General features: G+C 55.3%; 40 protein-coding genes and 1 tRNA gene (1 of these 41 running past the window's edge). 28 read left to right on the top strand and 13 right to left on the bottom strand.

What is annotated here, in order from left to right:
* On the bottom strand, positions 1-1260 hold the 5' portion of the coding sequence (locus tag ABD971_RS25265; protein ID WP_345326666.1) for a C45 family autoproteolytic acyltransferase/hydrolase. Its footprint begins 555 nt before the window's first position; 1260 of the gene's 1815 nt are visible here — the first part of the coding sequence; the start codon lies at positions 1258-1260; its stop codon lies off the left edge, out of view.
* 415 nt (positions 1261-1675) lie between these two features.
* Between ABD971_RS25265 and ABD971_RS25260 the strand changes: the two genes are divergently transcribed.
* The 9 genes from ABD971_RS25260 (at position 1676) to ABD971_RS25220 (ending at position 17412) form a co-directional block, all read left to right on the top strand.
* Positions 1676-3253, top strand: coding sequence for a DUF1549 domain-containing protein (locus tag ABD971_RS25260; RefSeq protein ID WP_345326665.1), 1578 nt, complete (start codon positions 1676-1678; stop codon positions 3251-3253).
* A 169-nt stretch (positions 3254-3422) separates the two neighbouring features.
* Positions 3423-4754: a DUF1501 domain-containing protein gene (locus tag ABD971_RS25255; RefSeq protein WP_345326664.1), complete on the top strand. Its 1332-nt coding sequence runs from the start codon at positions 3423-3425 to the stop codon at positions 4752-4754.
* A gap of 7 nt (positions 4755-4761) precedes the next feature.
* Complete coding sequence (locus ABD971_RS25250) at positions 4762-6513, top strand: EF-hand domain-containing protein (protein WP_345326663.1); 1752 nt, start codon at positions 4762-4764, stop codon at positions 6511-6513.
* The gene (locus ABD971_RS25245) at positions 6513-7580 is read left to right on the top strand and encodes an AAA family ATPase (protein ID WP_345326662.1); all 1068 of its coding nucleotides are present in this window, start codon (positions 6513-6515) and stop codon (positions 7578-7580) included. The genes ABD971_RS25250 and ABD971_RS25245 overlap by 1 nt, the downstream gene beginning before the upstream one ends.
* Before the next feature lie 5 nt (positions 7581-7585).
* Positions 7586-8488 (top strand): DUF58 domain-containing protein, encoded by a 903-nt coding sequence (locus ABD971_RS25240; RefSeq protein WP_345326661.1) that lies wholly within the window; start codon positions 7586-7588, stop codon positions 8486-8488.
* Between the two features lie 5 nt (positions 8489-8493).
* Positions 8494-10500, top strand: coding sequence for a BatA domain-containing protein (locus tag ABD971_RS25235; protein ID WP_345326660.1), 2007 nt, complete (start codon positions 8494-8496; stop codon positions 10498-10500).
* Between the two features lie 53 nt (positions 10501-10553).
* Positions 10554-13997 (top strand): DUF4175 family protein, encoded by a 3444-nt coding sequence (locus ABD971_RS25230; protein WP_345326659.1) that lies wholly within the window; start codon positions 10554-10556, stop codon positions 13995-13997.
* A gap of 69 nt (positions 13998-14066) precedes the next feature.
* Positions 14067-16505, top strand: coding sequence for a glutamine amidotransferase (locus ABD971_RS25225; protein WP_345326658.1), 2439 nt, complete (start codon positions 14067-14069; stop codon positions 16503-16505).
* Between the two features lie 67 nt (positions 16506-16572).
* The gene (locus tag ABD971_RS25220; protein WP_345326657.1) at positions 16573-17412 is read left to right on the top strand and encodes a hypothetical protein; all 840 of its coding nucleotides are present in this window, start codon (positions 16573-16575) and stop codon (positions 17410-17412) included.
* A gap of 127 nt (positions 17413-17539) precedes the next feature.
* Here the strand turns inward: ABD971_RS25220 and ABD971_RS25215 are convergent, their stop codons facing one another.
* From ABD971_RS25215 to ABD971_RS25205, 3 genes are read right to left on the bottom strand one after another with little or no spacing between them, the layout of a single operon-like run.
* A complete protein-coding gene (locus tag ABD971_RS25215; RefSeq protein WP_345326656.1) occupies positions 17540-18592 on the bottom strand; it encodes a hypothetical protein in 1053 nt (350 codons plus the stop codon).
* Positions 18593-18598: 6 nt separating this feature from the next.
* Positions 18599-20806 carry a M56 family metallopeptidase gene (locus ABD971_RS25210; protein ID WP_345326655.1) on the bottom strand — a complete coding sequence of 736 codons (2208 nt, stop codon included), beginning with the start codon at positions 20804-20806 and terminating at the stop codon, positions 18599-18601.
* A 14-nt stretch (positions 20807-20820) separates the two neighbouring features.
* Positions 20821-21222 carry a BlaI/MecI/CopY family transcriptional regulator gene (locus ABD971_RS25205; protein WP_339946528.1) on the bottom strand — a complete coding sequence of 134 codons (402 nt, stop codon included), beginning with the start codon at positions 21220-21222 and terminating at the stop codon, positions 20821-20823.
* A 393-nt stretch (positions 21223-21615) separates the two neighbouring features.
* On the opposite strand from ABD971_RS25205, the gene ABD971_RS25200 reads away from it, so the two are divergent.
* Positions 21616-22551 (top strand): ThuA domain-containing protein, encoded by a 936-nt coding sequence (locus tag ABD971_RS25200; protein WP_345326654.1) that lies wholly within the window; start codon positions 21616-21618, stop codon positions 22549-22551.
* Positions 22552-23015: 464 nt separating this feature from the next.
* Complete coding sequence (locus ABD971_RS25195; RefSeq protein WP_345326653.1) at positions 23016-24284, top strand: glucuronyl esterase domain-containing protein; 1269 nt, start codon at positions 23016-23018, stop codon at positions 24282-24284.
* Positions 24285-24848: 564 nt separating this feature from the next.
* Here ABD971_RS25195 and ABD971_RS25190 read toward each other — a convergent pair.
* The gene (locus ABD971_RS25190) at positions 24849-27941 is read right to left on the bottom strand and encodes a vitamin B12-dependent ribonucleotide reductase (protein ID WP_345326652.1); all 3093 of its coding nucleotides are present in this window, start codon (positions 27939-27941) and stop codon (positions 24849-24851) included.
* Positions 27942-28370: 429 nt separating this feature from the next.
* Between ABD971_RS25190 and ABD971_RS25185 the strand changes: the two genes are divergently transcribed.
* From ABD971_RS25185 to ABD971_RS25160, 6 genes are all read left to right on the top strand, one after another.
* Positions 28371-28697: a hypothetical protein gene (locus ABD971_RS25185; RefSeq protein ID WP_345326651.1), complete on the top strand. Its 327-nt coding sequence runs from the start codon at positions 28371-28373 to the stop codon at positions 28695-28697.
* Between the two features lie 20 nt (positions 28698-28717).
* Positions 28718-29536, top strand: a complete 819-nt coding sequence (locus ABD971_RS25180; protein WP_345326650.1) for a sugar phosphate isomerase/epimerase family protein — start codon at positions 28718-28720, stop codon at positions 29534-29536.
* A gap of 231 nt (positions 29537-29767) precedes the next feature.
* Positions 29768-30712, top strand: a complete 945-nt coding sequence (locus tag ABD971_RS25175; protein ID WP_339946912.1) for a tetratricopeptide repeat protein — start codon at positions 29768-29770, stop codon at positions 30710-30712.
* Between the two features lie 31 nt (positions 30713-30743).
* Positions 30744-31013: a WXG100 family type VII secretion target gene (locus ABD971_RS25170; RefSeq protein WP_008692616.1), complete on the top strand. Its 270-nt coding sequence runs from the start codon at positions 30744-30746 to the stop codon at positions 31011-31013.
* Between the two features lie 47 nt (positions 31014-31060).
* Entirely contained in the window at positions 31061-31555 is a 495-nt protein-coding gene (locus ABD971_RS25165; RefSeq protein WP_345326649.1) for a hypothetical protein, read from the top strand.
* 137 nt (positions 31556-31692) lie between these two features.
* A complete protein-coding gene (locus ABD971_RS25160; RefSeq protein WP_345326648.1) occupies positions 31693-32358 on the top strand; it encodes an Hpt domain-containing protein in 666 nt (221 codons plus the stop codon).
* A 57-nt stretch (positions 32359-32415) separates the two neighbouring features.
* Here ABD971_RS25160 and ABD971_RS25155 read toward each other — a convergent pair whose 3' ends face one another.
* Positions 32416-32565, bottom strand: coding sequence for a hypothetical protein (locus ABD971_RS25155; protein WP_339946909.1), 150 nt, complete (start codon positions 32563-32565; stop codon positions 32416-32418).
* Between ABD971_RS25155 and ABD971_RS25150 the strand changes: the two genes are divergently transcribed.
* The 3 genes from ABD971_RS25150 (at position 32564) to ABD971_RS25140 (ending at position 41394) form a co-directional block, all read left to right on the top strand.
* On the top strand, positions 32564-33820 hold the full coding sequence (locus ABD971_RS25150) for a protein kinase domain-containing protein (RefSeq protein ID WP_339946908.1): 1257 nt from the start codon (positions 32564-32566) through the stop codon (positions 33818-33820). The genes ABD971_RS25155 and ABD971_RS25150 overlap by 2 nt on opposite strands.
* A 1013-nt stretch (positions 33821-34833) precedes the next feature.
* Positions 34834-36513, top strand: coding sequence for a BBP7 family outer membrane beta-barrel protein (locus ABD971_RS25145; protein ID WP_345326647.1), 1680 nt, complete (start codon positions 34834-34836; stop codon positions 36511-36513).
* 231 nt (positions 36514-36744) lie between these two features.
* Positions 36745-41394, top strand: a complete 4650-nt coding sequence (locus ABD971_RS25140) for a beta strand repeat-containing protein (RefSeq protein WP_345326646.1) — start codon at positions 36745-36747, stop codon at positions 41392-41394.
* A gap of 339 nt (positions 41395-41733) precedes the next feature.
* Here ABD971_RS25140 and ABD971_RS25135 read toward each other — a convergent pair whose 3' ends face one another.
* Positions 41734-42468 (bottom strand): RsmD family RNA methyltransferase, encoded by a 735-nt coding sequence (locus tag ABD971_RS25135; protein ID WP_345326645.1) that lies wholly within the window; start codon positions 42466-42468, stop codon positions 41734-41736.
* Between the two features lie 142 nt (positions 42469-42610).
* Between ABD971_RS25135 and ABD971_RS25130 the strand changes: the two genes are divergently transcribed.
* Complete coding sequence (locus ABD971_RS25130) at positions 42611-44245, top strand: ABC transporter permease (protein WP_345326644.1); 1635 nt, start codon at positions 42611-42613, stop codon at positions 44243-44245.
* A 55-nt stretch (positions 44246-44300) separates the two neighbouring features.
* The gene (locus ABD971_RS25125) at positions 44301-45023 is read left to right on the top strand and encodes an ABC transporter ATP-binding protein (RefSeq protein ID WP_345326643.1); all 723 of its coding nucleotides are present in this window, start codon (positions 44301-44303) and stop codon (positions 45021-45023) included.
* A 47-nt stretch (positions 45024-45070) separates the two neighbouring features.
* On the opposite strand, the gene ABD971_RS25120 is transcribed toward ABD971_RS25125, so the two are convergent.
* Positions 45071-46729: a hypothetical protein gene (locus ABD971_RS25120; protein ID WP_345326642.1), complete on the bottom strand. Its 1659-nt coding sequence runs from the start codon at positions 46727-46729 to the stop codon at positions 45071-45073.
* A 544-nt stretch (positions 46730-47273) separates the two neighbouring features.
* On the opposite strand from ABD971_RS25120, the gene ABD971_RS25115 reads away from it, so the two are divergent.
* On the top strand, positions 47274-48782 hold the full coding sequence (locus ABD971_RS25115) for a sulfatase (RefSeq protein WP_345326641.1): 1509 nt from the start codon (positions 47274-47276) through the stop codon (positions 48780-48782).
* 169 nt (positions 48783-48951) lie between these two features.
* Positions 48952-50220 (top strand): glycoside hydrolase family protein, encoded by a 1269-nt coding sequence (locus ABD971_RS25110; protein ID WP_345326640.1) that lies wholly within the window; start codon positions 48952-48954, stop codon positions 50218-50220.
* A gap of 539 nt (positions 50221-50759) precedes the next feature.
* Here ABD971_RS25110 and ABD971_RS25105 read toward each other — a convergent pair.
* The 4 genes from ABD971_RS25105 to ABD971_RS25090 all read right to left on the bottom strand — a co-directional run bounded on the left by ABD971_RS25105 (position 50760) and on the right by ABD971_RS25090 (position 52272).
* A tRNA-Ser gene (locus ABD971_RS25105) sits at positions 50760-50841 on the bottom strand.
* A gap of 107 nt (positions 50842-50948) precedes the next feature.
* Positions 50949-51368: a hypothetical protein gene (locus tag ABD971_RS25100; protein WP_339943236.1), complete on the bottom strand. Its 420-nt coding sequence runs from the start codon at positions 51366-51368 to the stop codon at positions 50949-50951.
* 9 nt (positions 51369-51377) lie between these two features.
* Positions 51378-51728: a hypothetical protein gene (locus tag ABD971_RS25095; protein WP_339943238.1), complete on the bottom strand. Its 351-nt coding sequence runs from the start codon at positions 51726-51728 to the stop codon at positions 51378-51380.
* A gap of 241 nt (positions 51729-51969) precedes the next feature.
* A complete protein-coding gene (locus ABD971_RS25090) occupies positions 51970-52272 on the bottom strand; it encodes a P-II family nitrogen regulator (RefSeq protein WP_008707122.1) in 303 nt (100 codons plus the stop codon).
* A 389-nt stretch (positions 52273-52661) separates the two neighbouring features.
* On the opposite strand from ABD971_RS25090, the gene ABD971_RS25085 reads away from it, so the two are divergent.
* Both ABD971_RS25085 and ABD971_RS25080 read left to right on the top strand, forming a co-directional pair.
* Positions 52662-54896 (top strand): NfeD family protein, encoded by a 2235-nt coding sequence (locus tag ABD971_RS25085; RefSeq protein ID WP_339943243.1) that lies wholly within the window; start codon positions 52662-52664, stop codon positions 54894-54896.
* Positions 54896-55528, top strand: coding sequence for an NfeD family protein (locus tag ABD971_RS25080; RefSeq protein WP_345326639.1), 633 nt, complete (start codon positions 54896-54898; stop codon positions 55526-55528). Before ABD971_RS25085 ends, ABD971_RS25080 begins: the two co-directional genes overlap by 1 nt.
* On the opposite strand, the gene ABD971_RS25075 is transcribed toward ABD971_RS25080, so the two are convergent.
* The gene (locus ABD971_RS25075) at positions 55525-55647 is read right to left on the bottom strand and encodes a hypothetical protein (RefSeq protein ID WP_345326638.1); all 123 of its coding nucleotides are present in this window, start codon (positions 55645-55647) and stop codon (positions 55525-55527) included. The two genes, ABD971_RS25080 and ABD971_RS25075, sit on opposite strands and share 4 nt — an antisense overlap.
* Positions 55648-55788: 141 nt before the next feature.
* Between ABD971_RS25075 and floA the strand changes: the two genes are divergently transcribed.
* Complete coding sequence (gene floA / locus ABD971_RS25070; RefSeq protein ID WP_339943246.1) at positions 55789-56856, top strand: flotillin-like protein FloA; 1068 nt, start codon at positions 55789-55791, stop codon at positions 56854-56856.
* 233 nt (positions 56857-57089) lie between these two features.
* On the top strand, positions 57090-57560 hold the full coding sequence (locus ABD971_RS25065; RefSeq protein ID WP_339943247.1) for a hypothetical protein: 471 nt from the start codon (positions 57090-57092) through the stop codon (positions 57558-57560).
* Positions 57561-57671: the final 111 nt, after the last annotated feature.

Here is a 57671-nt window from a genome sequence, read left to right as displayed (position 1 = left end):
GATGAATCCGGCATAGCCAATGTTCGCAAACGCATGCTTGCCGTCGACCGCCACAATAAAAGTGGTCGCGGCGTCCTGCAGCCCAATCGTGGTCATGTAATCCAAGACGCGGCCGTGATAAAGTTTGCCACCCTTGGTCGCGCCGCCCGAGACGGCAAAACCGGAACAGTGAAACAGTTCGGGAAAGACATTGATCGCGTGTGCCGTGGATGGATCGATGTTAATTGCCTTGGCAAACGCCAGTGTTTCACGCTTGTGGTCCTCAGGAATGTGCGGCGAAAGTCGAGCATAGGCCGCGTCCAGGTCGTGACGGAACCATCGCCCGGTGCGAATGGTGTTCACAGTTCCAAAGGTGTACAGCACCGAATCAATACACCGCTGCGACTCTGTGGCCAGCAAGCGGCCATGGGCGTCGCCGATTTGCTCGGGGGTTCCATTGAGCAAAACAACACGCTGGCCATCGATCCAGCGAAGCTCTCCGGCGGGAACTTGGCGGGCTTTTTGCTGTGGCGACGTCAGCAACCGCGACGGCGACAGGATCTCCAGTGCCCGCCGAGTCCCGCGAGCGATGCTGCGTTCGAGTTCCTGACGTTTGAGCTCCACTTGTTTGAAATCCGCCCAATCGTCCACTTCTGCCATCTCAGGCAAGCTGTCTTGGATCGTCAACGCCGCACGATGCTGATCGCCGACATTGATCTCAATTTGCTTGCCATCGTTGTGGAATTGCAAAGACGTGTCGTCGCGGAGTGTCCAGTGCTGCCGATCCGCGTTGAAATCCATCTTCAATAGTCCCGTCAACATGTGGCCGACCGCCGCGGAGTCGGTTTGCTGAAGCATCGGCATGACCATCGTCAGCATCGAGCCGCTTCCGACCATGCGGTCCGTGATCCCCAACGGTGACAGTTGGTCCGACGCATCCACATCGCCCGATCCGAGGAAGACGGTTTTATGGTGAGGCAGCGCAAACGCGGTCGCACCAGGCCGCCGGCGAATCCGCACGCTGTAGTCGCTATGGATCAGGTCCAAGTCAAACGACTGGTCATCGAAACGAACCACTCGCCCGTCAATATGTTGGACTTTGTCGTCAACGAGCACATCAATGTCCACCGCAACCGAAAAGGATTCGGCACGCCCTGATAGGCAAGAAAGCAGCGGCTGCAGATTGTCGCCCAGCTGGTTTGCATTCGATTCAGCATGGATGGGGGTTACCGTCACGCATAGAAACGCGAAGACGAACACACGCGAAAACAGGGCAATCATATTGAGTCGGCGAATTGAAGGAGGGAGCGACAGAAGGCAAATGCCAGCGTATTGGTTGCAGCAATGCCAAGCACAGCGAGCAACGCGAGGCATTGGATTGTAATAGATCCGCCGCAGCACGAGTGAAGCGTCAAAAAAATAACTGGGCGTAGTGGAAATTTTGCGTGATTGAAATCGCCGAACCGCAATCACGGCTGCTCCTGAATGCCTTGGAGCACATCAGGATTCTGCACTGGTGTCGCTGGAAAACCGTCGTCTGCCTCGAATATTGTCGATTTGTTACCGCTCGAAGGCCGCCGGTTGTGTCGACACTCTATCGACTTTGTAAAATGCACAGGATCTAATTGACATTTAAGACGCTATGTCTTACCCTGGGGTTCGTGGCTGATTCGATCCGTTTCCGAGGGGATGCTCCGTGGCAATTCGAGAATCACTGGTGACGCTGCTAGCCTGCTTCGTGTTAGGGGCATCCGTGGCGTCAAGCCAAGAGGTTTTGCAAGGCGAGAGCACTGCGGGCGTTGCGGTGATGTCATCCTTGGAATTAGCGGATTGGATTGACGATCAGATTGCTACGCAGCAGAAGGCAGCGGGGCAAGAGTCGCCGCCGATCGTGGACGATGCGACCTTTATGCGGCGAGTCTACTTGGATTTAGTCGGTTCGATCCCAAGCGTACCAATGGTGCGGGACTTTCTGTACAGTACCGCGACGCTCAAGCGTGAAGATTTGATCGCTCAGTTGATGCGTGACGATGTGCGGCCGGAGAACTATGCAACGCGTCATGCCGAGCATCTGGCCCGAATTTGGCGGAGGGCGATGATTCCACCGAACAGCCCGAATCCTCAGATGGCCGCTGCGTTTGAGCCTTGGCTGCGAGAACAGTTTATTGCAAAGGTTGGTTACGACGAAATCGCTCGCTCGTTGGTGTCGCCCACTGTGGATACACCACCAATGCAGGACGCGACGATGCGGCAAGCCATCAGCCCGCTGCAGGTTTATTACCAAGCCAATGGAGGCACCTCGGTTAGTTCCGCGACGGCGGTGACTCGCTATTTCTTGGGCGTTCGCATCGGTTGTGCCCAGTGCCATGATCATCCGTTTAGTTCATGGAAAGAGTCGGACTTTTGGGGCATGGCGGCCTTTTTTGAAAATTCCAGCCGGGCCGGTGAATTGCCAAGTATCCGCGACGAAGGGGGCGTGTCGCATCAAGCCAAGGTGTTGTGGGGAGAGGTGAATCTGGATCGCGATCAATCGGCGCGTGATGCGCTTGCGGATTGGATGGTGTCGCCCAACAATCCCAATTTCGCATCGACCGCCGTCAATCGTATCTGGCAATACTTGTGCGGCCGCGGGATCGTCGATGCGGTCGACGATTTGGACCAAGTCAGCGACGAAGAGCGGCAGGTGCTTGATGAGCTCGGCGGCATGTTTGCCCAGTCGGGTTTCGACATCCGGTGGTTGATCGAAGGTATCTGCAACAGCAAATTTTATCAACGCGTTAGTCTTTCCAAGGAACTCGTTCACAGCGACACGGTGACGCTGCGTCCGCTGAAGACGTTGACACCCGAGCAAGTTTTTGACTCACTCGAGCAGGCACTCGCGTTGCCGGTCGGTCGCATCGACAATCCGCCCCGCTATAACGGAATGCGAGACGCGTTTGTCAGTCGGATGGACGAGGCAGCAGGGGAATCACCCGAGGATTATCGGGCCGGCGTTCTGCAGGCCTTGATTGTGATGAACGGAAAGTTGACGGCGGACGCCGCCAGTTTAGAGAAAAGTCGAACGTTGAGGGCGACCGTGGAGGCTCCCTTTATGAGCACCGCCGAAAAGATCGAAACCTTGTTCTTGGCGGCGTTCACACGATTGCCTCGTCAGGACGAACTCGATTTTTTGGTCGGGCACATCCATTCGCAACCAGCAGAACATCGCAATCAAGCGTATGAGGAAGTTTTTTGGGGAATGTTAAACAGTCCCGAATTTGTTTTGAGTCGTTAATGCTCCGTTTGGGCTGAAAGCTAAAGTGGGTCGTAGCGAAAGTCGTCAAGACTTTCGTTGTATTCGACGCACGATCCGAAACTCTTGGCGAGTTTCGCTACCTTGAAATTTACGTTTGACAGAGTACTAGGCAATTGGTTGCACGTCATTCCTGCACGAAAGTCATCTAATGAATTCATTTTTCAACCGCGATTACTCGCGTCGCGACTTTGCGAGGATCAGCGCGTCGAGCGCTCTTGGCGTCTCCTTTTCCGGTTGGCTGCCGACGTTGGCGCATGCCGCGAAACAGCAAGGCAAGCCTCGCGCGTGCATCGTGCTGTGGATGACCGGTGGTCCCGCGCAAACGGACACGTTTGACCTGAAACCGAATCACCAAAACGGCGGCCCCTTCAAAGAGATTTCGACCTCGGTGCCCGGAATCAAAATTAGCGAGCATCTTCCCAAACTCGCGAAACAGATGAACGACATGGCGATCATCCGCAGCATGAACACGACCGAAGGGGACCATGGCCGTGGCACGGAATTAATGTTGACTGGCTATCGCCCAGGCAACGCGGCGATTCAATACCCGTCGCTTGGTTCGTTGGTTTCGAAGGAGATTGGTCAATCCGACAACGAATTGCCCAATTACGTCAGTCTGTCGACGTTCCAATTTGCCCCCAACGTGAACGGGGCTGGGTTCTTGGGGCCTCGTTATGCACCGCTTGTCGTCTCGGGTGACAGTAATGATCCGCAATCCCGCGCGAACTTGTCGATCGACAATTTGCGGCCTGCAAACGGGGTGGATCCCGAGTCGATGAACAAGCGGATCGAGGTGCTCAAGTATTTGCAGAGCGGATTCGCGGCTCAAACGACAAGCGAGTCGGCGCAATCGCACTCGGCAAACTATGATCGTGCGATCAAGATGGTCCAGTCGCAAGCGAAACATGCTTTCAAGTTAGAGCAAGAACCGGCGGAGTTACGTGATCGATATGGCCGCAACCGGTTTGGGCAAGGTTGTTTGCTGGCACGTCGTTTAGTGGAGCGTGGCGTTGCGTTTGTCGAGGTAGCGTTGTCACAGGTCAACAACAATCCCGTCGCTTGGGATACGCACGGCGACAACTTTACGCGTGTCCGCGAGTTGTCCGAAGTGCTCGACCCGGCCTGGTCGACGTTGATGGACGATCTACGCGAACGTGGTCTACTCGATTCGACGCTGATCGTTTGGATGGGAGAGTTCGGACGTACCCCGATTATTAATTCGAACGGTGGACGTGATCACTTTCCCGGCGGTTGGTCGACGGTTTTGGCTGGCGGTCCAATCAAGGGCGGGCAAGTCATTGGCGCCACAAGTGAAGACGGAATGGAGATTGTTGATCGCCCCGTAACCACCAAAGACTTATTTGCGACTGTTTGCACCGCACTGGATATCGATCCCGAGAGCGAAAATTACTCTCGCGAAGGACGGCCGATTCGAATGATCGACGAGGGGGGCGAGGCGATCGAAGAATTGGTAGGGTGAACGGCGTTTGAAAGTCGAAGCAATAGTAATTCGTCGTGATGCGGTGATCGAATTCCGCCTGAGCGACCGTGAGAGCAATCCGAATCAACAACATGAGAAAATATCGTTAACTATGGGCGGCAAGCGTCTTTTTTTGATCTTCGCCTTGGCGTGCAGCTTGCTGCGGGTTCCGCTGGCCGACTGCGCCGAGCACGCCCCGATTCAGACGAAGGGCGAAGTGCGTGATGTCATTCTGATGCTTGAACCGGGGCCGCTGCATCTGCGTTTGCACATCGCTTTGGGCGGCCAGTCGCTACCCGCGATTCGCGAAGCGTATGTTGATCGCTTGATGCAAACGCTCGACCAAGACGAAGACGGCAAGTTATCGCAAGAGGAAATGACGCGTTCACCGCTGTTGCGAACGCCGCAGCGTCCCCTCGCTGCCAGTTTTCTAAAATCATTGGGCACCGCCCAAACGTTCACACGCAGTGACATTATGCGAACGGTCGAGCGAGTCGGAGGCGAAACGATTGCGTATCGCGAGGACACGACGTCGGTGAACAATGATCAAGAACTCTTCAATTTCCTCGACCAAGATTCATCGGGACAGCTGGACCGAATGGAATTGGTTGCAGCGGCGCGTCGCGTTCTGGAAAAGGATTTGGATCGAGACGAAGTGGTCAGTTTCGAAGAACTGCTTCCCGAACCGGTGGTCGAACCCAGCGATCCGATTGCTGGATTGACGGTGGTAACGCCACGACGTCCCTCGGCCGGCATTTCGACGATGATACGAGACACGCGTGAGACACGATTGTCACTACGGCTGCTCCGACAATACGACGCGAATCGTGACCGCAAACTTTCCCAAACCGAATTGGCATGGGACGATGCATCGTTTCGTTTTATGGACACCAGCGGCGATGGATTGCTTGATGAGGTCGAGCTCGGCTTCATCCATCAATCGCCTGTGGACTTAGAGTTGGCGATCGATTTGGAACCTGTCGACGACACAATTCCCGCGGTGCAAGTGATCCACGCCAATGGAAAGCGAATCGAAAGGACCATGCGGCCTGATTTTGCCAAGATTCAGTTCGAAGGGGCGATTGTCAGCTTCACACGCCGAAAAATTGATCCGATCGCGACGGCGGTCGATAACGCAATGATCGAGTTCAACAACATGGATATCGATGTCAATGGATATCTCGAAAAGGAAGAAACCGAGCAGCGAATTCGATTTGCTCGCGGGTTGTTTCAAACCATCGATTTTGATGGGGATGGCCGAATCTCGGGTGAAGAGATGGAAGAGTACGTTCGAGTACGAAGCGAACCGCTTGCAACGAGTTGCCGCGTCAATATCTTTGACACCGGACACGGGTTCTTTATGGCGTTAGACTCAAGCGGCGATGGGCGGATCGGTTTCCGTGAGCGACGCGATTCTGCAAAGACGCTTGCGATGCTCGATCGCGACGGCCAATCCGGGGTGTCGATGGAAGAACCGGTGCGACATTTCCATGTTGAATTTGTCCGCGGTGCTTACCGATTGTTTGGAACCAATGACGAATCCGCTGACGAAACACCTGCCTTTCAACAGCGAAGTGAATCAGGCCCGACATGGTTTCGCCGCATGGACCGCAACGGAGACGGAGACTTGGTGTGGGGTGAATTCCTTGGACCTCGCGATGTCTTTCATCAATTGGATGCCGACCATGATGGTTTGATCGATCCGGTGGAAGCGACCGCAGCAGAAAATAGCCAGAATAACGAAACGAGTGGACCGTAATGAAAAAAATGAATATGGAATCGAATTCGCCCTCCGCAACTGCGACCGCCGCCGCCGGCACATCGGCGACTCTCTCTGCGGATGATGCGACCATCGTCCAGCGACTGCGTGAAGCACGCCAACGGGTCAAGGACGAAATGGCCAAAGTGGTCGTGGGACAAGACGAAATTGTCGACCATCTGCTGATTGGATTGCTGTGTCAGGGACACGTCTTGTTGCATGGCGTTCCGGGACTCGGCAAGACGTTGATGGGACGGACGTTAGCCAAAACGTTGGACATGGATTTTAAGCGAATTCAGTTCACGCCCGATCTGATGCCATCGGATATCACCGGTACCGATGTGATGGAAGAGGATCATACGACAGGAAAACATACGTTGCAGTTTCTCCGCGGTCCGGTGTTCACCAATTTCCTGTTGGCGGATGAAATCAATCGAACGCCGCCGAAGACTCAAGCTTCGTTGTTGCAGGCGATGCAAGAGCGAGAGGTTTCGGTGGGCACACAAACATTCAAATTGTCGCCGCCGTTTTTTGTGGTCGCGACTCAGAACCCAATCGAAATGGAGGGAACCTATCCGCTGCCCGAAGCTCAGGTGGACCGTTTCATGTTCAACCTGCGAGTGAAATACCCGACGGTTCAAGAGGAGGTGCAGATAATCAAGGGCACCACCAGCACGTTGACCGCCGAAGCAAGTGAGGTGATGGCCGCGGACGAAGTGGTGCGGCTGCAACAACTCGTGCGGGGTGTTCCCGTCGCCGACTCGGTCATTCACTACGTCGCCCGGTTGGTGGCCCAGACGCGGCCAGGCCAAGTGCCCAACGACGATTCGATCCACAAATACATCTCCTACGGCGCCAGTCCGCGGGCGTCCCAGTATTTGGTGCTCGGTGCTAAGGCTCGGGCGATTTTATCAGGTAAATACCATGTCGATTTTGCGGATATTCAAGCGATTGCTCATCCCGTATTACGGCATCGATTGGTTTTGAATTTCCATGCACGTGCCGACAAAGTCGATTCCGACATGTTGATCGATCGCATCCTGAAAGTGGTTCCCCAAGAAGGTTAATCGACGTGGCCGGAACTCTTCATCCCAACGATCTTGTCGACCCCGCGTTTTTTTCGCGGCTGGACGATATTGAACTTCGCGCCCAAGCGGTGGTCGAAGGCTTTCTGCACGGATTGCATCGCAGCCCGTTTGTTGGCTTTAGTGTCGAGTTTAATTCGCACCGCGAATATGTCCCCGGAGACGACCTGCGGCATGTGAATTGGAAACTCTACGCTCGCCAGCAACGTTTGTATGTGAAGGAGTATGATGCTGAAACGAACATGAATGTCTATATCATGCTCGACATCAGCCAATCGATGGAATGTGCGAACACCGGTCAAAGTAAATTCCAGTACGGTGCTGCGCTGGCTGCCGCGATTGCCCATTTAGCACTAAAGCAACACGACGCCGTCGGTATCACGTTGTTCTCGGATCGCGTCGTTTCGCATCTGCGGCCAAGTGCGAAGCCTCATCAACTGCAAGAAATCCTGCATGTGATCACGTCGACACCCGAGCGAAGTCAATCGGATGTGGGGCGAGCGTTTCATCAAGCCGCTGAACTGGCACCCCATCGCGGCATGATTGTCTTGATCAGCGACCTGTTTGACGATGTTTCGACGATTATGGAAGGCATCGAGCATCTGCAATTCAAAAACCACGAGGTGGTGCTGTTTCATGTGCTCGACCGTTGGGAACGTGACTTGCCGTTGGATGGCAATGTACGGTTTACGGACATGGAAACGGGCGAAGAGATTACGGCACAGGCGGACGGGATCCGCGAACAGTATTTGCAACACGTCAATGATTGGTTGAGTGAACTCGCGCAAGGCTGTTTGAATCGAGGTGTCCAGCGGGTTGAGTTAACGACTGACGAGCCACTGGATAAGGCATTGTTGGATTACTTTGTGAAGCGTGCGAAGGCGCAATAGCTGAAATGGGATTTGTTCAGACGGCATTTATCGGAGCACTTGCGGCCGTGGCGATCCCCGTGATCGTTCACTTGATGTTCCGCATGCGCACGCGACGAGTCGATTTAGGCACCGTGCGTTTTCTGCGTGAAGTGTTGAAGAAAAATGCGGCTCGGAAAAAGGTCAAACGTTTCCTTCTACTCAGCTTGCGAATCGCGTGTATCACGCTGTTGGCCGCGTTGTTTGCCCGGCCGTATTTTGTTGAGCAACAGCGTGGTAGTGCCGACCGTACTTTGGTGTTGTTGATCGACCGCTCGGCCAGCATGGAACTTCGCAGTGAAGGCGAACGGCTGATCGATCAAGCGGTTCAGCAAGCAAAACAAATCGTCGCGAAACAGGGCGAACAGGCACGGATCGAATGGGCCTTTTTTGATCAGGAGATCTATCCGCTGAGTGACTCCACGGCGGATGATCTTTCACGCGACGGCATCGCGGCGATTCGTGCTCCTGAAATCTCATTCGGTGGCACCGATTTTGGCGTCGCACTCCGCTGGGCACGTGACATTTGCATCAAAGCCGCCGGCGGAGAGAAACAGTTGCATGTGTTCACCGATTTTCAGCGATCGGGTCTCGATTGGAGCGACATGGATGTGATGCCCAGCGACGTCCAAGTCCAGCTGCACGACCTTGGCCGCGATGCCGTGAACAACGTTGCGGTCACGACAGCATTCGCCACTCGCACGATGATTCGCCCTGGGGACGCCACCGTGATTACCGCCACGGTCTCGAACGAAAGCCCCTTTCCGCTGAACGAGGTATCACTGCGGCTGTTTTTGCGAAGTGATCGAACCACGTTCGAGAAAGAACGCAAAATCAGTGTCGCCGTGGGCGCACTGGAAGAATTCGATTTCGAAATCGACGGATTGCAACCGGGGCTTTGGCAGGGACAAGTCGAAGTCGAGGTGGAGGACGAATTGCGTTTCGATAACCGCAAATTTGTCGCACTGATGTCGGCGCCCGCATGGCGTGTCCTGGTCGTGAATGGTCAACCCAACGCATCGGCAATGCTTTCCGAGACGTTTTTCCTCGAGTCCGCGCTGCGGTTGGCACCTCCGGGGGAAACCTACGCTGGATCGCCCTATTCGCCCGACGTCGTCACGGCCGAAGGATTAGAACAAGCCGATTTCAACGAATACAAAGCGGTTGTGTTGGCTAACGTTCCCGATGTCTCGGACACTGCATCAAAACGGCTTGAAACGTTCGTCGAATCCGGAGGCGGTTTGATCGTTTTCAGTGGGGATCAAGTGACACCGCAGAGCTATCACGCACTGGATGCCGTCGGGTTATCGCCGGGCCAGTTTGACGCAATTCAAGAAACACATGATTTGCCATGGCGTGTGCAAGAATGGGACAGCAAAAGCTCGATTTTTGAGCCGTTCAACGATCCTCAATACGGCGATTTGCATCGCATTGCTTTTCATGCCTATACACGCGTCGTGCCTTCAGAGGATGCGAAAGTGCTCGCCTCGTTTCGCCGAGGTGATCCATTGTTACTGGAGGTTGCTAAAGGAGACGGCCGCACGTTATGGCTGACCTCGTCGTGTGATCGTTCATGGAGCGATTGGCCTCGCGGACGACTGTACCTACCGATGGTGCATCAGATGCTCGGTCATTTGACGGGACTCAATGAAGGCGGGCCCGTGCGAAGCGTGACAATGGATGCGACAAACGCGGTAGCGTCGGAAACCAAGCCGGGCGTTTATGACCGCGGTCACCATTGGGATGTGATCAATCCAAGTGCTCGAGAATCGGAGATGGATCGCTGCAGTCTAGCGGAGTTCTCGGAGCAGTTCGCGCTGAACGTCAGCGACGGGAATGACAGCGAGGCAGACGACGGTGACGACGCGCAAGTCGCCTCGCTTGCTCCGTCGACAATCCAGTTGCGTGACAATGAGTTTTGGCACTGGATTGCCCTAGCGCTCATTGGATTTTTATGTGTCGAGTGCTTTTTGAGCAATCGAACTACGGCTTAAGTATCGCGTTTGTTGAACGTTGGCACCGCCACGACTTTTCGGGAACTATGGCAATGAGCACCGTCAAATCAAAACCTCTGTTTGTTGAGCGATTCGAAGCCGCTTGGCAGCACACACGACGAACGCAGGTTGCCGGAACCATCACCTGGGGACTGGTGCTTGCGTTTTTCGGATTGATTGTCCTCACGACGACCGATTATCTATTCGAAGTCTCGTGGGGCGACCGCGCGTTCTGGCTGGGTTTGATTTCGATCGCTTCACTGACACTCGCGGTCACCTGGATGGTGATTGTGGTAAATCGGTGGAGCAAATTGCGAGCAGCCAAGGAAATTGAAACTCGCTACCCGGAATTGGGCCAAGCCGTGCGAACGTCACTTGAATTTGGCCGCCAATCCGCCGAATCGCTTGCCGCCGCAGGAATCCAACCGTCACTCGTGCAAGCGCTAGCAGAGGAAACGGACCGCAAGGCCGAATCGCTTGATTTGTCATCCGGAGCACCTTCGAACCGCGTGTGGATGGCTGTGGCAATCACGAGTACGCTTGCCATCGTGATCGTCGTCGCCACCCTGTTTAGCTGGGAATGGCGAGTCGCCACGTTACGTGCGCTGTTAAGCGATCAACCCTACACGGAACTATCGATAGCGCCCGGGGACCAAACCGTCACCGAGGGCGAATCAATTAACGTGGCCATCGACGTGGCTGGACGAACCAACCGCAATGTGATTATCGCGTCACGGATCGCCGGATCCAATGATGGATGGAACGAACGGGAATTAACCGACGAGGATGTGGCGGCATCGCAAACACGATTGGTGAAATATCATTCGCAATTCAAAGGAATCGTCGCGCCCATTGAATATCGCGTGAAGGCCGGGCCTGTGCAAAGTCCGCTGTACCGGATCGCCGTCCGCCATCCCCTGCGGATTGAAAACATTAGCGCCGAGGTAACGCCACCCCAATACACGGGGTTGGCCGCCAGCACGATTGACGAAGGCAATCTAAGTGTGATTCATGGATCAACCGTTCGCTTAAATATCACACTGGATCGCCAACCGGAATCGGCAACGGTCGTGATGACCGAGCGGCGACGCTTGGGACCTGGTGAAAGCCCCACGGTCGAAACGATTCCGCTCGAGATCAACGACTGTGTCGCGACGACGTTGTTAAACATCGATTCGGATCAAACCTACACAATCGTTGCGAAGGCGGCGGACGGCATGGAGTTGCGTGAAAACAAATATCGAATTCGCGTACGCTATGACCAGCCGCCCGAGGTTTGGTTCGAAACACCGGCCGAGGCATTGGAGGTCACCAGCGTGGCCGAAGTCTTGCTGCGAGCCCGTGTGCGAGATGACTTTGGGCTGACACGCGCCGGTATCGTTTTTGAAGTCAACAACGAAGAAGAATACACGCTCGCAGCTCGCGACTATCTTGCCAAGTCCGCCGCACTGGCCGAATCGGAATCCACGGCGACGGAGACGAGTGGCCAAGCGGCTTTTGAGCAAGCGACCAGCAATCCAGCGGCCGGCGATGGCGCGCACCGCTGGACTCGCGATGCAATGGAACGCTTGCTTCCGCTGGAACTGTTTAATCTGGAGGAAAAGGACAGTGTGACTTACTACGCTTTCGCGGAAGACAATCTGCCAACCGGCGTGCAGCGGACGGAGACCGATTTGCGATTCATTGACATTCGCCCATTCCGGCGGGTGTATCGGTTGCCAGGCGAGGGTGGCGGCAACGCCAACGGACCTCAGATCCGATTTTTAAGTGAGCTTATCTCACGCCAACGGTTCAATTTGAATCGCACGATTCGCATGGATCGGAAGACACAATCAGGCGAAGAACCGACGCTCGGTGAAGTCGACCGGATCGCTGAAACCGAAGACGATCTCTCAAAGTCGTGCTTTGAGTTGGCAGTGTTCCTCGACGAAAGAGAATTTGACGGTAGTGATCTGTTGTTTCAAGCAGAGATGGTGATGCTGACCGCTGTCGATTCATTGAACGTTGGCAAGTTCGATCTTAGCGCTCGCCAACAAAAGGATGCGTTGCGTCTGCTGATCGAAGGACGCAACACGCTCGAAACATTGTTGCGAAAAGGCTTGTCGAATTCGCAGCGACAAGCTTTGGGGAACTTCGATCGCATGCAGACTCAGAAATTGCGGCGGACGAAGCGAAGTCAAGCCAATGAGGATACTCCGGAGCAACTTGTCGCTCGAATCCGACGATTGGCGAGTCAGCAACAATTGGTGGCACAGTCGTTGATTGGAATCGTGTCGGCGGCAAATTTGCCGGCAATAAACGGCGCAAGCGGAGGAATCCCCGGCAATGCGATGCCATCGGCGGACGGCGCTTACGATCGAGATACAGAGCAAGAGCTTGCGGAAACGGAACAATCGCAGTTGGATATCGCAATCGAAACGCGAGAGGTGGAAGCTGCGATCGAGCAAGTTCGTGAAAGCACGACTCTTGTTCAATCACGAGCGTCACAGGCTGCGGATTCGACCGATGAAGTTTCCGGAGCGATCGCACGGGGTGATACGGATCTCGCAGCGGAAACCGCGCGTCAAGCCAGCGAACAACTGCGTGAATTGGCCGCCAATCTCGAGGGTGTCTTGGCCACCGAAACGGTTCAGCAGATCAGCATGTCTCGAGATATTGCGGCGATGTTGGCAGCGATGCAGCGACGTGTTGTCAGCAGCAACCCGGACGATAAAACTGACGATGACACGGATGCAGACGAAGCGACCAAACCGGCTGCGATTGAATCCCGAGAAGCACAAACGGTTGCGGCGAGACGAGCCCGTCTGCTCTCGGAAACGGGGCGAACGTTAGAAGATATCTTGGGATCCGCCATCGCATCGAACCGCATGGACGATGGCGAGGCGGTGCGGCAACTCAGTGAATTGCTGACCGAAAGTGAACTTGAAAAGGTGGTCGAGCGAATGTCGCAGATCGCTCCCATGATTGAACAGGATCGTGCGAAAGATGCTCAGGTCGAAGGCGATGATATCGCAGATCGCCTGGAAGTCCTGTCGCGTAAACTCGATGGCATTTACCGATCGGTCGTCACACCGCGCGTCGCTCGATTGATGGAGCTCGAAAAACGAGCGACACAGCAGCAAAACGAACTGAAGTCATTGCTAACGAACCAACAGATTTCGAATTGGCACCGGAAAACATTGGAATTGATGGAAGAGATCGACAAAACCAATGTGGCATCGGCATCCTTGGACGAGTTGTACGCAGCATTTCAAAAGCAAGGCTGGGGCAAAATGAACGACGAATTGCAGTGGGATTGGGAACGTGACGAGCAAGATGGATTCGAAGCGCCCAGCGAATATGTCACCGGAATGCAGTCGGTTGTCGATGACATCCAGCAGCAATTACAAGAGTTGATGCTGTCGGACATGGTGTCCGATGCAAACGAAGCGACGCCGCCCAAGTACAAACATTTAGTCGATCGTTATATCGAAGTGCTCGGCGGTGTCACGCCGTAATCGATTAGCCGTCGACCGGAAGCACCCACCACCCACGTCTCCCTCATTTCCATTGCTACGAATATCACTGTGAATCTCGAACTGCTTCCCCAACTATCGCCACGCACTCTGCTATCGCTTTTTGCTGTCTTGGCTGTTGCCGCAATCGGGGTGCGATTGATGTGGGGGCCGCCCGCTCAGATTGCACGTCGCAGCGGATTGGTGATTCTGCGTTGTCTGGTGGTGCTGCTGTTATTGATACCACTGTTCAATCCGGTGCAGGTCAGCGAAACACCGGGGCACGTCGAGCACAACGATGTGCTTTATCTGCTCGACGAATCCGAGAGTATGAACATGGTCAACGATGACCAAAGTCGTTGGGATCAGGCGATCGGGATCATTCGTGATGCCAAAGCGAAAACAACGAACGTAAGTGCCAATACAAAGTCCTTTCGCTTTGGTAGTCGGTTATCCGCGATCGAATCCAAAGCTCAAAACTCGGCGAGCGAAGATCTATTCGATACGATTAAGCCGACAAGTTCTGACACACGATTGCGAATGGCGCTGCAGCAAATCACGAGTCGGTTTGGACGAGCACGTCCCGCATCGGTCGTCGTGTTTTCGGATGGACGCGTGCGAGATTCCGAGGGAATCGAAGAACTCGCCAAACATTTCGCGGAACTGAATGTGCCGATTCATGTCGCTCCGGTCGGGGATGCGGAATCCAGAGGCGACCTCGCGATCATCGCCGCCGTGATTCCCGAAAGTGTCCGCCGCCACTCGCGAGTGGAAGTGCAAGTGTTCACGCGAAGTTTCGGATTGGACGACCAACGCGCCGAGTTGCATTTGACGGCGCTCGATCGCGATGGCAATCCGCTCCGCGCGGTCACGACGCCTCAACCGCTGACGCTTCGCGACGGTTTTCAATCGCACCGTGTTTCGTTTCGTGCTGACGAGGATACACAGCGATTGCTAATCCATATTCCGCCTAATGACCGCGAGACGACTTCGCAGAACAATTCGATCGAAGCAACCACGTTCATCGACCATACGAAAATTCGCGTGTTGTATGTCGAAGGTTCGCCCCAGCGAATCCAAGCGATCCGTCAGGGAAATAAGATTGTGTATCGCGGCGCCCACACCGAATTGCAAGAAGCATTGGTGGCGGACAACGATATCGAATGTATTGTTGTCAGTGGCGGAGGCGGGATGTTAACGCGAATTACAAACGATGGCAGTCCTGATATCGAGCGTGGTTTCGCTGCTTCCAGTGCTGAATTAGCGGCGTTCGATGTGTTGATTCTCAGTAACATCAGCCGAGAGATGTTCACGGAGGAACAAATCGATTGGATCACGTCTTGGGTCAGCCGTCGCGGAGCAGGACTGTGCATGCTAGGGGGGCCAAACAGTTTCTCTGCTGGCGGTTGGGCCGGAACTGCCATCGAAACCATACTGCCGGTTACGATGCAGGAAGCAAAATTCGATTGGGATCCGGGAGCGGTTGTGCAAGGCAAAGTTGATTTGTCGGGCACACTACACCCGATATGGCATCTCGTTTCCGCTGCGAAAACGAATCGCAAGATCATCGAGCAGTTTCCGGTGTTCGATGGAGTGAACGAAAGTCTTCGTGTGAATGATCCCTTGGCCACCACCTTGGTCAGCGGGTCCGATGACACGCCGGTGCTTTCGGTTGGACGCTATGGCAAAGGCCGATCGGCGGCAATGGCCACTGCGATTACCGAGCCGTGGGCTCGCGCATTTTTGAATGAATGGGGCGAAGGTGACGATCGCTATTTTGCAAAATTTTGGCGGAACATGGTCTATTGGTTGGCGGAAGATTCGACCATCGGGCGTCGTCGTTTGATCGCGTCTCATGACAAGCAGTATTACAAACCGGGCGAAACAATGACGTTGCGGGCAGTCGGTTACGACGAGGGCGCCAAGGTCACGCAGGACTACCGGATTGTCGCGATGATCGAACCTAAATCCACTTCGTTTGACCTGAATAACTATGATTCGCCGTTTCGCTGGCCCAACGGAGTGCAACGAGAAGAGGGCATGGAAGGACCGATGATCATGTGGGGCGAAGAATTTGAATTGCCCCGAGCAAACGCCGATACCGATGGGCCGCTAGGCGTCGAAAACGAAGGATATGCGATCGAACTGCAAATCAATGATGCAATGCTCAATGCCTCGGCGAACGAAGGACTCCGTATCGAATTGACAGCCATGGATGGGCAAACGCAAGTCGACAGCACGTCGCTGGATGTACACATTCTGCACGATCCATTCGAGCTTCAGAATCCCTTTCCTGACCATGACCTTTTGCAACGTGTCGCCGCCGCCTCGGGTGGAAGCGTGATTCACGACAGCGATGATCTTGCCGCCGTACTCAATGACTTGGACGTCAAACGTGGGCCTCCGGTGGTACGCAAAAGTCCGCTGTGGAGCACGTGGTGGTTGTGGGCATTGATTGTCGGAATGTTAACGACCGAGTGGTTTTGGCGACGCAGTATGGGGTTGGCATAGCGGTTAGTTATCGAGCCCATCGATTCTTTGCGGGACCATCCCAAATTATTTTCACTACGGAGCAACCATGCGTTTCTTAGCTTTGTGTCTGTTGTTAGCACTGATCTGTTGCTGCCAAAGTTTAGCTGCAGAAGAACCGGCGGATGCCGCCCGGTCGGGTGAGTCAACGCCGGAGATCAATAGCCAGCGGATTGAAATGATGACCGAGGTCGCTGGCAAATACGAGCTCACGCTCGACAGCGGCGAACCTTTGCAAGTCATTCCCGACCCGCTATTGAAATGGAGTAATCCCATCCTGCGAACGCATGCCGGTTCGGTTTTTCTGTGGACCTATCAATCGCGGCCGCAAGCGGTCGTCGGCATGTTCACAAGTTACGGCGATGTGGATCACGAGTGGCAAACGATCTGCGAGACAGGACTGACCGCAAAATTTGACGGTAAAACATTGTGGAACCCCCGGACGGGGATCCAGTGGAACGCGATCGATGGCAGCAGCGAAATCGCCCCGTCCGCAGCACTTAGAATGGTGCAAATGCGTGCGATTGCGAGAAAGTTTAGTGTCGAGATTGGCTCGGCGAAAAAGTCCACGCCGCTGCGGGTGCTGACGCAACCCTTGTACAGTTACGAATCGCCGGCAGCAGATGTCTTGACCGGAGGCGTATTTGGTTTCGTCAATGCAACCGATCCCGAATTGTTATTATGTTTGGAAGCACGAACCATCGGATCAAAACAGCAATGGTATTACACGGTCGCTCGCATGACTTCCACACGAATCACCGTAAAATATCAAGACAATGTGGTGACCACGATCGATCCATGGGATTGGAAAAAGGATCCCGAAAAGCCTTTCATCGCATTCCGCCGTCTCTGGGACGGCAGCGAATTCATCAGTAAGAGAAACCGATGATTCGGGCTGGCATCAACCCCAGCTTGCTCCGCCTTGGAGTAGCGTGATAAACCCCGCCAAACCGTACTTGTTGATCATCGGATTTGGTGAGAAGTACATGCACGGCGGCGATGAAAAATGAGTGCGATCACGGCTCGGTGGGGGCACTTTCCGCATCGGCGTCCGGTTCGGTTTTCTGGACGGGAGTTACGTCTTCCCCACTAGCCAATTCGTCGCTAGGTTCTTCGTCGGTTAGAGCAGGCGTGGGGAAATCGGCAGATACCAAGGTTCGCTGAGCGATAAAACCGTCCGAGTTTTGGCGAATGGTGGGCGGTTTTGCTCCGTCACGCTGTCGACCTCCTTCGTCTTCGCTCAGATAGTCCAACTGCAGTTCGGCTGATCGACCATCGCCGTTGTCATCGAGCTGGGCATGTTCCGTCGCCAGCAACGATTCGGCGAGATAGCGGCGAGCCACATTGCGTGTGACCGCGATGTAGAGATCGAACACACTGAACTGATCATTTTCATCGACATCAAGTTCCGATTTCGCGGGCGGGTCGGCAAGTGTTTCGGCGAGTGCAGCGGGAAACAATGTCGCGTTGACTTCACGATCCGCTTCCGTCGCCGTGATGACGATCCGACCTTCGGCGGACAAGCCGCGAACAAAAAAGCCGCTAACTGGTGTGCCGATGAAAAACAATTGTTGTTTAGCATCAAGACCACGGAACAGGTCCGCAAAATCGGCCGCGTGCAAATCCGATTCCCCGTCCGCAGCCCCCGGCAAATTCAAATAAGACTGTTGGCCATCAAAATGAGCATGCCCCATCACGATGACCCACAGGGTATCGGAGGGCTGGATCTGTTTTTGCAGTTCCGCGACCTGCTTCGTCAATTCAGTGCGAGTCGCCGTTCCGTCGGCGGCCTGAACTGCGGGGCCGTCTTCTTCGTTCGGTGGGGCGCCAAACTGAATAAGAATGTTTTCTGCTGGAAAGCCGAGTTGGTCTTTCAGCGACGTATGCAGGCTCTCGATTGTTTGTGAGAATTCGGTGTGGTGGTCACTGTCGCCAGGAATGCCACAAATAATGAGTGCCCATTTCGTGGCTTCCTTCTCGGAGGCAGTGATTGCTAGGGAATCGGTCGTCTGGCAAGCGACAATCATCAAGCAAACGACGATGTGGCGTTTCAACAATGTCAAACTCATTCAGCTCTAACTCCCTACCGTTGCCGGTGTTCCCATGACCTCGATGGATGAGACATATCCATCGTGGTCAAGATCGAGGTTTCGAAACGCGCCGAGCGAACCATCAAATTCGCTCCAACTGATTTGTCCGTCGCCACTGCGGTCCATTCGTTCAAACCAAAACATTCGTTCGTTCGTTTGATTTCGAGTCTTGGCGTCGGAGACCAAGTTTGCTTGCGTGTCCGATGCAATCGACGCCAGCGAAACGATATCTTTGGCCACGTCGCTGCGTGGTTGAGTTGCATCGGAGTGCAGATCCCACCACGCTGTCTTACCATCCCAATTTGCCAAGGTCAGACCCGCCGAATCAAACGCCACCGCAGCGACCGGCGAAGCTAAATCCAAGCGATTTTGCATCGTTCCGCCACGCAGATCCCAGACTGCGACCGAGCCCGCTGCTGCGGTGACCCAGTCGCCGGACGCAATCGCAAGTAAGCGTCCGTCGGGCGAAAAACGGACGCCGTTGATCGCATTTTCGAATGTGGGAAGCCGGCTCGCAATCTCGCGTTGGTAATCGATATCCCAGACTTTCACTACTCCATCGCGACACCCTGATACCGCCGTGCGTCCGTCGCGTGATACGGCAACCGACGCGACCACCGACGGGTGTCCGGTAAAGGTCGCTAACGTTTTGATGCTGGCGCAATCGATTAGATAAACCGACGAGTCCAAGCTTCCGATCAACAGTTGTTCGCGATGTGGCACAAATGCAATCGATGCGGGTTGATAGGAGGACAGGTCATGCGATCGTCGCTCCATCGTATCCACCAACTGCATGGTTCCATTTGCTTTGATCCTCACTTGGTAGCGGCCTTCGTGCGAATTTACGGTTCCCCAGATGGAATCCGCCGAATTCACTGCCAAATCCTGTGTCGCATCTTGCGGAACATCAATCATGCCGGTGTCCACGGGCGAAAGAGATGTCGTGTGATCTTCATTAGCATTGGATGCGTCGATTGAATGGGCGAGGATGGAATCAATCGAAATGTCCCTCTTATTTGGCGTCTTCAACGATGCATCGGCACGTCGCATCGCCCCGTCGAACACATTCGGTCCGATTGCCAACATCACGGCTGCCATGGCGATGATGGCCGCACGAGCGGGCGTGGACATCGATTTCGGGGCCACCCCGGACATGATGATGCGAACCCGAGCACGCAGGAAAGAAACCTGGCCAAGCCCCGTAGTGATGGGGGCGACCGGGGGCCGATCTTCGGACAAAAAATCGATCGTGTCCAGCAACGCCTCGACATACGTTCGCGGATGCTCGGGAAATTGATCGACAACCCAGGCGTCACAGCAATGTTCTTCGCTGACTTCGATTTCACGTCTCGCGATCCATACGACCGGATGCCACCAAAACAGACCCGTGACAACAAACTCTAATAATCGGACCCAGTGGTCACCACGATAAAAATGGGCCAATTCATGCGTCAACAGCGTTGCCTGAGCGTCGTCGTCAAGTCGCTGCAGCAGCGCTGCAGGAAAAAGGATCCGTGCACGCCAACCAATGGCGAACAGGATCGGTGACACGGTGGCATCCAGCACACAAATTTGCGGAGCGCGGCGGAGGCCCATTCGCGTCGCAAGTTCGGCTGCCCGTTGTTGAATTCGTTTTGATGCGATCGGTGCCGAACGCACCACGTTCAAGAAAATCCAAATCCGACGTCCCTGGATTCCAAACCAAGCAAACGTCCCTATCGCCCATACACTTAACATGGCGATCACAAAGACTTTGATCCCAATTGCGGGTGATAACGATCGACGTGGCATCGCGACCGACGTTTCGATGGTCGCTGCAAGTTGAAGCGGAGACGTTGCTGCCGATTCCCGACGTGTTGACTCGGGACGAGTCATGTCCGCCGGCGCAATCGGTTGGCTGTTTGGCGAGCGGGTGGGGACCTGAGACGCGTCCATGTTCACCGCAGGCAACTTGGTATTCGAGGTTGCCGTGTGAACGATCGCGGTGGGTTCAGCGAGCGATGCCAATGATTGCAATTTTATGCCGACGGGCACGTCAACGATCGGCGGCGTCACCAATTTGATCAGCACCACGATCCACAAGACGTGCGTGATTGCGGGGCGATGCACCAAGCGGCCAAAGGCGAATACGAACCCAGCCAAAATACTGGCGGTCGCAGCGTTCAGCAGGCATGATTCCACAAAGGAGTACATCGATTGTTCTCCGTCTAAGACCGTTTTTGCTTTGGATCTTTATCCAGTTCATCCAGCAAACTACGCAGCGAATTCCGATCTTGGGCCGACAAACGGTCGGATTTAACCAGCGTGGTCAACAACGGTTGTAACGCTCCTTCGCACAGTTGATCCGCCGTTGTTTGCAGTCGCCGACCGATCAATTCATCGCGTCCGACGGTCGCTGTAAAGTGATGCGGCCACGTTTCGCGATTTCGCTCTACATAACCCTTCTTGTTTAGGCGCTCGAGCAGCTTCTGGACCGTCGCATACTCCGATCCGCCACCGTCGGGGTACAACGTGTCGGTCAGTGTCCGAATCGTAACAGGACCTTGATCCCACAATTGCTGTAGAACGGCCAGCTCGGCTTCGGTTACGTCTTTTGGTGCTCGTGGCATCAATCTTCCCTAAGTTACGCTTCCCTAAGTCACGTCATCTAAAGAATGCCGCGTCCGTGCTCGCCCAATACGTTTGTTTGTCGTGATACGGCGTTAGGTCTTGCATGGTCTAATTTGAACGTTTCACTCGCTGCAACCGGACGGCTTGCGCCGTGCCGCTAACAACGTCGATCGCACAGTCAGCCCTAGCGTAACACGAGGCACGCTGCCAATCAAGACACTATGTCTTTGGCTGTTTCGGGACAAACTTAGGCAATTCGCTGGGAACGCTTCACAGGTTACTGGTACGCTCTGGTGATTTTTAGGCTCCGACTGTAGCGATTCGGTGAAAAACGAGAGTAGACTGGTAACCTACTTGCCCACTGCCCACCCTCCATTTTTGGGAATCTCACCGTGAACCGTCTGCTCCTACTGACTCTATTGACTTGTCTCTGTTCGGGTGCCTGTTTTGCGGAGGACAAACCCGACGCTTGGCAAGAAAAGAAGGACAAACATTTTAAACCGCTCAGCGATGAACAGTTGAGCAAAATCAAAAATGCCGTTCCCGAACAGTTGGCTGCACCGCCCAAACAGGCACGTCGCGTGTTGGTGTTTTATCGCTGTGAAGGTTTCGTTCACGGCTCGATTCCGTATGCGAACGAAGCGGTCAAACAAATGGGACAGGAAACGGGGGCGTTCGAGGCCGACTTTGCCGACACCTATGACGTGTTCACAAGCGAGAACTTGAAGCAGTACGATTGCATCCTGCTGAACAACACGACGGGGATGCATTTTAAAACCCCGGCTCAACAAAACGCGTTTCTCGATTTCATCTCGGGCGGTAAAGGCTTGGTCGGTTTCCATGCGGCGAGCGACAATTTTGGCCGTCACCCCGAGTGCCGCGCGATCGTGGGCGGCGAATTCGGCGGCCATCCCTGGACCGCAGGCGGAACCTGGGCCTTCAAATTGGATGATCCTGATCATGTCTTGAACAAGGCGTTTGATGGAAAGGGATTCTGGCATCAAGACGAGATCTACCAATACAAATCAGACTCGTACGAAGGCCCCCAAGTGCTGCGGATCCTGGTCAGCTTGGATATGAGCAAGGAAGAGGTTTCGAAGCAAATTAAAGACGGGCCTCGCGAGGTGCCGGTATCGTGGATTCGCACCGCGGGCGACGGACGTGTGTTCTATACCAATCTTGGACACCGTAATGAAACGTTCAGCAATCCTATGGCGCTGAAACACATGCTCGACGGAATCCAGTACGCGATGGGCGATCTTGCCGCCGACGCCACCCCGACGGCAAAAGCCGAACCGACCAACGCGGCGTTGGCGCCAGCCAAGTGAGTTGTTGATTGACGGGTGACTCACCCAGCTACCTCGCCCGAGCGCAGCTGGGGAGAGGTCGGACGGGCCCTTTCGGCCTCGTCCGGGTGAGGGCGACCGCGCACACACTTGATGCGGCGTTCGGCGCGGATTGCTCGGACGGCCCTCACCCGAGCAATCGCCGGAGGCTCTGCTCGGGCCGCTTCCCAAACAGGTTTGGGAGAGGTGACATACTGCAAGCCACCTCGCCCGAGCGCAGCTGGGGAGAGGTCGGACGGGCCCTTTAGGCCTCGTCCGGGTGAGGGCCGACCGCGCACACACTTAATGCGGCGTTCGACTTTGGATTGCTCGGTCAGCCCTCACCCGAGCAATCGCCGGAGGCTCTGCTCGACCTCTCCCAAACAAGTTTGGGAGAGGTAACATACCGCAAGACAACTCCCCCTCTCCCCCTGTCCCTTCCTCCTACCCCCTCCTAGTTCTGATACATGCATTACTTCACAAATCAATTCTCCACCGCAGTGTTTAGCTGCTTGTTTGCTGTCTTGTTTACGAGCGTCTTTGCGATCGCCGAAGACCCCGCTGCTTGGTCGGCGAACCCGGACTTGGTCAAGAAGCTGAGTGCCAAACGCTCCTTCAATTACGACGAATCGAAGGTGCCCGATTACCAGCTTCCCGATCCGCTGACGATGATCGATGGGACCAAGGTTAGCTCGGCACAGCAGTGGATGACGAAGCGTCGTCCCGAACTTTTGGAACAGTTCCGGCACTTGGTCTACGGTCGTCGCCCGGACACTGAGTACCAAGTCACGTTCGAAACGACGGAGGAAATCGAAAACGCGTTCGATGGACTGGCCAACGGACGCAGCATGAAGGCGATCATCACGATCGACCAGCGAACTTACTCGTTTCCCTTTGTTGTGTTTACGCCGAATCACGCTACGGGAAAAACGCCTGCGGTGGTCGCCATCAACAATCGCTATTTCATTCCGCTGGACAAGGCGGTGAGTGAGCCGGATCCGTATTGGCCTGTGAAAACGTTGCTGCAGCAAGGCTATGCGTCGGCGACCTTCTACACCTCGCATGTCGATCCTGATAACAAGAACGATTACGCCGACGGGATTCGAGCTTTTTTTGCTGACGGCAAACCGCCCACCGATGACGCTTGGCGTAGTTTGTCGGCTTGGGGATGGGGAGCGAGCCGGGTGTTGGACTACTTGTCGACATTGCCCACGGTCGATGCCAACCGAGTTGCCGTGGTCGGGCATTCACGCGGCGGCAAGGCGGCGATTTGGGCTGCGGCCGAGGACGAACGCTTTGCGATCGCGTACAGCAACAATTCCGGCTGTGGTGGCGCCGCACTGTCGCGTCGCGGCTACGGAGAAACGGTCAAGCAAATCACCACCGTGTTTCCTCACTGGTTCACGCCCCAATTTGCCGAGTATGCCGATCGCGAGAACGAGCTGCCGATCGACCAGCATGAAACGATCGCCTTGGTTGCGCCGCGAGCGGTCTATGTGACCAGTTCGGACGAAGACCTTTGGGCCGACCCCCGCGGCGAATATGCTTCCCTGGTCGCAGCCGCGCCGGTGTTCGAGTTGTTGGGTAAAACTGCGATCGATGAACCGACGATGCCGCCGCTGAATCGGCAGCGGATCGTGGGCCAAACCGGTTATCACGTCCGCAGCGGCGGGCATGGGCTCGGCCAAGTCGATTGGGATTTCTTTGTTGAGTTTATGGATTCGGTGTTGAAGTAACGAAGTCGCCAGTCGCCTTGCCCACGCAGAGGTTGCGGGAGCAGCACGGCACAAGCCACCTCGCCCGAGCGCAGCTGGGGAGAGGTCGGACGAGCCCTTTCGGCTTCGTCCGGGTGAGGGCCGCGTTGAGCACACTTGATGCGGCGTTCGAAACGGCTTGCTCGGTCGGCCCTCACCCGAGCAATCGCCGGAGGCTCTGCTCGGGCCACTTCCCAAACAAGTTTGGGAGAGGACATGCACAAGCCACCTCTCCCGAACGCAGCTGGGGAGAGGTCGGACGAGCCCTTCCGGCTTCGTCCGGGTGAGGGCCGGCCGCGCACACTTGATGCGGAGTTCGACTTTGGCTTGCTCGGACGCCCTCACCCGAGCAATCGCCGGAGGCTCTGCTCGACCTCTCCCAAACAAGTTTGGGAGAGGTGGCATGATGCGAGCCACCTCGCCCTAGCGCAGCTGGGGATTAGATGATGCAACCTTGTGGTGTGCCGATACAAAAAAAGCTGGCCACGGGAATTCACCCGTGGCCAGCCAAGTTAGATCGGTCGTGTTATTGACGCGTCGTTGTCTCTAGCTGCAGCCCATGCTGTTGCCACAGTTGTGACAGAGGTAGCAGTTGCCGTTGCGAACGGTGATCGAGCCGCAGTTGTCACACGATGGAGCGTCGATTTGGAAGCGAGCGAACTGCTGCTCCTGGGACGCCGCCGTGGTTTCGACTTGCGAGTGTCCGTTACCTTGGCCCGCTCCGCTAGTGGCTGCGGAATCTTGCAAGCTCGCCAAGAACGTCGCTCGCTCGACGATCGCCACTGCCGCTCCGGCGTCTTCTTTCAACTCTTGCGTCACCCGGTTCGGTGATGCGACCACAGGGCCGTTGCCGTTGTTGGTCTTGTCACCCGCTTCGCTACCGACGGCCGATGGCGAGTAGTCGCCGTGGCCGCTCATGAAGGTCAGTCCCAACCATCGTGCGATGTAATCGACGACGCTCTTGGCGATGCGAATGTCTTTGTTGCTTGTCATCCCCATCGGCTCGAACCGAGTGTGGCTGAACTTGTTCACCAGTACTTCGAGTGGCACGCCGTACTGCAGTGCGATCGAAAGCGCGGTGCCGAAGCTGTCCATGATACCGCCGATTGTCGATCCCTCTTTGGCCATCGTGATGAAAATCTCACCCGGACGTCCATCGGGATACAAACCGACGCACAAGTAACCTTCGTGTCCCGCGATGCTGAACTTGTGAGTCAAGCTTTGACGCGTGTCTTGCAAACGTTCGCGACGCGGTTTGAAGACGACTTTTTCGATCGTCTTGGTGATGGTGGTTGCCGACTCGGCAGCTCCCTTGTCTTCGCTCTTCTTGGTGTTCAGCGGTTGCGACTGCTTGCTGCCATCACGATAGATCGCGATCGCTTTGAGTCCCAGTTCCCAGCCCCAGAAGTAAGCGTCGGCGATGTCTTTGGCGGTCACATCGGTCGGCATGTTGACCGTCTTGCTGATCGCTCCGGAAAGGAACGGCTGAGCCGCGGCCATCATCGTGACGTGAGCCTGCCAAGCGATGCTGCGAACGCCGCCGTTTGGTTTGAACGCACAATCGAAGACTTTCAAGTGTTCGGGATCGAGGTCCGGAGCCCCTTCGATCGTATCGTTTTCGTCGATGAAGGCCAAAATGCCTTCGATTTGTGCTTCGTCGTATCCGAGTTTCGCCAGTCCGAGACGAACAGTTTGGTTGACAATCTTCAGCATCCCGCCGCCAGCGAGCTGCTTGTATTTGACCAAAGCGATATCGGGTTCGATTCCGGTGGTATCACAATCCATCATGAAGCTGATCGTGCCGGTCGGGGCGAGCACAGTGGCTTGCGCGTTGCGGAAACCGTACTTCTCGCCAATTTTGAGCACTTCGTCCCAAAGTTCGCGGGCTGCTTCTTTCAGCTCGGCTGGGCCATCGTCGTGAATATGGTCGCAAGCTTCGCGATGCATTTGCATGACGCCGAGCATCGGTTCTTCGTTGGCGGCGTAACCATCAAATGGTCCGACGACGCTTGCGATTTCAGCGCTGGTGCGATTGGCTTCGCCGTGCAGCAGTGCGGTCAACGATCCACACAAACCGCGTGCGGCGTCCGAATCATAAGCCAAGCCCGAAGTCATAATCACGCTGCCGAGGTTCGAATAGCCGAGTCCAAGTGGACGATACTTGTGGCTATTGCGAGCGATCGGCTCGGTCGGGTAGCTGGCGTGGTCAACCAAGATTTCTTGAGCGATGAAGAACAACCGCGAAGCCGCACGGAAACGTTCAACGTTGAACGTGCCATCGGTCTTGCTGACGAACTTCATCAAATTGATCGAAGCGAGGTTGCAAGCGGTGTCGTCAAGGAACATGTATTCCGAACAAGGGTTGCTGGCGTTGATCGCGCCACTGTTCGGGCAAGTGTGCCACTTGTTGATGGTCGTGTCGTACTGAACACCCGGGTCGCCACAGTGCCAAGCACACTCGGCCATCTTGTTTAGCAGTTCACGCGCATCGTACTCGGGTGCCGCTTCGCTGACTTTGTCGCTGATCCAACGAGTTTGCCAACGTTTGTTGTCGCGAACGGTTTCCATGAAATCGTCGGTCACGCGAACCGAAAGGTTGGCGTTTTGGAAACAAACGCTGCCGTATGCTTCGCCGTTAAAGTTCGACTCGTAACCCTCGCGAATCAACGCGTGAGCCTTCTTTTCTTCGTTCCATTTGCACTCGACAAACTCGAGCACATCGGGGTGCCAAACCTTGAGCGATTGCATCTTCGCCGCACGACGTGTCTTGCCGCCACTCTTCACGACGCCAGCGATCGAGTCGTAAACTCGCATGAACGAAAGTGGACCCGATGGCGTTCCGCCGCCCGAGAGTTTTTCACGTTGCGATCGGATGGTCGACAAGTCGGTGCCGGTGCCGCTACCGAATTTGAACAACATCGCTTCGCTGCAAGCCAACCGCATGATGTCTTCCATGTTGTCATCAACCGATTGGATGAAACATGCCGAGCCCTGGGGATATTCGTAGGGGTTTTCGGGTTGAGCGGTGTCTTGCTCGGCTTCGTTCCAGTGCCAGTTGCATTTTGAACCGACGACGTTGTATTGGGCGTGCAATCCGACGTTGAACCAGACGGGGCTGTTGAAGGCACCGTGTTGATGCAAGCAAAGCCATGTCAAATCGCGGTAAAAACGCTCGCCATCTTCGGGCGAATCAAAGTAGCCGTCTTCGAGTCCCCAATCGGTGATGGTACGGGTGACGCGGTGGACCAATTGACGAACACTTCGCTCTCGCTCGCCTGGGTTTTTTGGATCGCCGTAGAAGTACTTGGAAACGACAACGTTGGTGGCGAGCTGCGTCCAGCTGGCGGGAACTTCACAGTCGTTCTGCTCGAACAGCGCGCTGCCGCTTTCGTCTTTGATCGTCGCGCTTCGCAATTCCCAACGCGTGGTTGCAAACGGAGTCTCGCCATCGTCAGGACAGAATACGGAATCGATCTTCAGCCCCTCCGCGACATCGGCACCGTTTCGCGAGCGGAGCTTTTTGCCAAATTTTGATCGCGCATACTCCACGCCGTGCTGCTCGTTAACCCGTTGCAACGCAGGGTCGTTGACGGTCGAGCTTGAGCTTTCGTGGGTGCGTTCAGATAGAACCGATGCCATCGCTTTGAGACTCCTAAAGGGGTTCGTCCGTGGGGCTTGTACCGATCGCCAAGATTTAAGTCGCGATCCTCGCGAAACGTCGGATACTTACCAAATTGATATGAGAAAGGAATTTTTGTCGCCTGCACGCGTGGGGTGCTTGTTTTGCGTTTACGGGGGGGATTAACCGATTCAACCCGATATCTTATTCGATAACGCAGCGTCACTCTAAACGTTAATGCCATCACTACCCGTAGTGCCGATCGCGGCGAAACCACACTACATGTGGGCGACTCGCGAATCTTAGGGATTGCGTCAGGCCTGTCAAACCGAATTTTGATTGATCCTTAAGTCATGGCTGAACAACGGTTTACAATCATCCCTTCGACAACCATCGAATCTCGTTTTTCGTGGCCAAAAATCCCTAAGTGGTTTGCTGTTTAAGGTTTAGTGAATTTTGCTAGCATTAAAAAAATTGATTTAGAAATCTGGTCGGATTTTGGAAAAAGATCCGGTGGGCAGCGACACTGCGGCAAACTGGAGACTGTGCGGGTGATCACCAAGGGGGTGCCCGATGCCATCTACTTTGGTACCGCTCGCGGCGCAGGGCCCGTCGGATGCGGCGTGAAAATACGTTCGATCGAGACCGGGCGGCTTGAGCCGCTCCGCTATAAAGACCACCCATTTAATGCGAAAGCAGGAAGGGGGCTCAGCAGGATGGCTGGGGGTATCGCTTTCGCCTTTGAGAAGGCAAGATACTTTGTGCTAATTCACTGAGTGGAACAGGAACGAATCGAATGACACGACGCTACGCAATTTGTAATGAAACTTTTCAAGATTGGCCTCTCGAGCGAGCGGTGAAATTCGCCAAGGAAGCGGGGTACACGGGGTGGGAAGTCGCCCCCTTTATGCTTGCCGACGACCTCCGATCGTTTGGCAAGGGGCAACGAGATGCTTATCGCGAGACTGTTACTTCGGCGGGGCTCGAGATCGTTGGGTTGCATTGGCTGCTCGCCAAAACCGAAGGATTCCACCTGACGACGCTGGATGCGGAAACCCGCGAACGCACTGCGGCCTACATGAGGGAACTGGTTCAGTTGTGCAGCGATTTAGGAGGGCGTTTGATGGTGCTGGGGTCGCCGCAGCAGCGGAATTTGACCGAGGGCCAAACGATGCCGCAGGCGATGGAAAACGCAGCGGAGGTGATTTCCGGATGCGTCGACTTGCTAAAAGAGCTCGATGTCAAAATCGCCTTAGAACCATTGGGGCCTCAAGAGGGGAACTTTTTGAACACGGCTGCCGAGGCGAGGGAATTGCAAGCGATGATCGGCAGCCCGCAGGTGGGGTTGCATTTGGACGTCAAGGCAATGAGTACCGAACCTGATCCGATCGCCAAGGTGATTGAGGACAATGCGGATTGGATGATCCATTTTCACGCGAATGACCCTAATTTGCTGGGGCCAGGCATGGGGGAAATTGATTTCCGTCCCCTGTTTGCCGCGCTGGACAAAGTGGGGTACGACGGATGGGTCAGTGTGGAAGTGTTTGACTACTCGCCTGGGGTTGAGCGGTTGGTCAACGAAAGCATGCAAAACATGCTGGCCGCTCAAGCGTAGCGAAGGGCTTCTCGCGTGAGGGCACTTTCTCACATGCCGTCACTTTCTCGTATCACGGCACGGTGGGGGGTGAAGATCGTTGCCAGGCAGTGATTGGTAATCTTGGCACGTGATGATCGCATCAGCGATCGTCGCGGCCTTGGAAGCTAAGTTGCTCTTGGGCTGCCAATCGATCACAATGAACGGATCTTCTCTCGCTACATCAACTTCATCGGAAGGGTGCGGATCGGCATGTCACAACCCACGGAGCCATCCGATCAAGAACCGTCGACGAGCTCATCGGCGGACGATCCCGCTGGACGCACCGCTGCGGCTGCATTGCCCAGCGATTCGCGACCCTCTGCCGCGGCGGCTGCGAATCCGATGGATGGCGGACAGTGGCGACCGGTGCGTCCCGAGGAACTGTTGCGAAAGAACATGCCCGCGGACGCGACGCCGAGCGAGCCGCAGGACAATCCAAAATTGATTCGTCAGCGTCGCCAGGAACTCGAGGTGCATTTGCGATCGTGTCCGACGGATCAGAACGCGTTTCGCGAGTTGGCGGCGATCTATCGCAAAGAGGATCGACCCCACGAGGCCAAACGTGTGCTCACCGAAGCGGTGCGGATTTTCCCCGAGGACATGTCGTTGCTATGGGAGCTCGAAGAGGCCAAGTTGGCGAGGTCGCTGCAGCAATATCGCGAGGTCAGCGATTTGGCGGGGCGACTAAAGACAACCGAAGTCGAACGCGAGATGAAGCGAAGTCGCGAGGATTGGGCGTATCGCCGAATCGAAGTCTGTGATGCTCGTTTGGCACGCGATCCATCATTACGCCATTTACGGTTGGTGTTGGCCGAGGCTTACATTGATTCCGAACAACATGACAAAGCGATCCAGGTCATTGACGAACTCGTTGAGTTTGATGAGTTTTCGCCGCAGGCCTATCTGTTAAAAGGGAAATGTTTACTCAGCTTGGGGCAAGACGTTCAAGCGATGGCAGCACTTCGGGCCGCGGGGCTTCGCCGCGCCGTTGTAGGGCCACTGCCGATTCGATTCGCGGCGCTGAAATTATTGTGCGAAACGGCGGAGCGACTTGGTTTGGATCTGACGCTCGAGCATTACAAACGTCATCTTGCGATCGTCGAACAGGATCTTGTGAAACACTCTGCGGCGGCAAAGAAAAAACATGCTAATTGAAGATCCTCTGCTTTTTTAAAGGCTTACCGTCATGAACCAAGCTGTCGTTGATCCCGAACAACTGCGTCAATTCGCTGCACACCTGCACCGGTTTGCGGAAGAGATGAAACAACGCTCGACCATGCTCGCATCTCAGATGAACCAACTTGAACAAACGTGGCGTGATGAGCAGCAGCGCAAGTTTGGCGAAGAGTTCACGACTCAGATGCGGCAGATCTCGCGGTTGATCCAGTCCACCGAAGAGCATGTGCCTTATTTGATGCGAAAAGCCGAACAAATTGACGCGTACCTTGGACGGTAAATGTATTCCAATCCCAATTCGTCTTTACCAGTTCGGCGGTGACGACCATGTCCACCAGTAATGTTCGCAATATCGATTCTCTTGCTGCGATGCAGGCTGGTATTTTGCGGTTGTCGGATGATTGGTCGAAAACCATTCAAGAATTGCGGGCGATGGTGCAGCGTGCGGAACAATATTTTTCGCAAACTCAACCTCAGTACTGGCGTCATCAATTGCAACTGGCCGAGCGAGAGATCAACGAGGCCAAAGATGACTTGGCTCGCAAACGTGCGTCGCTTCGACCCGAAGACCGTCCGGCCGCCAGCGAAGCGGTTGCACGGGTGCAGAGGGCCGAGCGTCGACTTCGTTATTGCGAAGATAAACGTCGGCAGCTTCGTTCTTGGGCAATCGAAGTTTCCAAGGTCTGTGATGACTTACGTGGCCCGCTTGCCGATCTGAATGAACATTGCGATACGATGTTGCCGCAAGCCGCACGCGAGCTTGGGACCTTGATCGATCAATTGCGAGCTTATGCTGAACAAACACGACAAAACGATCCTTAGAAGGAACGCATTCCATTTCGAATTTTCGGGGCCGAAACGTGCTGGTGGTTGGCGACAATCCAGTCGACACGCAATCCTTGTGCGATCGATTATCGCAGTGGTCATTGTCGACATTCCCCTGCACAAGTGCCACCGCGATGGTCGAACAATTACGAGCTGTGAAACAGCCACGGCCTTCGTACGACTTGATTCTGCTGAGCGCAGGCGTTTTGGCAAAAAAGGGGGGGCAGTGGCTTCAGCAAATCGAAAACGATCCCGCGATCGCTGCAGTACCGGTTATCCTAGTGGCGGTCCCCGATGGAATCTGCGACGCACGTGATGCGTCCTCAGATTGGATTCGCCACCGTTTTCAGAATCCGGTTTCGATGACGGAATTGCGTGTCGCAATCGAATCCATCCTTAATCAAGCAAAAGCGAGTGAAAGCGTGTCGCCGGACAAACCAGACACCGAATCGGTTGAATTTGATCGTGATGCCATGTTGCAGAACACCGGGGGCGATCGCATGTTTGTCCGCAAGTTGATCGAGATGTTTCAAGTCGAATCGCGTCGACAACTCGACGCAGTTGGCGATGCCGTCCATGCACGCGATGGCGCAATGATCAAGGCTGCGGCACACGTATTGAAAGGGTCCGTCGCATTGTTCGGAGCAAGTGGATGCGTTGCCGAAGTTCTAAAACTCGAAAAAATGGGTGAGCAAAACGAGTTGCGTCATGTCGAAACGCAATTCGAAGCGATTTGCCGCTTGACCGCAGGGTTGTCCAATGCACTGGATGTCTATTTGGCGGAAGAGCATCCAGAATAAGCACGCAGCCAAATCGACTCGCAGACACGAAAGTCGACGTGCGGACCGCGGAATAAATCAGGCTGCGGTGGCCAAACGCGTTGTCGATTTGATCTCGCCGCCTCGCATGCTTGCCATCTCGCTGGCTTGCAAGCGTAAAACTTCTACGCTGAATTCACTCAATTGCTGCTGCTTGCATTGGATGGCATGCGATACAATGAGCGGCATGAAGTTATTGATTGCAGAAGACAATCCGTTGTGGTTAAAGGTGATACAGACCAACGTCCGGTCATGGGGGTTTATTCCTGTGATTACCGAGGACGGCGAGGAGGCGCTGCGATATTTGTCGAGCGATGATGCACCGCGGATTGCGGTACTTGATTGGCAGATGCCCAAAGTTGATGGCATCGAAGTGTGCCGCCGGATTAAAGAAGATACATTGCGGCCGTACACCTACGTGATGCTGTTATCCGGCCGTGACACCAAACAAGACGTCGTCACGGGGTTGGATGCGGGGGCGGACGAATACATGACCAAGCCTGCGGACTTGGATCTTTTGAAACGACGTCTAACCGCAGCACGACGTATCATCGAAGCGATTCCACCCGAGGGTTGGTCGCGACCGAGGGTGGAGGGTTACGAAGTCAAGCAGGTGCTCGGTCAAGGCGCCTTTGCCACCGTCTGGGAAGCGGTCCATGTGGCCACGCAGCGTCCAGTGGCATTAAAGGTATTACGAGTCGATTTGGCAACCGAAAAAGTGTTCAACCGTTTTGCCAACGAGATCAAGGTGATGCAAGAGTTTGATCATCCTTATCTCGCCAAAATCTACGATAGCCATATTGATTCGACACTCGGTTATTATGCGATGGATTTGATTCGCGGTGGGACGTTGTACCAGTACGTTCGTCAGCATCAACTCGCGCCGCTGGCGGTGATTCGGTTAATCGCACACGTATGCATGGGACTGCAACACGCTCATGAGCATGGCATCATCCATCGCGATGTGAAGTTGTCTAACATCATGGTGACGGAATCGGGGCAACCTAAACTCGTCGACTTTGGTCTCGGCAAATCGATGTTCCTCGCCCCGAGCGAAACGGTGACACGGACGGTTGACGGAAGTGTTGTTGGCACGCCGCTGTTCATGTCACCGGAACAAGCCCGGGGCGAAATCGCATCGCTGGATCAACGCAGTGATATCTATTCGGTGGGGATCATCTTGTACATGTTGCTGTTGAAACAGCATCCGCATCACATCACCGCGCAGGATCGTCAGCAAACCATTTCTGAGATCGCCCACGGACCCGTGCGACGTCCCTCGAAGGTCAAATCGACATTTAGCAAAACGCTTGAACGAATCATGCTCAAAGCACTCCATCCGTCGGTGGAATATCGCTACCAATCCGCAGGCGAATTGGCAAACGACTTATTGGCGTTTGTCGAATCCCGTACGAAGCATGAGAGCTCGACCAAGACGCTGTGACTCTCGGGTGATTGAAAGGTCCTCGTGCACAACGTGCTTGACCTGCCCAGTGAGTTGAAACATTCACCCTCCCTCTGGGAGGGGCGGTCGCTGGAAGCGGCCGGGGAGGGTTGGCGAATTCTTGCTTGCAGGCTCCACTACTAACACAACGAGCCCCACCCAGACCCGGCTACCGCCGACTCTGACCTCCCCAGAGGGGAGGTCATGTGTTTGCCCTCCCTCTGGGAGGGGCGGTCGCTGGAAGCGGCCGGGGAGGGCTGGCGAACTCTTGCTTGCACGCTCCACTGCTAACACAACGAGCCCCACCCAGAGCCGGCTGCTGCCGACTCTGACCTCCCCAGAGGGGAGGTCAGGTGTTTACCCTCCCTCTGGGAGGGTCGGCCGCTGAAAGCGGCCGGGGAGGGCTGGCGAATTCTTGCTTGCAGGCTCCACTGCTAACACAACGAGCCCCACCCAGAGCCGGCTACCGCCGACTCTGACCTCCCCAGAGGGGAGGTCAGGTGTTTACCCTCCCTCTGGGAGGGTCGGCCGCTGGAAGCGGCCGGGGAGGGCTGGCGAATTCTTGCTTGCACGCTCCACTGCTAACACAACGAGCCCCACCCAGAGCCGGCTACCGCCGACTCTGACCTCCCCAGAGGGGAGGTGAAATTGGTTTGCCCACCTAGAGTCGGTTTACCTTCCCGCCGTGCGGGAGGCGGAATTCTGCTTGACGCGCCCACACACCCTTCCGCGCTGACGCCGGCAACATCCACGGCGGCCCTGGCAAACTTTGACGATTAGGGTGACTCTGAGGATTTTTCCGATTTTTCTGGTTTTCGGTTCAGAGTTTTCATCTTTCGGGTCGATATCGCTAGGGAACGACCTGTTCCCATGCCGAGCGTGCTCGGCGCCATCGGGAACAATGGTTAGCCCGGGGGGGTGATACCACTTCAGCGATGATTCGTCGGTGACCTGTAAAGCTTGTAGTCAGGTTGCTCGCGTTTCGCTTTCCAGGATCCCAATTGGTGAAGCCAATGCCTTCCGTTAGACAACTCTCCCAAATCTTCTTTACGTTTGTGCTAGGGGCGCTGCTTGCCACTCACGCAGACGCTCAGACCACGACCTCGGGTCAGCGTACGCTTCGCAAAACAGAGCGAACCGCACGTGCCAATTGGCAACCCGTGCGAAAGTCCAATCTGACCGAGGCGGATGCGGGCTTCGTTGGCGCAGGCAACTCGGCCCCCCAAACGACAGCAAAGAAAACCTCGCAACCTGCCAGCAACTCAGTTGTTCGCCAAGCGAGTCATGTTCAGCAGACCGGTCATGGCATTCCCGAGCCATCCTACCCGCCGCATTCGATCATCGAAGAACCGATCATTCACGGTCCCAGCAATGGCTACGTCGAATTGGAACCCATTCACGGTGGCTCGATGGCATGTGATGCCATGCCAGGCGGCGTGGGATGCGGTTGCGGATCGATGAGCTGTGACGGCGGCTGTGATTCGATGGGTAGCTGCGGTCACGGTAATGCATGTGACGGAACCTGTGGTGCCAACGGATGGCGTCCTTGTGTCACATTGTGTCTTCCCCAAGACGGCTGGGTTTCGTTCGAATATCTGTCCTGGTGGCAAGATGGTATGAGCCTGCCTCCGTTGGTGACTACAAGCACCGACCCCAACGTGGCTCAAGCGGACGCGGGCGTGCTCGGCAAATCGACCACTCGCACGCTGTTTGGCGGCGAAGAGGTCCTGACCGATCAATTCGATGGCGGCCGATTGCGAATGGGATTGTGGTTGGACCGAGGTCATACTTGGGCGATCGCAGGGGAATACTTCAAAATTGGTAGCGAAAGCGAATCGTTTTTCGCAAACAGCAACGGCGACCCCGTCTTGGCACGTCCCTTTTTCAATGTGAATCCGACCAGCGGCAGTGCTCGTGAAGACTCGGAATTGGTGGCCTTTGGTGGCACTGGAAACGTTCGTGTCTCGGGTTCGGTCTCTGCGGTTGCGGAAAGCGAATTGCTTGGTGCCGGATTCCACTTTCGCAATCTGCGTGCTTGCAACCAAGGCTGCAACACATGGGGATTGTTTGGTTGCCCTCAAGAATTCTGCTCACGCACCGAAGCGTTGATTGGATACCGCCACTTGCAACTGACCGAAGGGGTGTACGTTCAAGAACGCTTGACCGGAATCAACCCTGTAGGCAACTTTGTCATCGACGATCGTTTCCGCACTCGAAACCAATTCAATGGGATCGACCTCGGATGGTTCTATACTCAGAACCGTGGCAATTGGACGCTCGACAGCACCATTCGCCTCGCTTTGGGAACGACTCACCAAACCGTTTCAATCAATGGTCAAACGACAATTTCGGGCGATCCGAATTCACCCGGCAGCCAGACTCACCAAGGCGGTTTGCTAGCTCAAGCGTCGAACATCGGAACCTACCAACGCGATGAATTCGCCGTGGTCCCCGAGTTTGATATCAATCTGGGCTACCGACTGAATAACAACTGGCGAGTGATGGTGGGCTACACCTTCCTGTACTGGTCCAACGTGGTTCGTCCGGGAGAGCAGATCTCGCGTGACCTCAACCCAAGTCAACTCGCTCCGGCCGAAGACCCGCTAACGGGGGCCTCGCGACCTGGCTTTGCATTCGACTCAGTCGATTATTGGGCTCAGGGAATCAACACAGGGCTCGAGTATCGCTGGTAACCGCTTCCGCTTGCCGAGTCGGTCGTTGAAACAGGGATCGCAAGATTCGATTTTAGCGGTAACAGTCAAGCGAGCTGCACTGGAAATCCGATACCTCCCTACAGACCGCGCTGCAATGATTCAACAATTGCGCGCCAGCAAAATCAACCGTTCGATGCCGAGGCACCGTCCGACCGACGTTTGACGTCGGGATGACGCCTACGGCGTTTCGCCCCCAACAGGACAACGATGATGGTCTTTCAACGACTAATCAACCGTCTCGGTCGCAAATCAAACAACGTCAGCCGCAAAAAATCGAATCGCCGTCTGTTGATGGAGCATTTGACTCGTCGTGAATTGATGGCATCGGACTTAGGGGCGATCAGCGGGATTGCGTATACCGACGCGGACGGCAATGGCCAATTGGATGCCGGCGAAGTGCGACTTGAAGACGTCCAGGTCCAGTTGTTCCGTGATAGTGGTTCGGGCAACACCGGCACGCTTGTGACCACGGGCGCGAATGCGGACCCGCTGGTATTGACCGACACCACCGACAACTCGACGCCCGCCGGTGTCGGCCAACCGGTCAAGGTTCCAGGCGAATTTCGCTTCGAAGGCCTTTCGCCGGGGGATTACTTCGTCGTTCAAAGCGCCGTGCCTGGGCAAACCGCTCCTGATCCGGTTCTGATTACGATCAGCGATACGGATGACGACGGGGTTCGCACGCAGTTGATCGACGACTTCGCGACCACGGCGGTTTCGGTGCTTGCCAATGCATCGAATCCGACTAACACCGATTCAACCAATGCTCCTGAAGCGATCGGGGGCAGCCGAGATATCCAAGCGATTCGGTCCAGCGGATCGGGCAATATCTTAGTCGAAGTCGACACCGGACAAGACGCGTTGACGATTTCCTCGGGTGGCGGCGGCGTCGGCACTGCGATGGTGCAGTACGACGGTATCGACAACACCATCGCCCTGGATGCAGTTGGACTGGGAGGCGTTTCACTTTCGGATGAATTGCCCCTCGATCCCACGGATCCCACCGGCACACAGCGCCAATATCCTGGGGCCGGATTGTTTGTACGGACTCGCGCTGCCGATGCGGGGGAACAACTGACGATTCGCGTCTACACCGATGCCACCAATTTTTCAGAAACCGTGGTTCCGGTCCCCGTCGATGCGACCAACTTCCTTGAAACCTTTGTTCGCTTTGATTCGTTCACCGTGGCCGGTGGAACCGGAGCCGATTTCCGCAACGTCGGTGCCATCGAAGCAATAAGCGACTTGACCGGTGACAACGACATTCGGGTCTCGATCGTCGAAGCACTGCGTCCCACACCTCAAGTAACCAATCTTGCGAACATTCAGCCGCTCGCACTTGGCGGCGAGATTTTCGTCGACAACGGCGCGATCCCTGACCAGAACAACGGCACGCGTGATACCGGCGAACCGTTGGTGACCAATCCGATCACGGTCCACTTGTATCAAGAGAACCAGACCCCGGGGACCGATACCCCGGTGGCAACCACGACCACCTCGAGCGGCGTCTATTCGTTCAACGATGTTGTTCCAGGCAACTACTTCGTCGTGATCCCTCAAGCAATGTTTGATGCGGGCGGCCCCTTGGTCGGATTTGCTTCGAGCACGGGGAACGATCCGGCATCGGATCCCGACGACGACGTCGATCTGGATGACAACGGCACCGGGGTTGCAGGCGTTGGCATCGTAAGCGGTGTGATCACGCTCGCCAGCGGGACTGAACCGACCAATGACGGTGATGATGCGAACAAGAACTCGACGCTCGATTTTGGTGTCGTGCCGCAAACCGATCTTGCGATCAGCAAGACGCTCGTGGGAGCTCCGCCGTCGAACGTCAGTGCGGGCAGCACTGCGGTGTTTGATATTGTCATCAGCAACAACGGACCGCTGACGGCGACCGATGTTCGCGTCCAAGACGTCATTCCAAGCGGTTTGACCTTTGTACGGACTCAGAACGGTCCTTCGGGAATGTCTCAAAACGTTAACGGTGCGAACCTTGAAGTGATTTTGGGAACGATCCCTGCCAGCGGACAGCTAAGCTTCCAAATCGTGACCACGGTCGATGTCGATGGTTTAACCAACATCACCAATACCGCGACGGTTACAGGTGCCGAGTTTGATTTCGACACCAGCAATAACAGCAGCGATGCGGATGTCATTGTCGACCCCGATTTTGATATCGTCGTTGACAAAACTGTCGACAACGCAAACGTCCAGCCCACCGACACGGTGACTTACACCGTGACCTTGACTAACGATGGTCCGAGTTCGGCCGATGGTGTCGTGCTCAGCGATGTCGTTCCCACCGGATTGACCTTTGTCAGCGGTACGATGAACGGTAACGCGGCTACGCTAAACGGTTCCACCGTGACCTTCCCCGCGATCACCGTGGGTGCAGGTACCGCTAACGCAGTAACCGCGACTTTGGTCTTTACCGTCGATGCGTTGACCACGGGCCAAATCACCAACACCGCAAGTGTGCCGGACATGTCGGCCGACGGTGAAAACGATATCACGAACAACTCCGATGACGCCGTGATCACAGTGACTCCGGACTTTGACATCGTGGTCGACAAGACCTCCGATGTCACAACCGTGCAGCCTGGCGACACGGTCGTTTACACCGTTACGTTGACCAACGACGGTCCTAGTACCGCGGATAACGTGGTGCTGACCGATGTGATTCCTGATGGTTTGACGCTGGTTTCGGCAGTGATGAACGGAACCAATGGAACCGTTTCCGGTGGCAACATCACCTTCCCAGGTGTATCGATTGTCAGCGGAGCTGCCAACGCGGTAACCGCGACGTTGACCTTTACGGTCGATTCGGACGCCAGCGGTACGATCGACAACACCGCAAGTGTCCCAGACATGTCGGCCGACGGTGAAAACGACACCACCAACAACTCCGACGACGCTTCGATCACCGTCATGCCGGTATTCGACATTGTCGTGGACAAGACCGTCGATGTCACCAATGCTCAGCCCAACGACACGGTCACCTATACGGTGACGTTGACCAACAATGGCCCGAGCAACGCAACCAACGTGGTGCTTAGCGACGCAGTGCCCGCGGGATTAACGTTCGTCAGCGGCACGCTGAACGGACAAGCCGGCACGCTGAACGGAAGCACCGTCTCGTTCCCTGCGGTTTCGATCGACAGTGGAACAGCGAATGCCCTTACGGCAACACTGACCTTCACGGTCAACTCGGACGCGACTGGCCAAATCGTCAACACCGCCAGTGTTCCGGATATGTCCGGTGACGGTGAGACCGACATCACCAACAACTCGGACGACGCCACGTTGACGATCGATCCCGATTTTGACATCGTCGTCGATAAAACGGTCGATAACGCAACACCCAAGCCTAACGACACCGTCGTTTACACCGTGACGTTGACCAACGAAGGCCCAAGTTCGGCAACCAACGTCGTGTTAACCGATGTCGTCCCCACCGGGTTGACGTTCGTTAGCGGAACACTTGATGGTGTGGCCGGAACCCTGTCCAACGGCATTGTGACATTCCCCAGCGTTTCAATCGATAGTGGAACCGCCAATGCCAAAACCGCCACGCTGACCTTTACCGTGAACGAGGGTGCCACGGGCCAAATCACCAACACGGCAAGTGTGCCCGATATGGCCGCCGCGGGTGAAAACGACATCACCAACAACTCTGACACTGCCGCTGTTACGATTCAGCCCGATTTTGACATCATCGTCGATAAGACGGTGAACAACGCGACACCAGCACCCGGCAGCAACGTGACTTACACCGTCACGTTGACCAACGAAGGCCCCAGTGTCGCCAACGGAGTCGTGCTCAGCGACGCGGTGCCAACCGGATTGACCTTTGTCAGCGGCACGATGAATGGTCAAGCCGCGACGTTAACCGGTTCAAACATCACCTTCCCCGCCGTCAATGTATTGGCGGGAACTGGCAACGCCTTGACCGCGACACTGACGTTCACGGTCAGCGGCACCGCCAGCGGCCAAATCGTGAACACCGCGCAAGTTCCTGATTTGTCGGCCAACGGTGAAAACGACATCACCAACAATAGCGACAACGCGGTGATCACGGTCACTCCGGTTGCCGATCTGGTGGTTACCAAATCGGTAGACAAGACGAATGCACGAATTGGTGATTCGCTTCAGTACACGATCACGGTGACCAACAATGGCCCATCGCCGGCCACCGCAGTTCAAGCGATTGACACGCTGCCTGCGGGAGTCACCTTCGTCAGCGGCACGGGACCTAACAACACCACGTTGTCCGCCAGCAATGGCGTGGTCACCGTTCCCGGTGGCACGCTAGCCTCCGGAGCAAGTTTCAGTTTCGTCATCAATGCCACCGTGAACTCGGGAGTCACCGCGGATCAGGTCAACAACGTCAGCGTCAGCACGTCGACCAGTGATTCAAACTCCAACAATAACTCAGCGTCCGTGACCACGGGCGTTGATCCTGCGACGTCGCGAGTGGACGGGTTCGTGTTCATCGACGCGAACAACAACAAGATCTTTGATGCTGGCGAAACCCCGGTCTCAGGGGTTCAGATCCAATTGACGGGAACCGACGCGTTCGGCAACGCCGTCAACTTGACGGACACCACGGATGCCACGGGACAATACTCGTTCGAAAACTTGTTGGCGGGATCGGCTTACCGATTGCAGCGAATCGATCGTCCATCGAATTTGCGTGACGGCGGCGAACAAGCGGGGACCAACGCCACCTCGACGATCGATGACGTCGACAATGTGTTTACATCGCTGGGACTTAACAAGGCGACATCGGCCGAAGACTTTAACTTTGGCTTGCTGACCGCCGCACTCTCAAAGCGGGACTTCTTGGCATCGTCTTAATCACGCCTGCGTCACGCGAGTGGCTTTGATGATCTTGCTTGAACCAACGGGAGCCGGTGTTTTCGGTTCAAGCAGTTCGCCAGCAAAGCCAGTAACTCGGGCGACGCAATCATGATCGGAGCGTTAAGAAGTTAAATGCTCGGCCTTCGGGGGGAGGCCGAGCATTTTTTTATGCGCAATTGCAGCAATGCTACAGCTAGATTTGCCGGGGTAGTGGACGAGGCTACGAGTCCTTTGGGGCGTCCTCGGGCGAAGGACCTTTTGCCTCGTCTATTACGGCGAAGGACTCGCTGCCTCGTCCACTACGGTGAAGCCCAAATTTTAGCTGCGGCAAAACGCTTAGCACCTTAGCCCACACTGGGTGGCCGGCTCGATGAACGCCAACTGCACATTCCCATAGACACGAATGTCCCACTCGCCCGGAGGCAATCGCGTCGCGTCAAAGGTGTCTTCGGTCTCGGCGACCAACACGCTGCCGGGCGGTGCTTGACGCAGCACTTGGTTGATCACGGCATTGAGCTTCTCGAGCTCGTCTTCCCACATCACGTAGGGGGGCGACAAAAAGACGATCCAGGGAACGCCAATTTTGGGATCGTCCGGATCCTCGGGGGCGACCAGCAGCGTTTCGCTCCAGCGGAACGCATCGCCGACCAAAACTTTCAGCTTCGATTCGATGCCGAGTGCCTTGGCGGTTTCGCGAATATGTCCGGCGGCGCGATTGGACTGCTCGATTGCCACCGCTTCGACCGCCCCGCGGCTGATCGATTCGATCGCCAGAGCCCCGGTGCCTGCGAACAAATCAAATGCGATGGCCCCTCGAACCGCCCGTCCGAGGATATTGAACAGGTTCTCACGAACGCTGTCTTTCATCGGGCGGGTGAACGCTTCGCCGTGATAATAGATGTGGCGGCCCCGCATATCGCCGCCGATGACCCGCAACTTGGTCGCGTTCGCCTTGTTACTTTTCAGCTCAGAGCGTGATCGTCCCGAGGTGCGTGATTTTCCAGTGTCACCGCGTGTGGGTTTGGAAGTGACGTTTTTCTTGCGTCGATTCGATTCATTGCGTTGTTTCATGGCGAAAGTATAGCGAGGTCACCCCTGATTACGGAAGTCGCGTGAAACTGCCTCCGATTGACGTTTACGCTAACCACCCTGTTGCTCTAGACTGCGATGATTCAGGAAGGGTGCCTGTATATTCCCCGCCGAAGGAACGGCTATGTATCGTTGGTTGCTCTGTTTTCGCTACTTGCGGACTCGCTATATCGCGTTAGCTTCGATCATCAGTGTCACGCTTGGCGTCGCCACATTGATCGTGGTCAATAGTGTGATGGCGGGATTTTCAGCTGAAATGCATGATCGGCTGCACGGACTGGCGTCCGACATCCTGATCGAATGCCACACCAGCGGCGGGATGCCCGATCCGGAGGGGCATTTGCGCGAGATCAAAAAGGTCTGTGGCGACAAGATCGCCGGCGCCTCGGTGAGCGTGCATGTCCCCAGCATGCTAGGGATCGATTTCAACGGGCAACAGATTGCCCGCCACGTCAATCTCGTCGGCCTCGACCCCGAAACCTACAACACCGTCAGCCAATTTGGGCAATTCCTGCTGCACCCGGACAACAAAACCGGTGTCAGCTTCGATCTTCGTGAAGACGGTTTTGCTCCCGACCGCGAAGGTTTCCCAGCGTCCGGATGGCGTTATCGTCGCGCCCGAGCTGCCTACGAGAAAGCGCTGCAGTTCGAACGAGACCGTATCGATGCTTTGAAAGCAAAACAAACTGAGGCGGCCACACCCCAGTTGGCCAGCAACAGCACGCCGGCAACCTCGCAGTCCACTGCGTCGTCCAGCACTGCGTCGTCCAGCACTGGGGCCGCTGCTGCTGATCACGCCGGACCGACGATGTCCCCCTTCTTTTCGCCCGAACTGCTCGAAGACAGCGGTGGCGAAGCGCCGAAGGTTTTCGATCCCAGCCAAAATCAATATCCCGGCATCATCCTGGGGATCTCGACCTGCAGCAGCAAAATGCGGGACGCCGACGATGTCGTTCGTGACCACTATTACTGTCGTCCCGGTGACGATGTTCGCATGATGTTTCCCAACGCCTCGGAAAACACCAAGGTCGTCAACCAAAAATTCACCGTCGTCGATTTGTACGAATCGGGCATGAGCGAATACGACAGCACGTTTGCGTTTTGTCGCCTCGATCAACTGCAGAATTTTCGTGGCATGATCGACCCGCAAACCGGCACCCGCAGCGTAACGACCATTCAATTAAAGCTCGTCGAAGGGGCGAGTCTGAATGAAGTGCGTGACGATCTTCGTCGCCGCTTCCCCGCAGACATGTTCGCCTACAACATCCAAACGTGGAAAGACATGCAGGGACCGCTGCTAGCCGCCGTGCGATTGGAAACAACGATCTTGAACATCCTGTTATTCTTGATCATCGCCGTCGCTGGATTCGGCATCTTGGCTACCTTCTTTATGATTGTGGTCGAGAAAACTCGAGACATCGGAACGCTGAAAGCACTCGGTGCATCGGGCAAAGGAGTGATGAGTATCTTCCTAAGCTACGGGCTGTTGTTGGGGTTTGTCGGCAGCGGTGCGGGGTTGGTCGGCGGATTGATCTTTGTCAGCAAGATCAATGAGATTGCCGCCGTGATTGAAAAGATCACCGGCCAAGAAGTCTTTGATCCGACGGTTTATTACTTCACCGAAATTCCCACGATCATCCATCCCTTCACGTTGTGCTGGGTGATGGCGGGTGCCGTCACGATCGCGGCCTTGGCCAGCGTTTTGCCGGCACTGCGAGCCGCCCGAATGCATCCCGTCAAAGCGTTACGCTTCGAATAAGAAAAAAAAGGTGTCCGACACCTTTTTTGACCCTCCCTCCTCAGAAGACTCCCTCATGAACGCTGAATTTGTGCTTCAAGCTAGCGGCATCTACAAGAGCTACCACAAAAACAAGATCGAAGTCCCCGTGCTTCGCGGCGTCGACGTCGACATCACGGCAGGCAAGATCAACGCGTTGGTGGGACGATCCGGCAGCGGTAAAAGCACGCTGATGCATCTGTTAGCAACCCTGGATCGCCCCGATGCCGGAGAGATCTACTTCCAAGGCAAGCGAATCGACAACGCCCCGCGAGCCGAACGTGATGCGTATCGCAACCATGACATTGGAATCATCTTTCAGTTCTATCATTTGTTGCCCGAGCTAACCGCGCTCGAAAATGTGTTGGCACCGATGATGATCAGCCAAAGTTTGTGGGGCTATTTCCGCAACCGGAAAGAAATTCGCACGCGTGCCGAAGAGATGCTCGATCGCGTGGGACTCGCACACCGGGCCACCCATCGTCCGGCCGAAATGAGCGGCGGCGAGATGCAACGTGCGGCGATTGCTCGAGCGTTGATGACCGATCCCTCGCTGTTACTGGCCGATGAGCCAACCGGGAATCTTGATACTGAAACGGGCGAATCGATCCTCAATTTGCTGGTGGAATTGAACCAGCACGACAATCTGACGATCGTGATGATCACGCACGATGACGCGATCGCAGAGAAAGCGGATGTGTGCTACCGCATGCAAGATGGTCTGTTAGAAACCAATCACGGCGTGCTGCAAGCCGCCTGAAGGGCCGACGACTAAGTCGGCGACGGCGACGGCATGGGATAGCCGATTTAGATTTCGCGAGCGTAGACGGGATTCCACTTGATTCGGAAACCAGCTTCGCTGGCGTTCAGCGAAGGAGGCGGAAGCAACTCTTCGTCTTCAGGATCGACCGCCGGATCGGAACTGGATTCCGCATCGCCGCTCGACTCATTACCGCTCGCATCGCCGCCGCTGGGCGAATTGGTTGGTGGCCCAATTTCAACGCTCTTTAAGCGAGTTTTGGGCTCGTCCATCTCGCTGTCCTCTTTTGCAGGCGACAGCACCGAATGTCCGCTAGATTCTTCGGTCGCCGGTCGACGCGCTTCGGTCGGTTGCGAATCCGATGGCGAGCTTACCGACGGAGTGCTGATGATCGGCGAACTGCTGATTGTGCTTGGCACCGAAAATGACGAATAGCCACTGACGATCGCGGGGCTAAACGGGTCGTAGTACGAAAGTGGAACACGCTGAACCACTTGTTTCGGCACCATTCGCGTTTCGGTATACGGCACATACTTTTGCACTGTCACGGGACGACGCACTTTGTGAGTGTAGGCTTCCTGTTCGTAGTACTGAACTTGCACCGGTTCACGACGAGTTTCATAAACCATGCGTGTCGATTGGACAGGCACCTTTCGCACTTGTTCTTCGGCAACCCAGCGTTGCTGCTCGACGGGGACTTTGCGAGTCGTGGTTTCCGTGATTGGACGCTGAACCACCACGGGGATCTTGCGAACTTCGGTCGTGGCGACCATTCGCGTGGTTTGCACGGGGACGTTTTGTGTCACCATTTCGGTCTGCATGCGTGTTGTTTGCACAGGCACTTTCTGGGTCATCACTTCGGTTTGCATGCGTTGCACCTGAACCGGCACCTGAACTTGTTGCACCTGAGGCATGTAGCTGGTTTGGGCAACTTGTTGCTGGATGTAGTTCGGACGATACGCCATTTGCGTTTGCACCGTCGGTGGCGTCATCATCGGCGTGACAGCATAGGCACCACGAACGCGAGCAAAAATGCCTAGCGGGCCGGGGGTCGCGTAAGCGTTTGGAATGTACTGCGTTCCATATTGCAACTGGCCTGGCGTGACGACTTGTTGGGCAACATAACCGCCGGCATCGACAGTTTGCGTTTGCATCGTCGTGACGGGGCGAAGCGTGGTGTACTGCTGAGTCTGGAGCTGAGTCTCGGTGACTGGTCGCTGAACCGTGTACTGTTGTTCGTAATACTGAGTTTCTGTAACTGGCCGCTGTACCGCGTACTGTTGTTGTTGGTAACTTGTTTCCACGACGGGCTTGTACGTGGTGTACTGTTCTTCCCGCTCGGACGTTTCGGTGACGTAGCGAGTTTGGGTTACGGTTTCATCGCGATACGAGGTCTCGACCACCGGCTTCCAAAGCGTGTAGCGTTCTTCACGATAATTGGTTTCGACAACCGGCTTGGCGACTTTGTATTCACGTTCTTCGGTCCGCGTTTTCAGTACCGGGCGATAGCTGGTGACCTCTTCTTCGACGTAGCTGGTTTCATAGGTCAGCCGCAGCCGCTCGACCCTTTCGGGTTGCATGACGGTTTCACATTGCAGCCGGTACTGCGGTTCAAAACAGCACGCATCCTGAGCTTCCACGTTCGCGCCCGACATGGTCGAAGTTGCCGCCAACAGGAGAGTCGTTGAGAAGAGTCGTCGTTTCATGATTATTTTCGTTCGAAGGACGAAGTCGCTGGATTGCTTCATAAGTGGCGTCACAATAGTACATTTTTTGTACCAATTGCGACCGCGGCGTGGTACTAGCACACCCCCGCAAACAATCGAGTGTTTGGGTTCCACCTTCAAGAGTAGGCAAGACTTGAGAAAAAAGTAGTCGAAACACCGAAAAAAACACACTTTTGCTTGTCGGCGTGACGGCTAAATTCGCCATTTCTCCTGGTCTGTTTATTTGACGCTACAACCGTTGCAAATTGGCAACGCACATTTCCCAAACCGCCAAAATCGTCAGAATCCCCCCAGGTCTCACGGCCCTGGAGCCGATTCGCAGTCATGGGACGGTCTCAGCAACCAGACAAAAGACAACATCCCAGTCCCGCCCCATCAGCGAACGGGCATGACATCGTTCGAGGATCTCAAGATCGACAACAGGTTGCTGTTCGTTCAGAATCCTGTCATTGCATGGAAGCATCTCCCAATACAATGACGCGTCTTTGAAACAGGTAACGAACTCGCAATGACCAGATATACCATGAGATTATTCAGTACGCTTTGCGTCATGGCCGGCGGACTTTTGTCGGCGTTATTCTTCTCCACAACGGCGATGGGCCAGTCGAAACCGAACATCGTTTTTATTCTTGTGGATGACCTCGGCAATGCAGATGTCGGTTTCAACGGCTCAACGTATTACGAAACGCCCAATATCGACTCGCTCGCTGGCAGCGGGTTGGTCATCGAAAACGCCTACATGTATCCGACCTGCTCGCCATCACGCACGGCGCTAGCGACCGGCAAGCAATCGTTTCGGACCGGGGTTTACACCGTTCCCGTTCTTGAAAAGGGTAACGATCAGCAGAACATCTTCTCTCGCTGGACCGTCGGTGAAGAACACACGATGTACAGCCAACCGCTGGCAGATGCAGGATACAAGTCGATTCATATTGGGAAATGGCACCTGGTTGGACCGTATCCAAAAGAAGAACTGGCGATGGAGTTTCCTTTAAAAGAAAAACTTCGACAGCCCGATCCGTGGGATTTTAGCTGGGTGTCGTACCACAAAGAATACTGTCAGAAATACTATCCCGAAGGCCGTGGGTATTTGAAAAACGTTGGCGGAACGTACCGCGGTGATCCAGCATTGGAGGTCGGCGGTTACCAGAGCAAGACCGGTGGTTACTTCGCTCCGTTCAGTAACCCATTCATCGAGCCCAAACCCGACGACCAGTGGCTGACCGATCGGCTGACCAACGAAGCGATTGAGTTCATCGATCAACACTCTGAAGGGCCGTTCTTCATCAATCTGCACTACTACACCGTGCATCGACCCATTCGCGGACGCAGCGAAAAACTCGTCGAGAAGTACCTCAAGAAGTCCGGTGACCCGATTACCGGTCAAGGAACCGGCAAAGGGAAACTGAAAAGGACGGAGGCGGAATACGCCACGATGATCGAATCGCTCGACGAAAATGTTGGCCGGTTGGTGAAGTTCCTCGACGAGAACGGTTTGCGCGATAACACGCTGATTGTGTTTACCTCGGATAACGGCCAGAACGTCGGTCGCAACGATCAATTGCGTGGCAAGAAAGGATACATCTACGAAGGTGGCATTCGTGTTCCTACGTTTGTGAACTGGCCTGGCAAAGTCGACGCCCGGCGAACATCTACCGCAGTGACCGGACTGGACTTGTTTCCGACGTTTATGGACGTGGCAGGGATTAAGTATGACGGCGTGCTCGACGGACAATCGATCACGGGGCTCTTCCAAGGTGAACCCGAGTCATTGCGGACGCGCCCGCTATTCTGGCATCTGGCCAGTTGCTACAAGCACGGCGCGTGTTCCGTCATCCGCAAGAACGACCTCAAATTAATTCAGTTTCTCGCTGACGGAAAACTGGAGATGTACGATCTGACGAACGATCCGCGTGAGCAGCGGAACCTCGCGGAAACGAATCCAGAGCAAACACAGTCGCTGCTCAAGGAGTTAGTCGATTGGCGAGAATCAAACGATGTTCCGCTGCCCCCAGGCTCGGTACTTCAATGATCTGCAGGACTACGTAGAACATTTGTCTCAAATGTTCTAGGGTGTCTATCATCTCTTCTCGTCGCGGTGGCCCGAAGACGACCCACGCGGACATTTCGGTTACTTTGATTCGATCATCGTTCATGCCGTTTCGGATCATCCGCTGGGCCCGTACAAGGTCAGGGACACCGTGGGATCAGGACACAACCCAGAGTTGTATCGAATCAAGACGGGCGAGTACATGATCTACTCGACCCACGGGCGGTTCTACAGTTCCAAAAGTCTTGACGGTCTCTGGAAGGCGGGAACCTACAACTTCGACAAACGCCAGCGTTACGCGTTTAAGAACTATGTCAATTTCTCGTTCGCGCCGCGCTCGGACGGGTCTTTCCTGGCTGTCTCGCGGCGGGGCTACATCTGGGCCAGCAAGAACGGAGGGGAAGATTGGAGCGAGGTCAGTTCCGAATCGGTGTATCCGAAGGTCGCTGGTATCTTCGAGGACCCGGTGATGTGGAAGGATGATGTCCAGTATCACATCATCGTTAACGACTGGAAGGGCCGCATCGCCTATTACTTGCGTTCGCTGGACGGCTTTCATTGGAAGACCGAACCGGGCGAGGCTTATGTCCCGGGCCTCGCACGCTATGAAGATGGCACGTCATCCGACTGGTACAAGTTTGAACGCATTCGCATGCTGCAAGATCAGTACGGTCGCCCGACGCAGGCTCATTTCGCCGTGATCGACAGCGATAAGCACTCCGACCTGCCGAACGACCAACACAATTCGAAGCACATTTGTATTCCGCTGACGGTTGCCCGCTTGATCGAAGTCCTTGACGCGGATCCGATCACGGAGAAAACAGACGAAATTCGCGTCAAGATCAACGCGGAGAAAGGGTTTGACCCACACACTGACATTGATCTGGATTCGTTGCGGTTCGGAGCGTCCGAAGAGGTCAATTACGGCCGTGGCTCAAAGCTCATTACAACAGAAGACGGTGGCGAGGATTTGATTGTGATCTTTGGCGGTGAAGACAGTGGGATAACCGCTGACAACTTCGCCGGCAAACTGCTCGGCAAAACGCGTGCGGGCAAACTGTTGTTCGGCTGGGCGCGGCTGCCAGGCAAGCACTCCAAAGTTCCACTGCTTTCCTCGCTCTCACCAGTTTTTGAATTCACCGGCGCCGGACTCGAAGCCTATGTCGAAGTGCAGAACTTCGGAGAGGTAGTTTCCAAGCGATCGACGGTCAAAGTGCTTGTCGGCAACGAGGGTGAATCGCGACTGCTGGCTACGAGATATGTCCGTGCACTAAAACCCTTCGAAAAGTCAATGGTCCGTTTGGTCTGTGATGAATCGCTTCGGAGAGGCAGCAAGCAGAATGTGACCGTACTGCTGGAAAGTGAAGGCCTGCCGACCGAGTCGTTCACCCGACAGGTCACCTTGCCCGGCAACGAATGAGCCGACGACGTTCGCCCAATGCCATTTACTTTGGTCCCAACCGAGTTGGTTTTTACAGCGGAGCGGCGTGAGCCGCCCGGTCGATTTCGAATCAAATGGGTCAGGTCTCTTTGATTCGTGAACCACGGTCCGCACCGGAGTGAAACGGCGATGCGATAGGCCACCGTAAGGTGGCCTTTTGGGTTGGCGGGCATCTGCGGCGACGGCCGTGTGTGCTCTTCGCCAATGTTCAATAGGATGCAAACGCTCTAGCTTTTTCGTCGCGCTTGCTAACTCGTGGCACCTGATACCCAGGACGAATTTGTGCTGCTGCCGGGGGCAGTATCCCCGGCTGTGTCGGGTTTTCACTGATGACGCGTTCGCGTGACCATTTGGCAGCACTCCTGCCGGTCCTATCGGAACATTGGGGTCCCTGACAGGCTTCTTATCGGAACATTTATCGGAACATCGCATTTTCGAGACAAAATTGACCGCCCGAAAAAAGACGCGAGTAGCAATAAAAAGAGCCACTTACCGGCTGGCGGCAAGTGGCTCTAAAGCGGAGGACACGGGACTCGAACCCGCAACCCGTTTCCGGGCAACTGATTTCGAATCAGCCTGCTAGCCATTCGCTTATCCTCCGGCTCTGCGATTTTGATCGCTAAGCGGTATATTCGCTTTGATCGCCGTCTGCGTCAAGTGTAGCTAATGCCGCTATTTCAATTCCTATCCAATTTTACCCAGTTGCCTCAACTGCGGTCCGAAACCACGATCCGGTCGATGCTCGACGCGGTGCGAATTCGCTGCAGTTGGTCGACGATTTTAGGTTCGGACATCAAAATTGACTCGATCTCTGCCGCTCGATTGTGGGGGGAAGAGACGGTCAAACTGTTTCCGCCTGTTTGCCCAGGATCACTGACAGCGACTTCGACCGGTGGGTTCACGCCGATCCCAGCGGCTTCGAGTCTCGAGCGGATCGCACCGGCGACCTGATCGATCATCGAACGCAATTTCGATTCGCTGACGGGCTCATTTTCCGCCGAGCCGCTCTGCAGCACTTCGTCGAACCCGACCGCCTTCGATACGCCGCTGGCCAGTTCGCCGACCATTTGGCTGGCGAAACTCGCCGCTTCGATCGCCATACGCGCCGTGGTAATAGGGGAACTCAATCGACTCTCTCAGTGTTTGTGTTCGGTGGTGAAGTGGAATTCTTTGAGCCATTTTTCCCACTTATGAGCGTCGTCGTGCGAATCAAGCTTCAATTCGTGCCATTCGGGACAGCGGTATTTGACGTCCAAATGCCCGTTGTGTTGATCGGTTTTCACTTCGCAACCGAGTTTTTTCAGCGTTTTGGCGATCGTGTCGGCTTTTTTCGTATCGTGGATGTGCTTCGCCTTCCAATCCTTCAATTGATAACGCACGACCTCGTTCGCGGGCGCCATCGTTGCCGCTGCGTGCTGCGGCGGTGCCGCCGAAACAACGGTGGGAAGCAATGTCAAAGCAACTCCGATCATCAACATTCGGAACATCTGCGATCCTGTGGAAAGGGGGGGATTGCGATCAGGCCAGTGAAAGGATTCAGCCGACCGCGCTAGCGAAAACGGTGGGGAGCGATTAGTAAAGAATCCGGGGGTGCCACGTCAAGGTAGTTTCGTGCGATTTGCAGCTGTCGGGGCTTGCGACTGTCACACCCTTCCCTCGGCCCAGGGGCACCTCGGCTCTGGGTCACATCGGCTTTGGCAAGCAAGGGCACACCGAGTGATCGGTTGGTCAGAGGTATTCGGAAACAGGCAATACCAGGATTTTTCCGTCGCCGATTCGGCCCGTCCGGGTCACCGAGACGATCTTTTGCAGGATTTCCTCGCAGCGAGAATCATCGACCCACAGTGTGATTTCCACTTTGGGGACAAACGCTTGGGAATATTCGGTCTCTTTGTATTCGTTCAGATAGCTCTTTTGGCGGCCGTAACCCTTCACTTCCATCACGCTGAGTGCTTCCAGCGGGGCACGACGCAGGCTCGCGAGCACTTGTTCGGCGAGATGGGGACGTACCGTGGTGATGATCTGTTTCATTCGAATGCCTGTGACCTTGCATCGCGTTTGACGACGTGTCTGCTTGCAAACGTCCATCCTATGCCGGATTTTTCGCAAGCGGTACCAGCAGATGTCTGGGAATTAGCGTAAAACCGACAATTCTTACGCGGGACTTTCCGAAATCAGCGAAGCCTCGGATTTCGTCCTTCCGACGTTGGTGGATTGGTTACCCGTTGGTTGGCTTTGGTCCTATAATTGACCTGAGAAGATTTTGCAGATTTTTAGCAGTGAAGATAGATTCGAGCGACGCGGCTAGCAAAGACGCTGCTATCAAAAACGTGGTGTTGAAACAAGCAGCTTTGGAAATTCTGGAAATCGCAGACCGATATCATCCTTGGGGTCTTTCGTCAATTTATGGAAAAGAAGCAATGAAAGATGCAACCAGATGGGGCGAGCCGATTTCCGCTCGCGTTGCCCTTGGGCGAGGCATCGTGCCTTTTCTGTTGGCGGGGGTGTTGGCTTTGGCAACGTCGTCGGTGCCAGCGGCCGATGCAAATGCGGACGCTCCTCAGTCCAAAGCGGACCGGGTCAAGGTGGGGTACGTGCTCGACATGCCCGCCACGTTGACGGCGGATGGCACCGCATCGATTCTGGCTCAGCTGAATCGGTTGGCAGAATCGTCGACCGATGAATCTCGTGTGACCGTCGTGATTCGCTATGCGGTTGGCGATGACAAGGATAGCCAAGCGTCGCTGGGCGAAACCGGATTCGAGGACGCGCTGCGATTAGCACGAGCGATGACGGGGCCCGATCTTCGCCGCGTGCGAGTGGTTTCATGGGTCCAGGGAACGGTCGAAGGTCATTTAGTGTTGCCGATTTTGGCATCGGACCTGCTGATCGTTTCGACGTCAGGCGTGATCGCCAACGCAACAAAAAACGAGACCAGTTCGGATGAAACGATCGAGGTCAGCTATCGATCGATCGCGGCCCGGCGAGGTTTGTTTCCGCCCGAGGTGGTCACTGCTTTAACCGATCCCGGAATCGCACTGGCTCGCGTGACCAAGGTCGACGGCAGTGAGGTGTTTGCTGCGGGCGAAGCGTTGAATCAATTGCGTGCCAGTGGCGAGATCACCAGCGAAACGATTTGGTCCACCGCCGAAAGTCCACTGCGTATCGATGCCAACCAACTGCGAACGGCACGCATCGCATCCGGCATTGTCAATCGCGACGACCAGGCCGCCGAGTTGCTCGATTTAGCTGCGATCAATCCGCTCGACGCCAAACAGACACTCGGGGATCCGGTCGGTGTGTTGATGGAAATGGTTGGCTCGATCAATTCGGGGCGGTCACGCCGATGGCAAAGTAATTTAACTGCGACGCTCGAGTCGGGCGAAATCAATACATGGGTGGTCTCGATCGATTCGCCCGGAGGAAGTTTAAGTCAAAGTGCGACCCTGGCTGCTTGGTTCGCTCAGCCAGATCCTCCGCTGCAGACCGTAGCCGGCTATGTGCAAGGGGAAGCTCGCGGTGACGCGGCGCTGATTGCGATAGCGTGTCGTCCGCTGTACATGAATCCCAACGCCAAACTTGGTGGTCCCGGGGCCGAGGCGATCGATGCAGCGATGGTGATTCGCAATGATGAGTTGATCGAGCAGATTGCACGCGCCACCAAGCGGCCGGCCGCATTGATCCGCGGATTGTTGGACCCGAATCTGGAGGTCTATCGCTACACGAATCGAAAGACGGGGCGGATTCGTTACGCCACCGAATCGGACTTGATCGAAGGTGCGGCCGACGTGGAAGCGGAACGCGATCGATGGCAACGAGGTGAACGGATCGAATTGGCTGCGGGTTTGACGTCCGCTCAAGCGATCGCGTTGGGATTAGCCGATGGCGAGTCATCGTCGGTTGATGATGTTTCGCGTCGCGTTGGGCTGAGCGGGACTCCGCCGCCGGTTACGGATCGCAAGATGGTGCGGTTCGTTGAAAAGCTTGGCCGTAGTCACGCATTGGCGTTTCTATTGTTATTCATCGGCTTTGCAGCGCTGTCGACCGAAGCGAATGCACCCGGTTTGGGAATTCCAGGGTTTATCGCCGTGGTCTGTTTCGCAATGTATTTTTGGATCAAATTTTTGGCCGGGACCGCCGAATGGCTCGAGCTGTTAGCGTTTTCACTCGGCTTGATCTGTATTGCGATCGAAGTGTTCGTGGTGCCGGGGTTTGGCGTGTTTGGGATTGGCGGGATCGGTTTGACCGTGCTTGGGATTGTGTTGATGAGCCAGACGTTTATCGTGCCGCGAAATGTTTATCAGTTGCAAGTGTTAACGCAAAGCATCTGGACGGCATTGTTTGCCGGGTTCGGATTGATCGGTGGCTTTATTGCGTTTCGAATGTTGATGCCACACGTGCCGCTGTTGGGCAGTTTGACGATGGAACCGCCTGATACCGCCGCGGTCAACGAAGCCGAAAAACTTGCCGATTACACTCATTTACAAGGCCAAGTGGGAACCGCTACCACCCCGCTACGTCCCGCGGGCAAGGCACGATTTGGTGACCAGATCGTACAGGTGGTCAGTGATGGGACTCCGATTGCATCGGGGGATCCGGTGCGAGTGTTCGAGATCCATGGAACGCGGATCGTGGTCGAGGCGGTAGAAAGTTAATGCCGCTCTACTACGCGTACGGCCTGCTTTTGCTGTTTTACATTCTGCTGGTTTTGGAGTTTATGATTCCGACGGGCGGATTGGTCGGGATCGCTGCGGTGGTGACGATCGTCTCGGCGTTGGCGGTGGCGTTTGCTCACAGCATGACCGCCGGTTTTACATTGTTGATCATCGTCGCAATCACGACACCGTTGATCTTCGTTGCCGTAATCCGCGTCTGGCCGCACACCCCAATTGGCCGCCGAATTTTGAATCGGCGACCCGGGGAAACGAACGAAGGACGCGCCAAGCGGACGCTCGCTAACGGCACTCCGCTGGACGATTTGGTGGGGCACATCGGGATTGCAAAAACCCATCTGCTGCCCAGCGGTTTGGTCAAGGTGGACGACGTGCGATTGGATGCGGTTAGTTTAGGAATGCCGATCGACGCGGGACAATCGATCATTGTGACTAAGGTGGAAGCGGGAAAGATTTACGTTCGTCCGATCAGCGAAGCCGAGCGTGTGGCGGCCGAGCAAGCTAAGGCGGTATCGCCAGAAACATCGGAGCCGCCTGTGTCACCACCGTCGCTCGAAAACCCGCCTGAATCGTTCGATTTTGATACGCTGGATCTTGATTCGAGCCCGAATTAAACCGGCATGTTTAGCCGTTCGATACCGGCTGGAATTGTGGGATAGGCTTCCAGCATGTCATTGGCGACTAATCCTGCATTGGTAGAGCGTGTTTGTCGGCCATGGTAAGGGGTTGCCATAGTTGACATTGGCCTCGCGGAGCGGGACATTAGGGGGCAGAGATGCCTCCTTGACCGATTCGCTTTGACACCGCAAGTGTTTTAGCCTGAGTTTGCCTCCCCGTTGGACTTGAGCTCGCCTCCCCTTTGGAATTGCACCCGATGTTAAAACTTGCCCTCCTTGCTCAAGAGTTGCCTGACGCGACGGTGCCGATTTTGATCGGTGCGCTGGTTCTGTTCGCGGGGATGATGGTGTTGTTGTTTGTGTTCGCAAGCTATTTCGGTTTGTGGATTCAATCGCAACTGACCGGTGCAAACATCTCTATCTTCAACCTGTTGGGGATGACGTTCCGAAAGGTCAATGCCCGCAGCATCGTACGCAGCAAGATTATGGCGACTCAGGCAGGACTCGAAGATCCTGAGATCACCGGCGAGGCGCTCGAAGCTCACTACCTGGCCGGTGGTAATGTCCAGCAGGTCATCCGAGCTCTGATCGCGGCAAAGAAGGCAAAGACGATCTCGCTGACCTTTCGCGAAGCCACGGCGATCGATTTGGCTGGCCGTGATGTTCTGGAATCGGTGCAAACCAGTGTTTATCCGAAGGTCATCGATTGCCCGCCGCGTGGATCGGTCAAACCGTCGCTCGATGCGGTCGCTAAAGACGGCATCCAGTTGAAAGTAAAAGCTCGCGTGACCGTGCGTGCAAACCTGCAGCAATTGATCGGCGGTGCAACCGAAGAAACCATCATCGCTCGCGTCGGAGAAGGGATCGTCAGTGCGATCGGTAGTGCGACCAATCACAAGGCGGTGCTCGAGAATCCTGACGTGATCAGTAAAGCGGTACTCGCCAAACGACTCGATTCGCAAACCGCGTTCGAAATCGTTTCGATTGACATCGCCGATATCGATGTCGGTGCCAACATCGGAGCTCGATTGCAAGCGGATCAAGCCGAAGCCGACACGCAAGTCGCGCGAGCCCGTGCCGAAGGTAAACGAGCATCTGCGGTCGCTGAAGAACAAGAGATGCAGGCCAAAATCGAAGAGAGCCGCGCATCGTTGGTCTTGGCTCAAGCCTCGGTGCCCGAAGCGATGGCCGAAGCGTTCCGCAGTGGTAACCTGCACATCCTCGATTACTACAAACTGCAGAACGTCAGTGCGGATACCGAAATGCGGAAGACGATTGCGGGAACAGGCCGTCACGTGGTCGAAACGAATTATGGTAAAGACTAGTGTTTCGTCACAGCTTGATTTTAGGGTAGCGAAACTCGTCAAGAGTTTCGGATCCTGTGGCAAACAAAACGAAAGTCTTGACGACTACTGCTACAACTAACCCCCATTTTTCAGCACTGACACGTCACCAGGGATGGTAGAATTGCTGAGTAAGCAGATGTTCCATTGGGGTTGCCCGCTCGTGCAAACGAGGACGTGGCGACACTGAGTAAATCAAAACCGAAGAAACTATCATGGCTGGTGATCTCGAAGACTTTCTGCGTCGTGCTGCCCAGCGTCGTCAAGCGAACGCGGGCAACCAAAATCCACCGCCAGCAGCCCGTCCTGCCGCAGCTCAACCCGCGGTCCCCGAGCAGCGTAAGCGGCCTCAGTACAGCAACCATCGCACCGAGCGAATGATACGCGAGGTGGAAGAGGAAATTTTTGTTGCCGAAGTGGTCGAGGACGAACCGAGTCCTTGGCAAGAGCGGCAGCGGAAGATCGAAGAAGCGAAACGAGCGGCGGCAGAAGCGGAATCGGTCGCCGCCAAAGCGATGGCCAAAGTGAAAAAGAGTGGCACTCACGCGACCCCTCAATTTGCTCCGGGGCCGCAAATGACCGGCAATGTCGCGGCCGATTTGCTGCGATTGTTGCAAAGCCCCGAAGGGATCCAGCAAGCCGTCCTGCTCCGCGAGATTCTCGATCGCCCCATCGATCGCTGGTAAGCTGACGCTTTTTGATGTTGCGCGTTTAGACGTTCTTCGGGCCAAAGGCTGGACTGATGAAAAAGGTGCTGTTTTGGAGACCTGGGCAAAGTTGGAATTGAAAAACTGCTA

The organism is Novipirellula rosea (assembly GCF_039541335.1).
Lineage (GTDB): Bacteria > Planctomycetota > Planctomycetia > Pirellulales > Pirellulaceae > Novipirellula > Novipirellula rosea.
The sequence above is the reverse complement of the archived record's forward strand: the minus strand, read 5'-3'. Positions and strand labels throughout refer to the sequence as shown.

Bases quoted from the DNA above. Each gene is read 5' to 3' on its own strand.
- ABD971_RS25175 (WP_339946912.1), top strand. From the start codon at position 29,768: ATGTCACAACCCACGGAGCCATCCGATCAAGAACCGTCGACGAGCTCA.
- ABD971_RS25190 (WP_345326652.1), bottom strand. From the start codon at position 27,941: ATGGCATCGGTTCTATCTGAACGCACCCACGAAAGCTCAAGCTCGACC.
- ABD971_RS25215 (WP_345326656.1), bottom strand. From the start codon at position 18,592: ATGAGTTTGACATTGTTGAAACGCCACATCGTCGTTTGCTTGATGATT.
- ABD971_RS25155 (WP_339946909.1), bottom strand. From the start codon at position 32,565: ATGCCGCTCATTGTATCGCATGCCATCCAATGCAAGCAGCAGCAATTG.
- ABD971_RS25165 (WP_345326649.1), top strand. From the start codon at position 31,061: ATGTCCACCAGTAATGTTCGCAATATCGATTCTCTTGCTGCGATGCAG.
- ABD971_RS25205 (WP_339946528.1), bottom strand. From the start codon at position 21,222: ATGCCACGAGCACCAAAAGACGTAACCGAAGCCGAGCTGGCCGTTCTA.
- floA (WP_339943246.1), top strand. From the start codon at position 55,789: ATGTTAAAACTTGCCCTCCTTGCTCAAGAGTTGCCTGACGCGACGGTG.
- ABD971_RS25075 (WP_345326638.1), bottom strand. From the start codon at position 55,647: ATGGCAACCCCTTACCATGGCCGACAAACACGCTCTACCAATGCAGGA.
- ABD971_RS25150 (WP_339946908.1), top strand. From the start codon at position 32,564: ATGAAGTTATTGATTGCAGAAGACAATCCGTTGTGGTTAAAGGTGATA.
- ABD971_RS25090 (WP_008707122.1), bottom strand. From the start codon at position 52,272: ATGAAACAGATCATCACCACGGTACGTCCCCATCTCGCCGAACAAGTG.
- ABD971_RS25065 (WP_339943247.1), top strand. From the start codon at position 57,090: ATGGCTGGTGATCTCGAAGACTTTCTGCGTCGTGCTGCCCAGCGTCGT.
- ABD971_RS25135 (WP_345326645.1), bottom strand. From the start codon at position 42,468: ATGAAACAACGCAATGAATCGAATCGACGCAAGAAAAACGTCACTTCC.
- ABD971_RS25160 (WP_345326648.1), top strand. From the start codon at position 31,693: ATGGTCGAACAATTACGAGCTGTGAAACAGCCACGGCCTTCGTACGAC.
- ABD971_RS25230 (WP_345326659.1), top strand. From the start codon at position 10,554: ATGAGCACCGTCAAATCAAAACCTCTGTTTGTTGAGCGATTCGAAGCC.
- ABD971_RS25115 (WP_345326641.1), top strand. From the start codon at position 47,274: ATGAGATTATTCAGTACGCTTTGCGTCATGGCCGGCGGACTTTTGTCG.
- ABD971_RS25195 (WP_345326653.1), top strand. From the start codon at position 23,016: ATGCATTACTTCACAAATCAATTCTCCACCGCAGTGTTTAGCTGCTTG.
- ABD971_RS25085 (WP_339943243.1), top strand. From the start codon at position 52,662: ATGAAAGATGCAACCAGATGGGGCGAGCCGATTTCCGCTCGCGTTGCC.
- ABD971_RS25140 (WP_345326646.1), top strand. From the start codon at position 36,745: ATGGTCTTTCAACGACTAATCAACCGTCTCGGTCGCAAATCAAACAAC.
- ABD971_RS25130 (WP_345326644.1), top strand. From the start codon at position 42,611: ATGTATCGTTGGTTGCTCTGTTTTCGCTACTTGCGGACTCGCTATATC.
- ABD971_RS25145 (WP_345326647.1), top strand. From the start codon at position 34,834: ATGCCTTCCGTTAGACAACTCTCCCAAATCTTCTTTACGTTTGTGCTA.
- ABD971_RS25220 (WP_345326657.1), top strand. From the start codon at position 16,573: ATGCGTTTCTTAGCTTTGTGTCTGTTGTTAGCACTGATCTGTTGCTGC.
- ABD971_RS25255 (WP_345326664.1), top strand. From the start codon at position 3,423: ATGAATTCATTTTTCAACCGCGATTACTCGCGTCGCGACTTTGCGAGG.
- ABD971_RS25235 (WP_345326660.1), top strand. From the start codon at position 8,494: ATGGGATTTGTTCAGACGGCATTTATCGGAGCACTTGCGGCCGTGGCG.
- ABD971_RS25095 (WP_339943238.1), bottom strand. From the start codon at position 51,728: ATGTTCCGAATGTTGATGATCGGAGTTGCTTTGACATTGCTTCCCACC.
- ABD971_RS25125 (WP_345326643.1), top strand. From the start codon at position 44,301: ATGAACGCTGAATTTGTGCTTCAAGCTAGCGGCATCTACAAGAGCTAC.
- ABD971_RS25170 (WP_008692616.1), top strand. From the start codon at position 30,744: ATGAACCAAGCTGTCGTTGATCCCGAACAACTGCGTCAATTCGCTGCA.
- ABD971_RS25080 (WP_345326639.1), top strand. From the start codon at position 54,896: ATGCCGCTCTACTACGCGTACGGCCTGCTTTTGCTGTTTTACATTCTG.
- ABD971_RS25120 (WP_345326642.1), bottom strand. From the start codon at position 46,729: ATGAAACGACGACTCTTCTCAACGACTCTCCTGTTGGCGGCAACTTCG.
- ABD971_RS25245 (WP_345326662.1), top strand. From the start codon at position 6,513: ATGAAAAAAATGAATATGGAATCGAATTCGCCCTCCGCAACTGCGACC.
- ABD971_RS25210 (WP_345326655.1), bottom strand. From the start codon at position 20,806: ATGTACTCCTTTGTGGAATCATGCCTGCTGAACGCTGCGACCGCCAGT.
- ABD971_RS25180 (WP_345326650.1), top strand. From the start codon at position 28,718: ATGACACGACGCTACGCAATTTGTAATGAAACTTTTCAAGATTGGCCT.